The organism is Burkholderia sp. BCC1208, assembly GCF_902833095.1.
Taxonomy (GTDB): Bacteria; Pseudomonadota; Gammaproteobacteria; order Burkholderiales; family Burkholderiaceae; genus Burkholderia.
Window position 1 is genome coordinate 57,394 of record NZ_CADFDY010000008.1, and the last position, 56,089, is coordinate 113,482.

56 protein-coding genes (2 of these 56 running past the window's edge) are annotated in these 56,089 nt (G+C 67.8%); 43 read left to right on the forward strand and 13 right to left on the reverse strand.

The features are described 5' to 3' along the window. On the reverse strand, positions 1-653 hold the 5' portion of the coding sequence (locus tag HWX09_RS19630) for a transcriptional regulator GcvA (RefSeq protein WP_027785545.1). It extends 337 nt beyond the left edge of the window; only the first 653 of its 990 coding nucleotides appear in the window; it begins with the start codon at positions 651-653; the stop codon falls past the left edge of the window. A 102-nt stretch (positions 654-755) separates the two neighbouring features. On the opposite strand from HWX09_RS19630, the gene HWX09_RS19635 reads away from it, so the two are divergent. The 7 genes from HWX09_RS19635 (at position 756) to HWX09_RS19665 (ending at position 7,685) form a co-directional block, all read left to right on the forward strand. Further along, the gene (locus HWX09_RS19635) at positions 756-1,082 is read left to right on the forward strand and encodes a DUF2917 domain-containing protein (protein ID WP_027785544.1); all 327 of its coding nucleotides are present in this window, start codon (positions 756-758) and stop codon (positions 1,080-1,082) included. Between the two features lie 83 nt (positions 1,083-1,165). After that, positions 1,166-1,912 (forward strand): lipoyl(octanoyl) transferase LipB, encoded by a 747-nt coding sequence (gene lipB, locus HWX09_RS19640; protein ID WP_027785543.1) that lies wholly within the window; start codon positions 1,166-1,168, stop codon positions 1,910-1,912. After that, positions 1,905-2,897: a lipoyl synthase gene (gene lipA, locus HWX09_RS19645; RefSeq protein ID WP_006477693.1), complete on the forward strand. Its 993-nt coding sequence runs from the start codon at positions 1,905-1,907 to the stop codon at positions 2,895-2,897. Before lipB ends, lipA begins: the two co-directional genes overlap by 8 nt. Positions 2,898-3,152: 255 nt before the next feature. Beyond that, entirely contained in the window at positions 3,153-4,169 is a 1,017-nt protein-coding gene (gene tauA, locus HWX09_RS19650; protein WP_027785542.1) for a taurine ABC transporter substrate-binding protein, read from the forward strand. Between the two features lie 40 nt (positions 4,170-4,209). Further along, positions 4,210-5,007: an ABC transporter ATP-binding protein gene (locus HWX09_RS19655; RefSeq protein WP_027785541.1), complete on the forward strand. Its 798-nt coding sequence runs from the start codon at positions 4,210-4,212 to the stop codon at positions 5,005-5,007. Next, positions 5,007-5,981, forward strand: coding sequence for an ABC transporter permease subunit (locus HWX09_RS19660; RefSeq protein ID WP_027785540.1), 975 nt, complete (start codon positions 5,007-5,009; stop codon positions 5,979-5,981). Before HWX09_RS19655 ends, HWX09_RS19660 begins: the two co-directional genes overlap by 1 nt. Before the next feature lie 288 nt (positions 5,982-6,269). Next, positions 6,270-7,685: an amidase family protein gene (locus HWX09_RS19665; protein WP_027785539.1), complete on the forward strand. Its 1,416-nt coding sequence runs from the start codon at positions 6,270-6,272 to the stop codon at positions 7,683-7,685. A 234-nt stretch (positions 7,686-7,919) separates the two neighbouring features. Here HWX09_RS19665 and ggt read toward each other — a convergent pair whose 3' ends face one another. Together ggt and HWX09_RS19675 are read right to left on the reverse strand one after the other, a co-directional pair. Then, entirely contained in the window at positions 7,920-9,794 is a 1,875-nt protein-coding gene (gene ggt / locus HWX09_RS19670; RefSeq protein WP_027785538.1) for a gamma-glutamyltransferase, read from the reverse strand. A gap of 77 nt (positions 9,795-9,871) precedes the next feature. Next, the gene (locus HWX09_RS19675; protein ID WP_027785537.1) at positions 9,872-10,834 is read right to left on the reverse strand and encodes a LysR family transcriptional regulator; all 963 of its coding nucleotides are present in this window, start codon (positions 10,832-10,834) and stop codon (positions 9,872-9,874) included. Between the two features lie 159 nt (positions 10,835-10,993). Here HWX09_RS19675 and HWX09_RS19680 point away from each other — a divergent pair, with 159 nt between their 5' ends. From HWX09_RS19680 to HWX09_RS19720, 9 genes are all read left to right on the forward strand, one after another. Then, positions 10,994-13,120 carry a 3-hydroxyacyl-CoA dehydrogenase NAD-binding domain-containing protein gene (locus HWX09_RS19680; RefSeq protein WP_027785536.1) on the forward strand — a complete coding sequence of 709 codons (2,127 nt, stop codon included), beginning with the start codon at positions 10,994-10,996 and terminating at the stop codon, positions 13,118-13,120. A gap of 29 nt (positions 13,121-13,149) precedes the next feature. Then, complete coding sequence (locus HWX09_RS19685) at positions 13,150-14,346, forward strand: acyl-CoA dehydrogenase family protein (RefSeq protein WP_027785535.1); 1,197 nt, start codon at positions 13,150-13,152, stop codon at positions 14,344-14,346. A 14-nt stretch (positions 14,347-14,360) separates the two neighbouring features. Then, a complete protein-coding gene (locus tag HWX09_RS19690; RefSeq protein WP_027785534.1) occupies positions 14,361-15,497 on the forward strand; it encodes an acyl-CoA dehydrogenase family protein in 1,137 nt (378 codons plus the stop codon). Positions 15,498-15,526: 29 nt separating this feature from the next. Then, a complete protein-coding gene (locus HWX09_RS19695; RefSeq protein WP_027785533.1) occupies positions 15,527-16,732 on the forward strand; it encodes a CaiB/BaiF CoA-transferase family protein in 1,206 nt (401 codons plus the stop codon). 103 nt (positions 16,733-16,835) lie between these two features. Further along, positions 16,836-17,141, forward strand: a complete 306-nt coding sequence (locus tag HWX09_RS19700) for a DUF485 domain-containing protein (RefSeq protein WP_027785532.1) — start codon at positions 16,836-16,838, stop codon at positions 17,139-17,141. A gap of 11 nt (positions 17,142-17,152) precedes the next feature. Continuing rightward, positions 17,153-18,838 carry a cation acetate symporter gene (locus tag HWX09_RS19705; protein WP_027785531.1) on the forward strand — a complete coding sequence of 562 codons (1,686 nt, stop codon included), beginning with the start codon at positions 17,153-17,155 and terminating at the stop codon, positions 18,836-18,838. Positions 18,839-19,206: 368 nt separating this feature from the next. Next, positions 19,207-20,496 (forward strand): dicarboxylate/amino acid:cation symporter, encoded by a 1,290-nt coding sequence (locus HWX09_RS19710; RefSeq protein WP_027785530.1) that lies wholly within the window; start codon positions 19,207-19,209, stop codon positions 20,494-20,496. A gap of 4 nt (positions 20,497-20,500) precedes the next feature. Next, the gene (locus HWX09_RS19715; RefSeq protein WP_027785529.1) at positions 20,501-22,510 is read left to right on the forward strand and encodes an ATP-binding protein; all 2,010 of its coding nucleotides are present in this window, start codon (positions 20,501-20,503) and stop codon (positions 22,508-22,510) included. Positions 22,511-22,592: 82 nt separating this feature from the next. After that, a complete protein-coding gene (locus tag HWX09_RS19720; protein WP_027785528.1) occupies positions 22,593-23,945 on the forward strand; it encodes a sigma-54 dependent transcriptional regulator in 1,353 nt (450 codons plus the stop codon). 98 nt (positions 23,946-24,043) lie between these two features. On the opposite strand, the gene HWX09_RS19725 is transcribed toward HWX09_RS19720, so the two are convergent. Continuing rightward, on the reverse strand, positions 24,044-24,580 hold the full coding sequence (locus tag HWX09_RS19725; protein ID WP_027785527.1) for a TlpA disulfide reductase family protein: 537 nt from the start codon (positions 24,578-24,580) through the stop codon (positions 24,044-24,046). A gap of 157 nt (positions 24,581-24,737) precedes the next feature. Here HWX09_RS19725 and HWX09_RS19730 point away from each other — a divergent pair, with 157 nt between their 5' ends. Next, positions 24,738-25,310 (forward strand): hypothetical protein, encoded by a 573-nt coding sequence (locus HWX09_RS19730; protein ID WP_027785526.1) that lies wholly within the window; start codon positions 24,738-24,740, stop codon positions 25,308-25,310. Between the two features lie 333 nt (positions 25,311-25,643). On the opposite strand, the gene HWX09_RS19735 is transcribed toward HWX09_RS19730, so the two are convergent. Both HWX09_RS19735 and HWX09_RS19740 read right to left on the reverse strand, forming a co-directional pair. Continuing rightward, positions 25,644-27,254, reverse strand: a complete 1,611-nt coding sequence (locus HWX09_RS19735) for a YifB family Mg chelatase-like AAA ATPase (protein WP_027785525.1) — start codon at positions 27,252-27,254, stop codon at positions 25,644-25,646. A gap of 271 nt (positions 27,255-27,525) precedes the next feature. Next, entirely contained in the window at positions 27,526-27,777 is a 252-nt protein-coding gene (locus HWX09_RS19740; RefSeq protein WP_006489451.1) for an accessory factor UbiK family protein, read from the reverse strand. Between the two features lie 355 nt (positions 27,778-28,132). Here HWX09_RS19740 and HWX09_RS19745 point away from each other — a divergent pair, with 355 nt between their 5' ends. The 7 genes from HWX09_RS19745 (at position 28,133) to ptsP (ending at position 35,568) form a co-directional block, all read left to right on the forward strand. Beyond that, positions 28,133-28,471 carry a P-II family nitrogen regulator gene (locus tag HWX09_RS19745; protein WP_006398175.1) on the forward strand — a complete coding sequence of 113 codons (339 nt, stop codon included), beginning with the start codon at positions 28,133-28,135 and terminating at the stop codon, positions 28,469-28,471. A 37-nt stretch (positions 28,472-28,508) separates the two neighbouring features. Beyond that, the gene (locus HWX09_RS19750) at positions 28,509-30,032 is read left to right on the forward strand and encodes an ammonium transporter (RefSeq protein ID WP_027785524.1); all 1,524 of its coding nucleotides are present in this window, start codon (positions 28,509-28,511) and stop codon (positions 30,030-30,032) included. Between the two features lie 243 nt (positions 30,033-30,275). Then, positions 30,276-31,565 carry a glutamate--cysteine ligase gene (gene gshA / locus HWX09_RS19755; RefSeq protein ID WP_027785523.1) on the forward strand — a complete coding sequence of 430 codons (1,290 nt, stop codon included), beginning with the start codon at positions 30,276-30,278 and terminating at the stop codon, positions 31,563-31,565. A 27-nt stretch (positions 31,566-31,592) separates the two neighbouring features. Then, positions 31,593-32,549: a glutathione synthase gene (gene gshB / locus HWX09_RS19760; protein WP_027785522.1), complete on the forward strand. Its 957-nt coding sequence runs from the start codon at positions 31,593-31,595 to the stop codon at positions 32,547-32,549. 231 nt (positions 32,550-32,780) lie between these two features. After that, a complete protein-coding gene (locus HWX09_RS19765) occupies positions 32,781-33,251 on the forward strand; it encodes a PTS fructose transporter subunit IIA (protein ID WP_027785521.1) in 471 nt (156 codons plus the stop codon). A 73-nt stretch (positions 33,252-33,324) separates the two neighbouring features. Then, on the forward strand, positions 33,325-33,594 hold the full coding sequence (locus HWX09_RS19770) for an HPr family phosphocarrier protein (protein ID WP_006477716.1): 270 nt from the start codon (positions 33,325-33,327) through the stop codon (positions 33,592-33,594). 201 nt (positions 33,595-33,795) lie between these two features. Continuing rightward, positions 33,796-35,568: a phosphoenolpyruvate--protein phosphotransferase gene (gene ptsP / locus HWX09_RS19775; protein ID WP_027785520.1), complete on the forward strand. Its 1,773-nt coding sequence runs from the start codon at positions 33,796-33,798 to the stop codon at positions 35,566-35,568. Between the two features lie 68 nt (positions 35,569-35,636). Here ptsP and moeB read toward each other — a convergent pair whose 3' ends face one another. The 3 genes from moeB to gpmA all read right to left on the reverse strand — a co-directional run bounded on the left by moeB (position 35,637) and on the right by gpmA (position 39,064). Beyond that, a complete protein-coding gene (gene moeB / locus HWX09_RS19780) occupies positions 35,637-36,389 on the reverse strand; it encodes a molybdopterin-synthase adenylyltransferase MoeB (protein WP_027785519.1) in 753 nt (250 codons plus the stop codon). A gap of 100 nt (positions 36,390-36,489) precedes the next feature. Further along, positions 36,490-38,043, reverse strand: coding sequence for a S41 family peptidase (locus tag HWX09_RS19785; protein WP_027785518.1), 1,554 nt, complete (start codon positions 38,041-38,043; stop codon positions 36,490-36,492). A gap of 274 nt (positions 38,044-38,317) precedes the next feature. Then, entirely contained in the window at positions 38,318-39,064 is a 747-nt protein-coding gene (gene gpmA / locus HWX09_RS19790) for a 2,3-diphosphoglycerate-dependent phosphoglycerate mutase (RefSeq protein WP_027785517.1), read from the reverse strand. Between the two features lie 135 nt (positions 39,065-39,199). Between gpmA and HWX09_RS19795 the strand changes: the two genes are divergently transcribed. From HWX09_RS19795 to HWX09_RS19815, 5 genes are all read left to right on the forward strand, one after another. Continuing rightward, a complete protein-coding gene (locus HWX09_RS19795) occupies positions 39,200-39,622 on the forward strand; it encodes a rhodanese-like domain-containing protein (RefSeq protein WP_027785516.1) in 423 nt (140 codons plus the stop codon). Beyond that, a complete protein-coding gene (grxC, locus tag HWX09_RS19800; protein ID WP_006477722.1) occupies positions 39,619-39,879 on the forward strand; it encodes a glutaredoxin 3 in 261 nt (86 codons plus the stop codon). The genes HWX09_RS19795 and grxC overlap by 4 nt, the downstream gene beginning before the upstream one ends. A gap of 107 nt (positions 39,880-39,986) precedes the next feature. Beyond that, positions 39,987-40,478, forward strand: a complete 492-nt coding sequence (secB, locus tag HWX09_RS19805) for a protein-export chaperone SecB (RefSeq protein ID WP_027785515.1) — start codon at positions 39,987-39,989, stop codon at positions 40,476-40,478. 25 nt (positions 40,479-40,503) lie between these two features. Beyond that, on the forward strand, positions 40,504-41,502 hold the full coding sequence (locus tag HWX09_RS19810) for an NAD(P)H-dependent glycerol-3-phosphate dehydrogenase (protein ID WP_027785514.1): 999 nt from the start codon (positions 40,504-40,506) through the stop codon (positions 41,500-41,502). Between the two features lie 92 nt (positions 41,503-41,594). After that, positions 41,595-42,119 (forward strand): O-acetyl-ADP-ribose deacetylase, encoded by a 525-nt coding sequence (locus tag HWX09_RS19815; protein WP_027785513.1) that lies wholly within the window; start codon positions 41,595-41,597, stop codon positions 42,117-42,119. Between the two features lie 36 nt (positions 42,120-42,155). On the opposite strand, the gene trmL is transcribed toward HWX09_RS19815, so the two are convergent. Both trmL and HWX09_RS19825 read right to left on the reverse strand, forming a co-directional pair. After that, positions 42,156-42,626, reverse strand: a complete 471-nt coding sequence (gene trmL, locus HWX09_RS19820) for a tRNA (uridine(34)/cytosine(34)/5-carboxymethylaminomethyluridine(34)-2'-O)-methyltransferase TrmL (protein ID WP_027785512.1) — start codon at positions 42,624-42,626, stop codon at positions 42,156-42,158. Positions 42,627-42,728: 102 nt separating this feature from the next. Continuing rightward, positions 42,729-43,526 carry a phosphoribosyltransferase family protein gene (locus HWX09_RS19825; RefSeq protein WP_027785511.1) on the reverse strand — a complete coding sequence of 266 codons (798 nt, stop codon included), beginning with the start codon at positions 43,524-43,526 and terminating at the stop codon, positions 42,729-42,731. Between the two features lie 81 nt (positions 43,527-43,607). Between HWX09_RS19825 and HWX09_RS19830 the strand changes: the two genes are divergently transcribed. The 8 genes from HWX09_RS19830 (at position 43,608) to HWX09_RS19865 (ending at position 50,714) form a co-directional block, all read left to right on the forward strand. After that, a complete protein-coding gene (locus tag HWX09_RS19830; RefSeq protein WP_027785510.1) occupies positions 43,608-44,573 on the forward strand; it encodes a methyltransferase domain-containing protein in 966 nt (321 codons plus the stop codon). Positions 44,574-44,768: 195 nt separating this feature from the next. Beyond that, complete coding sequence (locus HWX09_RS19835) at positions 44,769-45,293, forward strand: DUF2244 domain-containing protein (protein WP_051421408.1); 525 nt, start codon at positions 44,769-44,771, stop codon at positions 45,291-45,293. Between the two features lie 56 nt (positions 45,294-45,349). Beyond that, a complete protein-coding gene (gene coxB, locus HWX09_RS19840) occupies positions 45,350-46,957 on the forward strand; it encodes a cytochrome c oxidase subunit II (RefSeq protein WP_027785508.1) in 1,608 nt (535 codons plus the stop codon). Positions 46,958-47,000: 43 nt separating this feature from the next. Further along, positions 47,001-48,608: a cytochrome c oxidase subunit I gene (gene ctaD, locus HWX09_RS19845; RefSeq protein WP_027785507.1), complete on the forward strand. Its 1,608-nt coding sequence runs from the start codon at positions 47,001-47,003 to the stop codon at positions 48,606-48,608. 91 nt (positions 48,609-48,699) lie between these two features. Next, positions 48,700-48,840 carry a cytochrome oxidase small assembly protein gene (locus tag HWX09_RS19850; RefSeq protein WP_006486385.1) on the forward strand — a complete coding sequence of 47 codons (141 nt, stop codon included), beginning with the start codon at positions 48,700-48,702 and terminating at the stop codon, positions 48,838-48,840. Positions 48,841-48,875: 35 nt separating this feature from the next. Then, the gene (locus HWX09_RS19855; RefSeq protein ID WP_027785506.1) at positions 48,876-49,487 is read left to right on the forward strand and encodes a cytochrome c oxidase assembly protein; all 612 of its coding nucleotides are present in this window, start codon (positions 48,876-48,878) and stop codon (positions 49,485-49,487) included. 16 nt (positions 49,488-49,503) lie between these two features. Then, positions 49,504-49,704, forward strand: coding sequence for a DUF2970 domain-containing protein (locus HWX09_RS19860; protein ID WP_027785505.1), 201 nt, complete (start codon positions 49,504-49,506; stop codon positions 49,702-49,704). Positions 49,705-49,856: 152 nt separating this feature from the next. Next, positions 49,857-50,714, forward strand: a complete 858-nt coding sequence (locus tag HWX09_RS19865) for a cytochrome c oxidase subunit 3 (protein WP_027785504.1) — start codon at positions 49,857-49,859, stop codon at positions 50,712-50,714. Positions 50,715-50,896: 182 nt separating this feature from the next. Here the strand turns inward: HWX09_RS19865 and HWX09_RS19870 are convergent, their stop codons facing one another. Beyond that, entirely contained in the window at positions 50,897-51,106 is a 210-nt protein-coding gene (locus HWX09_RS19870; protein ID WP_006752055.1) for a twin transmembrane helix small protein, read from the reverse strand. 84 nt (positions 51,107-51,190) lie between these two features. On the opposite strand from HWX09_RS19870, the gene HWX09_RS19875 reads away from it, so the two are divergent. The 5 genes from HWX09_RS19875 to HWX09_RS19895 are packed head-to-tail and all read left to right on the forward strand — an operon-like array spanning position 51,191 to position 55,273. Further along, positions 51,191-51,901 carry an SURF1 family protein gene (locus HWX09_RS19875; RefSeq protein WP_034185444.1) on the forward strand — a complete coding sequence of 237 codons (711 nt, stop codon included), beginning with the start codon at positions 51,191-51,193 and terminating at the stop codon, positions 51,899-51,901. Positions 51,902-51,961: 60 nt separating this feature from the next. Then, positions 51,962-52,588, forward strand: a complete 627-nt coding sequence (locus tag HWX09_RS19880) for a cytochrome c oxidase subunit I (protein ID WP_027785502.1) — start codon at positions 51,962-51,964, stop codon at positions 52,586-52,588. 25 nt (positions 52,589-52,613) lie between these two features. Continuing rightward, the gene (locus tag HWX09_RS19885) at positions 52,614-53,726 is read left to right on the forward strand and encodes a COX15/CtaA family protein (RefSeq protein ID WP_027785501.1); all 1,113 of its coding nucleotides are present in this window, start codon (positions 52,614-52,616) and stop codon (positions 53,724-53,726) included. An 8-nt stretch (positions 53,727-53,734) separates the two neighbouring features. Further along, a complete protein-coding gene (gene cyoE / locus HWX09_RS19890) occupies positions 53,735-54,637 on the forward strand; it encodes a heme o synthase (protein ID WP_027785500.1) in 903 nt (300 codons plus the stop codon). A gap of 18 nt (positions 54,638-54,655) precedes the next feature. Further along, a complete protein-coding gene (locus tag HWX09_RS19895) occupies positions 54,656-55,273 on the forward strand; it encodes an SCO family protein (protein ID WP_027785499.1) in 618 nt (205 codons plus the stop codon). 139 nt (positions 55,274-55,412) lie between these two features. Here the strand turns inward: HWX09_RS19895 and HWX09_RS19900 are convergent, their stop codons facing one another. Beyond that, on the reverse strand, positions 55,413-55,703 hold the full coding sequence (locus tag HWX09_RS19900) for a YciI family protein (RefSeq protein ID WP_027785498.1): 291 nt from the start codon (positions 55,701-55,703) through the stop codon (positions 55,413-55,415). A 240-nt stretch (positions 55,704-55,943) separates the two neighbouring features. Between HWX09_RS19900 and HWX09_RS19905 the strand changes: the two genes are divergently transcribed. After that, positions 55,944-56,089, forward strand: the start of a protein-coding gene (locus HWX09_RS19905) for a methyl-accepting chemotaxis protein (RefSeq protein ID WP_027785497.1). 1,492 nt of this gene lie beyond the right edge of the window; 146 of the gene's 1,638 nt are visible here — the first part of the coding sequence; it begins with the start codon at positions 55,944-55,946; the stop codon falls past the right edge of the window.

Here is a 56,089-nt window from a genome sequence, read left to right on the forward strand (position 1 = left end):
ATCCCCCGTTTCGGCTCGGTCAGCGTATCGAGCCCGGCCGCGTCGAACCATGGCCGCCACAGCTCGTCGTCCGAGCGCAGCAGCGGGTAGTGCGCGAGATCGGCGGGCGTCTGCGGCAGCTTGCCGCCGTTCAGTGTCGGCGCGCAGGCGGGAAAGAACACCTCCTCGAACAGCGGCTCGACGTGAAGCCCCGGATAGCTGCCGAAGCCGAAGCGGATCGCGAGATCGACGTCGTCGCGCGCGAAATCGGTGAGCGAGTTGGTCGACTGCAGCTCGACGTCGATTTCCGGATGCCGCTCGATGAACGTGCCGATGCGCGGCGTGATGAAGCGCGCGGCGAACGACGACAGCATCGACACCACCAGCCGCCGGCTGCGGTCGCTCGCGCGCACGTCGCGCGTCGCGTCGGCGATCACCATCAGCGCGGTGCGGATCTGCTGCGCGTAGCGCATGCCGGCGTCGGTCAGGCACAGCCGCTTGCCGTTGCGCGTGAACAGCTGCACGCCGAGCTCTTCCTCGAGCGCGCGCACCTGATGGCTGACCGCGCCGTGCGTGACGAACAGCTCGTCGGCGGCGCGCGAGAAGTTCTCGTGACGGGCGGCGGCTTCGAACGCGCGAATCGCGTTCAGCGCCGGGAGCTGGCGGAGGTCCATTTGCTAATTTTCCTCACATCGACGTGAAAATTGGTCGTTTGGTCGGGCGCCTTTGAGTGACTACGATTGTAGCCATCGGAGCACTTATTGGCGGAGGCGATCATGCAAGAAATTTCTTCAAGCATCACATTCGAAATTCCCGCGGGCGAGACCGTCCCGATGAAGGTGCAACGCAGCACGCGGCTGATCGTCCAGTGCGGGCCGGTCTGGGCGACGCGCAGCAACGACGTCGACGACTATTTCCTGGTCGACGGCGAGACGCTCAAGCTGCGCCGCGGCGAGCGGCTGTGGCTCAGCGCGGAAGGCCGGGAGGGCGCATGCGTCGCGTTCTCGGTGTCGCGGCCGCCGCGGGAAGTCGCGCTCGGCGGGCTGAGCCGGCTGCGCGAACGCGTCGCCGCGCTGGTCCACGACGGATGGCGCACGGTTTGACCGCCATTTCCTCAGACGGATACTGACCATCCGTCCCTTTCCCCGGCCGGCGAGACCCATGGGTTTTCGGTAAACTACCGCCCATGTCCGTTTCGCCGGTTTCCATCGTGTCCACGCCTGTCGCCGTCTCCCCATCGCCTGCCGGATCGCCGGTTCAGCCGGTCACCGTGCGCTGGCGGGGCAGCGAGGCCTACGAGGCGAGCTTCGACGCGATGCGCGCGTTCACCGACACGCGCACGGCCGACACCGGCGACGAGATCTGGGTGGTCGAGCACCCGCCCGTCTACACGCTCGGCCAGGCCGGCGACCCGGCGCACCTGCTGGTGGCCGACAGCGGCGTGCCGCTCGTGAAGGTCGACCGCGGCGGGCAAATCACTTATCACGGCCCCGGCCAGATCGTCGTCTACCTGCTGCTGGACCTGCGCCGGCGCAAGCTGATGGTGCGTACGCTCGTGACGAAGATCGAGGAGGCCGTGATCGAAACCCTCGCGGCGTATAATCTCGCTTCGGTCCGCAAGGCGGGCGCGCCGGGAATCTACGTGGCATCCGGCGTGCACGAGGGCGCGAAAATCGCGGCCCTTGGCCTGAAGATCCGTAACGGCTGCAGCTATCACGGGCTGAGCCTGAACGTGAAGATGGATCTGCGCCCGTTTCTTGCGATCAACCCGTGCGGCTATGCCGGACTGGAAACCGTCGACATGGCGAGCCTCGAGGTTGCCGCCGACTGGAACGACGTCGCCCACACGCTGGTGGGCCGTCTGATCGCCAACCTCGACGGCGCATCCGCGGCCGCCGACAAGCCGCAGGCACTGGAACAATCGAATGACTGACGTTACCGCTTCTCCCGCACCGGCCGATACGGCCGCGACCCCGGCCTACGATCCGACCGCCAAGCAGAAGGCGCAGGCGAAGACGGCGCGCATCCCGATCAAGGTCATTCCGATCGAAAAGCTGAAGAAGCCCGAGTGGATCCGCGTGAAGGCGGCCACCGGCAGCTCGCGTTTCAACGAGATCAAGACGATCCTGCGCGAGCACAACCTGCACACCGTGTGCGAGGAAGCGAGCTGCCCGAACATCGGCGAATGCTTCGGCAAGGGCACCGCGACGTTCATGATCATGGGCGACAAGTGCACGCGCCGCTGCCCGTTCTGCGACGTCGGCCACGGCCGTCCCGATCCGCTCGACGCGGATGAACCGAAGAACCTCGCACGCACGATCGCCGCGCTGAAGCTCAAGTACGTGGTGATCACGAGCGTCGACCGCGACGACCTGCGCGACGGTGGCGCCGCCCACTTCGTCGAGTGCATCCGCGAAACGCGCGCGCAGTCGCCGGACACGCGCATCGAGATCCTGACGCCGGACTTCCGCGGCCGTCTCGACCGCGCGATCTCGATCCTGAACGCGGCGCCGCCCGACGTGATGAACCACAACCTCGAAACGGTGCCGCGCCTGTACAAGGAAGCGCGCCCGGGTTCGGACTACGCGCACTCGCTGAAGCTTTTGAAGGACTTCAAGGCGCTGCATCCGGACGTCGCGACGAAGTCGGGCCTGATGGTCGGCCTCGGCGAGACGGAAGAGGAAATCCTGCAGGTGATGCGCGACCTGCGCGCGCACGACGTCGACATGCTGACGATCGGCCAGTATCTGCAGCCGTCCGAGCACCATCTACCGGTGCGTGCGTACGTGCATCCGGATACGTTCAAGATGTACGAGGAAGAGGCGTACAAGATGGGCTTCACGCACGCGGCCGTCGGCGCGATGGTGCGGTCGAGCTATCACGCCGATTTGCAGGCGCATGGGGCAGGGGTGGTCTAAACGCCGCGTTTGCCCCCATCCGCAAGACCAGCAGTCCCGAAAGCCCGCAGCGATGCGGGCTTTTTCGTTGGCGCGGCGGTTATCGGCGCATGCGCACGGCAATCGTCACCCGACCGGACGCGCAAGCCGGTCGAGCATGAAAAGCAAAGCTGAAACGGCATCGATAGCTTCGCAGGATAAGTTCGCTTCCGCCGCGCGCAAAGCTCCTATAGTCGGCTCTCCCGCAGCAATGCCCGCATTCCGAAGGAGAGCCGCATGTCCCGTTTCAGCTTCATCCGCCGCGCCGTCGTCGCGCTGACCGCCTTTGCCGCGCTCGGCGCCGCACACGCCGAATCGCGCGAAGTCGTGATCGCGTACCAGGACATGGTCGTGCCGTGGCGCTACGCGCAGGCGAGCGGTGAAGTCGAAAAGGCAACCGGCTACAAGGTCACGTTCCGCAAGCTCGACAGCGGCGCCGACGTGATCCGCGCGCTCGCATCGGGATCCGTGCAGCTCGGCGAAGCCGGTTCGAGCCCGATCGCGGCCGGCCTGTCGCAGGGGCTCGACATCTCGCTGTTCTGGGTGCTCGACAACATCAACGACGCCGAGGCGCTCGTCGCGCGCAATGGCTCGGGCGTGACCAGCGTCGCCGCGCTCAAGGGCAAGAAGATCGGCGTGCCGTTCGTGTCGACGTCGCACTTCCATACGCTCGTTGCGCTGCAGGCCGCGGGCGTGAATCCGAACGACGTGAAGATCGTCAACCTGCGTCCGCCCGAAGTCGCGGCCGCGTGGGCGCGCGGCGACATCGACGCGACTTATATCTGGGATCCGGTGCTCGCGAAGGTCAAGCAGTCGGGCACCGTGCTGACGACGTCGGGCCGGGTTGCGAAAGAAAGCGGCAAGTCGACTTTCGACGGCTTCGTCGTGAGCCGCAAGTTCGCACGCGAGAACCCCGAGTTCGTCACGCGCTTCGTGAAGGTGCTCGCGGCCGCCGATGCCGACTACCGGGCGCATGCCGCGGCATGGAAGGTCGGCTCGCCGCAGGTCGCGGCGGTGGCGAAGGTGTCGGGCGCGAACGCGCAGGACGTGCCGGCCAGTCTCGCGCTCTACGCATTCCCGACGGCGGCCGAGCAGGCTTCGCCGGCGTGGCTCGGCGGCGGCGCGCAATCGGGCGCCGCGAAGTCGCTCGCGGCCACGGCCGCGTTCCTCAAATCGCAAGGCACGATCCAGACGGTGCTCGCCGACTATTCGGCCGGCGTCGATCCGCAGTTCGTGCAGAAGGCCACGCGCTGAGCGCGGCCATTCAGCCCATTCATCGCGGAGCCCTTCGATCATGAGCACGCTGGAAGTCCGCCAGGTATCGGTTGCCTATCCGGGCGAGCGCGGCAGGCCGACGACGCACGCGCTCGCGCGCGTCGACCTGCGCATCGACGCCGGTGAATTCGTCGTCGCGCTCGGTGCGTCCGGATGCGGCAAGACGACGCTGCTGAACTGCATGGCCGGCTTCGTCGCGCCGACGACCGGCGACGTGCGCGTCGACGGCGTGCCGGTCACGGGCCCCGGCGCCGATCGCGGCGTCGTGTTCCAGAAATACGCGCTGCTGCCGTGGCTCGACGTGCTCGACAACGTCGCGCTCGGGCTGCGCTTCGCGCACGTGTCGAAGGCCGAGCGCGAAGCGCGGGCGCGGGAGATGCTCGCGCTGGTCGGGCTCGACGGCCATGCCCATGCGCGCGTGTACGAGCTGTCGGGCGGGATGCAGCAGCGGGTCGGCATCGCGCGTGCGCTCGCGAGCGACCCGCGCGTGCTGCTGATGGACGAGCCGATGGGCGCGCTCGACGCGATGACACGCGGCACGATGCAGGCGCTCGTGCTCGACGTGTGGGCGCGCACCGGCAAGACGGTGTTCTTCATCACGCACGACGTCGAGGAGGCGCTCTTTCTTGCGACGCGTCTCGTCGTGATGACGCCGGGCCCCGGGCGCATCGCCGAAACCTTCGAGCTGCCGTTCGCGCGCCGCTACGTCGAAACGCGCGATGCGCGTGCGGTGAAGTCGTCGCCGGATTTCATCGCATGGCGCGAGCGGCTGATCGCGTATCTGCATCGCGAGGAAGCGGCCGGAGAGGTCGCGTGATGCGCGAATGGGCGCGGCAGGGCGTGGCCGTCGGGCGCGGCCGGAACAGCACTTTGAACAGGCAGGACAGCATGAGCACGCAGGATTCGTGGGCGGCCGATCGCACAGATGTGAGTTTCGAGCAGGACGATCGCACGACGCGGCGTCAGGCGGCGGCGCGCGCCGCGCGCCCATCTCGCCCATCGCACCGTTACCGGTTGCCGGGGCAGGGGAAGACGGTCGGGCTGAGCGCGGCGACGGTCGCGGCGCTGGCCGCGCTGTGGTGGGTCGCGACGCATCGTCAGTGGCTGCCGCCGCTCTTCCTGCCCGCGCCGGAAGCGGTATGGGCGGCGTTCGTCGATGCGTGGCACGGCCGCATCCAGGGCGGCCTGCCGTTGTCCGAGCATTTGCTGTGGAGCGCCGCGCGCGTGTTCGGCGCGTTCCTGTTCGCGACCGCGATCGGCGTGCCGGCCGGCATCCTGATGGGCGTGAGCCGCGTCGCGCGCGGCGTGCTCGATCCGCTGCTGGAGTTCTACCGGCCGCTGCCGCCGCTCGCGTACCTGCCGCTGGTCGTGATCTGGTTCGGCATCGACGAAACGGCGAAGCTCGTCGTGATCTTCCTCGCGTGCTTCGCGCCGATCGCGATGGCCGCGCGCGCCGGCGTGCGCGCAGCGACGATCGAGCAGATCAACGCCGCGTATTCGCTCGGCGGCAGCTTCGCGCAGATCGTGCGCCACGTCGTGCTGCCGGCCGCGCTGCCGGAGATCCTCACGGGGCTGCGGATCGCGATCGGCTTCGGCTGGACGACGCTCGTCGCGGCCGAGATGGTCGCCGCGACGGCCGGACTCGGCCAGATGGTGCTCAACGCATCGAGCTTCCTGCGCACCGACATCGTCGTGATGGGCATCCTGATCATCGGCACGATCGCGTGGCTGTTCGATCTCGCGATGCGGTGGATCGAGCGGCGGATGGTGCCGTGGAAGGGGCGAGGCTGAGCGGGCGTCGAGATCGTCCTCGCGTTCGTCGATCGGATCGCGTTGCCGACGGCAGCATGGCTCGGCGCGGGCTGCGCGTGGCGGCCCGGATGCCGCCCGCCCGACCAGCTGCAGCCGTGCCTTCGGTGGCTGATCCGCCATTCCTCCATATAAAACCCACTCGCGGGCGGCAACTGCTGACTGCCACACCCACAAACAAATTGTCTGTCGGTGCGCGCCAATTCTTCATAAGATAGTTTTATCTCAAACAAAGAAGGCGCGGTGCAGCGCATCGAGGAGACCATACGGATGGACAGGGAACTGTGGCGCCTGAGCGCAACGGAGGTCGTGGCAAACCTGACGCAACGAGAATGCTCGGCCCAGGAGGTCGTCGCGAGCTGTCTTGCGCGGCTCGATGCCGTCAATCCGCAGACCAACGCGGTCGTCGACGTGCTTGCCGACGATGCGATGCAGGCCGCCGCCGACGCGGACGCGCGGATCGCTCGAGGGGCGCGAGTCGGCCCGCTGCACGGGGTGCCCGTGACGGTGAAGGTCAATGTCGACATGGCCGGCCGTGCGACGAGCAATGGCGTCGCCGCCTATCGCGACGTCGTGGCGGTCGCCGACAGCCCGGTCGTCGCGAATCTGCGCAAGGCAGGCGCGATCATCATCGGCCGTACCAATACGCCCGCGTTTTCGCTGCGCTGGTTTACCGACAACGAGCTGTACGGCCGGACGCTGAATCCGTGGGTGCCCGGCGTGACATCCGGCGGATCCAGCGGCGGCGCGGCTGTCGCGGTGGCGACCGGCGTGGGCGCGATCGCGCACGGCAACGATCTGGGCGGCTCGATTCGATATCCGGCGTATGCGTGCGGCGTGGCGGGATTGCGCCCGAGCCAGGGGCGTGTGCCCGCGTTCAATCCGAGTCAGGCGCACGAGCGGACGCCGGCCGTTCAGCTTGCGTCGGTACAGGGGCCGCTTGCACGCACGGTGGCCGATCTGCGCCTCGCGCTGCGGGCGCTCGCCGCGCCGGATCTCAACGATCCCTGGTGGGTGCCGGCGCCGTTGAGTGCCGATGCGGGGCCGACGCGCGTCGCGTTGTGCCGGCAGATGGACGGCATCGAGGCCGATCCGGCGGTGCTCGATGCGCTCGATTTCGCCGCCGGCTGCCTCGATGCGGCCGGCTATTCCGTCGTGCACGCGACGCCGCCGGCGCTGCGGGAAGCGGCCGATCTGTGGCTCGCGTTGACGACGGCGGAAATGGAGGCCGGCATGGGCGGTGCGATCGACGCCTACGGCGACGACGCGGTCCGCGTCGCTTGCGCGAGCATGAGGCATCTCGCGAAGCCGCTCGACATGGTCGGCTACATGAACGCGCTGTCGCGGCGATCGTCGGTGCTGCGCCATTGGCAGATTTTTTTCGCCCGTCACCCGTTGCTGCTGATGCCGGTGTCCTGGCAGCGCCCGTTCCCGATCGATGCGGATCGCTGCGGAGACGACGCGATGCGGGGCATTCTGGATGCGCAAGGCCCGATGCTCGCCACCGCGATTCTCGGCCTACCGGGCCTGTCCGTGCCGGTCGGCGCGGTGGATGGGCTGCCGGTCGGCGTGCAGCTGGTGGCCGGGCGCTTTCAGGAAAGCCGTTGCCTTGCGGCGGGCGAGGTGATCGAGGCGCGTTGCGGCGTGACGACGCCGATCGATCCGCGACGCGGTCCGTTGCACTGAACGGCGCGCAGCGCGGGCGCACGCTGCCGATCGGCATGCGACATCGGCGAGTGCGGTCGTTGCGCCGAGCTGCCCGAGTAGGCGCACACGCTGTCGGAGCGCATGGCGGAGGATGCGTGTCGATCGCGATGTCGCGGTTGGACGGGGAGGCGAAGCGGAAGCGGGCGACGCGCGTAGGACAAGTCAAAGCGCTGCCGCGAAGTGGGCGAACGGTATCGCGCCGCGCCGCGGCGCTCAATCCCCCATCGCGACCCCTTCACGCCGCGGGTCCGCGCCGCCGAACCACACCGTCTGCCCCTGCACGTTCAGCCGCTGGATCCCCTGCAGCCCCGAGTTCATCTCGACGACCCGCACGTCGTGCCCACGGCCCTTCAGCCCGTCGGCCAGCGCGTCCGACACGCGGCCGCGCTCGAGCTGCGTCGGCCCGTTCATCGACCCGAAGTTCGGCAGCGCGATCGCCTGCTGCATCGTCATGCCCCAGTCGAGCACGCCGACCAGCGTCTTCGCGACGTGATTGATGATCGCGGGGCCGCCGGCCGAGCCGACGATCATCGTTACCTGCTGCGTCTTCTTGTCGAATACGAGCTCCGGCGACATCGCGGAGCGCGGCCGCTTGCCGGGCTGCACGCGGTTCGCGACCGGCCGGCCGTTGTCGTTCGACACGAATGAGAAATCGGTGAGCTGATTGTTCAGCATGAAGCCGCGCACCATCAGCCGCGAGCCGAACGCATCCTCGATGCTGGTCGTCATCGACAGCGCCTGCCCGTAGCGGTCGACGATCGCGATATCGGACGTCGACGGCAATTCGGGGCTGCGGTCGTCGGCCGTCGCGAGCGTCGCGCCCTGCGGCGTGCCGGCCTGCGCGACGCCCATGCTCTGGTCGCCGATCAGCCGCGCGCGCTGCGCGAGATAGGTCTTGTCGGTGAGGTTCGCCCAGCTACCGCCCGGCAGCGGCACGAAATCGGGATCGGCCACGTAGCGCGCGCGGTCCGCATACGCGAGGCGCCCGGCTTCGCTGAACAGGTGCGCGGCGAACGGCGTCGGCTCGTAGCCGGTCTCGTTGCGCACCGGCTTCTGCGCGCCGATTTGCTGCCAGTCGGGCATCGCCTCGAGGATGCCGAGCATCTGCGCGATCGCGAGGCCGCCCGACGACGGCGGCGGCATCCCGCATACCACCGAGCGCCGGTAGTCGGCGCACAGCGGCGCGCGCACCTTCGCCTTGTAGCGCGCGAGATCCTGCAGCGATAGCAGGCCCGGGTTGGTCGGGTGCTTGCGCACCTTCGCGACGATGTCGCGCGCGATCGCGCCGGTGTAGAACGCGTTCGCGCCGCGGTCGGCGACCTGGCGCAGCACGGTCGCGAGCGCGGGATTCTTCAGCACCGTGCCGGCGGCCTTCGGCGTGCCGTCCGCATTGTAGAAGTACGCGCGGGCGGCCGGGTCGTTGCTCAGGTACTTGTCGTTCGCGATCAGCATCGCGAGCCGCGGGCTGATCGTGAAGCCGCGCTCGGCCAGCCGAATGGCCGGCTGGAACAGCCGGCGCCACGGCAGCTTGCCGTGCGCGCGGTGCGCGGCGTCGAGCATGCGCAGCACGCCCGGCGTGCCGACCGAGCGCCCGCCGACGACGCCTTCGTAGAAGCCCATCGGCTGGCCGGTCGGCCCGTAGAACAGGCGGTCGGTCGCGGCGGCCGGCGCGGTTTCGCGGCCGTCGTACGCCTGCGTCGTCTTGCCGTCGAAGTACAGCATGAACGCGCCGCCGCCGATGCCCGACGATTGCGGCTCGACCAGCGCGAGCACCATCTGCGTCGCGATGGCCGCGTCGATCGCGGTGCCGCCGGCTTTCAGCATGTCGTAGCCGGCCTGCGTGGCGAGCGGGTTCGCGGCCGCGATCATGAAGTGCTGCGAGGTCCAGCCCGGCTTGTCCGTCCAGCCGGACGACAGTTCGGGCGCGTGAACGCCGGGCAGCGGGACGGCCGCGCCCGAGGCGGCGGCGACCGGGACGACGGCGCCCGACGGCGCGGACGGGGACGTGCAGCCGGCGTTGAACGCGACGAGCGCGACGGCGGCGAGCAGCGTCCAGGGACGCGAATGCGGACGAATCCGGTCGAACATTGAACCCTCGGCAGCAGTGAATTCGAAGGAGACGGCGGCGTCGACGTTGGCGCAACGGCGCTGCCCGCCCCGGCGCGCTATTGTCGCCGCGTGCCCGGCGGATTGTCACCCGACAGGAAACCCTGACGCATCGCGCCGGGCCCGCCCCGGCCGGTCTTTCCGGCCTGTTCGAGGATGAACTCTATGAACGTCGACGTCGCGCGCGTGTGGTGCCGGTTCGGCATGTAGAGCATATACATGTGCGTGCCGAAGATGCTGAGCCGGTACGCGTCGAGCGACGTGACGACCGCGCCGCCCCGGATATCGTCCTGCATCACGTAGTCGGGCACGATGCCGACGCCGATTCCCGCGAGGATCGCCTGCCGCAGGAACAGGAAGTTCTCCGAAATCAGCGTGGGCTCGAGCAGCACCTCGTGGCGCTCGTCGCCGAGATACGCGGCGATCCGGAGTTGCCGGCCCATCACCGTCGCGGTGACGACCGGCGCGGCTGCAAGCGCGCCGAGGCTCGACGGCATCCCGTGCGCAGCCGCGAACGCGGGCGACGCGCACGCGATGTAGCGCACCGCGCCCATGTCGCGTGCGACGAGATTCTGCGGCGGCTCCGACATCACGCGGATCGCGATGTCGACTTCGTCGCGCATCAGATCTTCCACCCGATTCTCGAACACGACGTCGAGCACGATGCCCGGATGCCGCCGCTTGAACGCGAGCAGCCATTCGGACATCACCATCTGCCCGTAGCCGCTCGGCACGGACAACCGCACGCGGCCCTGCAGGTCCTGCCCGAGCGTGGTCACCGATTCCTGCGCGGCGAGCAGTTCGTTGCGGATGCGCCGGCCGTGCTCGTACAGCTTCAGTCCGATCTCGGTCGGCTCCATGCGTCGCGTCGTGCGCCGCACGAGCTGCTGGCCGATCGAGCGCTCGAGCTGGTTCAGCCGGTAGCTGACGTTCGCCCGGCTCATCTTGAGCCGCTGCGCGGCCTTGCTGAGATTGCCGGCGTCGAGGATCTCGACGAGCAGCGTCAGCGCGTTCAGGTCCATGTCTGTCGTCTCATGATCTGCCCCGCTTAACGTTCGGAAAACATTCAGTGTCAAGTCAGACTTGACAGCTTGTAAAGGCCTGCGGGAATTGTCAATGAATCTCGATCAATCGAGAATCGGGTCATGCCTGCTGCATCGACAGCTTCGACAGGAGACGCCATGAATTCCCCCGCTACCCCTCCCACCGGCACGGTCACGCGCGAGCGGCGCGACAAGGTGCTCGTCGTCACGATCGACCATCCGCCCGTCAACGCGCTGTCCGCCGACGTACGGCGCGGCCTCGCCGACGCGATCGACGCCGCGCAGGCCGACGACGCGATCCGCGCGGTGCTGATCGTCGGCGCCGGCCGCAACTTCATCGCGGGCGCCGACATCCGCGAATTCGGCAAGCCGCCCGTGCCGCCGTCGCTGCCCGACGTGTGCGAACGGATCGAATCGGGCGCCAAGCCGGTCGTGGTCGCGCTGCACGGCGCGACGCTCGGCGGCGGGCTCGAGGTCGCGCTGGCCGCGCATTACCGGCTCGCGGTGCCCGGCGCGAAGCTCGGGCTGCCCGAAGTGACGCTCGGCCTGCTGCCCGGCGCGGGCGGCACGCAGCGCGCACCGCGCCTGATCGGCGCGAAGGCCGCGCTCGACCTGATGCTGACGGGCCGCCACGCGAGCGCCGAGGAAGCGCTCGCGCTCGGCCTCGTCGACCGCATCGCGCACAGCGACGACACGCTGGCCGAAGGGCTCGCCTACGCGCAGGAACTCGTGTCGCTCGGCGCCCCCGTGCGCCGCACGCGCGACGCGCAGGGCCTGGCCGACCGCGCGGCCGCGCAGGTCGCGATCGACACGGCGCGCGCGGAACTGCCGAAGAAGTCGCGCGGCCTCTTCTCGCCGGCGAAGATCGTCGACGCGGTCGAGGCCGCGCTCACGCAGTCGTTCGACGCGGGGATGAAGTTCGAACGCAGCCTGTTCCTGCAGTGCATCGACAGCCCGCAGCGCGCGGGCCTCGTGCATGCGTTCTTCGCGGAGCGCGAAGCGGCGAAGGCGCCCGAGGCGCGGCGCGGGAGCGCACGGCCGGTCGAGCGGATCGGCGTGGTCGGCGGCGGCACGATGGGCGCGGGCATCGCGGTCGCGGCGCTCGACGCCGGGCTGCCGGTGACGATGATCGAGCGCGACGAAGCATCGCTCGCGCGCGGCCGGGCGCACGTCGAGAAGGTGTACGACGGCCTCGTCGCGAAAGGGCGGATGACGCCGGCCGCGCATGCGGCGCGGCTCGCGCGCTTCAAGGGCAGCACGTCGTACGACGCGCTCGCGCAGGCCGACGTCGTGATCGAAGCCGTATTCGAGGACATGGCCGTGAAGCAGGCCGTGTTCGCCGAGCTGGCCCGCGTGTGCAAGCCGGGCGCGGTGCTCGCGACCAACACGTCGTATCTCGACATCGACGCGCTCGCCGCGAGCATCGAGCGGCCGGCCGACGTGATCGGCCTGCATTTCTTCTCGCCGGCCAACGTGATGAAGCTGCTCGAGATCGTCGTGCCGGCGCGCGTGAGCGCGGACGTCGTCGCGACCGCGTTCGCGCTTGCGAAGCAGTTGAAGAAGACGCCGGTGCGCGCGGGCGTATGCGACGGCTTCATCGGCAACCGGATCCTCGCCGTCTACCGGACGGCCGCCGACTACCTGATGGAAGACGGCGCGTCGCCGTACCAGATCGATCGCGCGGTGCGCGAGTTCGGCTTCCCGATGGGCCCGTTCCAGGTGGTCGATCTCGCGGGCGGCGACATCGGCTGGGCGACCCGCAAGCGCCGCGCGGCGACGCGCGATCCGAACGCGCGCTACGTGGAGATTTCCGACCGGCTGTGCGAGCGCGGCTGGTTCGGGCAGAAGACCGGCCGCGGCTACTACCTGTATCCGGACGGCGCGCGCGTCGGCACGCCCGATCCGGAAGTCGACGCGATCGTCGCGCAGGAACGCGCGAAGAAGGGCGTCACGCCGCGCATGTTCACCGACGACGAGATCCTGCGCCGCTATCTCGCCGCGATGATCAACGAAGGCGCGAACGTCGTGCACGAGAAGATCGCGCTGCGCCCGCTCGACGTCGACGCGGTGTTCCTGTACGGCTACGGCTTCCCGCGCTATCGCGGCGGCCCGATGCACTACGCGGACACGGTCGGCCTCGCGAACGTGCTCGCCGATATCCGCGCGTTCGCGAAGGAAGATCCGCTGTTCTGGAAGCCGTCGCCGCTGCTCGTCGATCTCGTCGCGCGCGGCGCGGATTTCGCGAGCCTGAACCGCCTCGACTGAACGCCAACCGCATTTGCAACGGACCGAAGATGGACCTCGATTTCACGCCCGAAGAAGAAGCCTTCCGCTCGGAAGTGCAGCGCTTCCTGCAAGCCGAACTGCCCGAGCGCATCGCGCGCAAGGTGAAGGGCGGCCTGCACCTCACGCGCGACGACATGCGCGAATGGCACGCGATCCTGAATGCCCGCGGCTGGCTCGCGAGCCACTGGCCGCGTGAATACGGCGGCCCCGGCTGGAGCGTCGCGCAGAAGTTCCTGTTCGACAACGAATGTGCGCTCGCCGGCGCGCCGCGCATCGTGCCGTTCGGCGTGAACATGCTCGGCCCCGTGCTGATCAAGTACGGCAGCGACGCGCAGAAGCGCCACTGGCTGCCGCGCATTCTCGACGGCACCGACTGGTGGTGCCAGGGCTATTCGGAACCGGGCGCGGGCTCCGATCTCGCGGCGGTGAAGACGAGCGCGGTGCGCGACGGCGATCACTACGTCGTGAACGGCCAGAAGACGTGGACCACGCTCGGCCACTACGCGAACATGATCTTCTGCCTCGTGCGCACCGCGACCGACGTGCGCAAGCAGGAAGGCATCAGCTTCCTGCTGATCGACATGAATACGCCGGGCGTCGACGTGCGCCCGATCATCACGCTCGACGGCGAGCACGAGGTGAACGAGGTGTTCTTCACCGACGTGCGCGTGCCGGCGGAAAACCTCGTCGGCGAAGAGAACCGCGGCTGGACCTACGCGAAATACCTGCTCACGTACGAGCGCACCAACATCGCCGGAATCGGCTTCTCGACCGCCGCCCTCGACCGGCTGCGCGCGGTGGCCGCGAAGGTCACGAAGAACGGCCGGCCTCTCGCGGACGATCCGTTCTTCGCGGCACGCGTCGCGCGCGTCGAGATCGAGCTCGAGAACATGCGCACGACCAGCCTGCGCGTGCTGGCCTCGGTCGCGGGCGGCGGCGTGCCGGGCGCGGAAAGCTCGATGCTGAAAATCCGCGGCACGCAGATTCGCCAGGAGATCACCGCGCTGATGCGGCGCGCGATGGGGCCGTATGCGCAGCCGTTCATCGAAGAGGCGCTCGACGCCGACCACGCCGGCGAACCGGTCGGCCCCGACGAAGCCGCCAGCGCCGCGCAGCAGTATTTCAACAACCGGAAGCTGTCGATCTTCGGCGGCTCGAACGAGATCCAGAAGAACATCATCGCGAAGATGATGCTCGGGCTGTAACGAGGGACGCGACGATGGATTTCCAGCACACAGAAGACCGCCGGATGCTGGCGGACACGTTGAACCGCTTCATCGCCGACCAGTACGCGTTCCCGGTGCGCGACCGCATCGCGCAGTCGGCCGAAGGCTTCGACCGCGCGATGTGGCAGCGCTTCGCCGAACTCGGCACGGTCGGCGCGCTGTTCAGCGAAGCCGACGGCGGCTTCGGCGGCGCGGGCTTCGACATCGCCGTGGTGTTCGAATGCCTCGGGCGCGGGCTCGTCGTCGAGCCGTTCCTCGGCGCGCTGCTGGCCGGCCGCGCGCTGTCGCTCGCGGGCGGCGATGCGCATCGCGACAGGCTCGCCGCGCTGATCGACGGCCGCGCGAGCGCCGCGTTCGCGCACGACGAGCCGGGCTCGCACTACGAACTGACGACCGTGCGCACGCGCGCCGAACGCTCGGGCGACGGCTGGGTGCTGACGGGCGCGAAGGGCGTCGTCGACCAGGCCGCGCAGGCGGCGTTCTTCGTCGTCAGCGCGCGCGTGTCGGGCCGCGACGACGACGCGGCCGGCATCGGCCTGTTCGTCGTGCCGGCCGATGCGCCGGGCGTGTCGCTGCGCGACTACCGGAAGATCGACGGCGGCCGCGCGGCCGAAGTGCGCTTCGAACGCGTCGCGCTGCCGGCCGATGCGGCGCTCGGCACGCACGACGGCGAAGCGGGCGCCGAGCTGCTCGAGCGTGTGCTCGGCTACGGGCTGCTCGCGCTGTCGGCGGAAGCGCTCGGCGCGATGGACGTCGCGAAGGAAGCGACGCTCGAGTATCTGCGCACGCGCAGGCAGTTCGGGTTGCCGATCGGCAGCTTCCAGGCGCTGCAGCACCGCATGGCCGACCTGCTGCTCGAAGTCGAGCAGGCGCGCTCGGCCGTGATCAACGCGGCCGCGCAGCTCGATGCGCCGCGCGCGGTGCGCGAGCGCGCGCTCGCGGCGGCGAAATACAGCATCGGCCGGATCGGCACGCTCGTCGCCGAGGAAAGCATCCAGCTGCACGGCGGAATCGGGATGACGTGGGAATTGCCGCTGTCGCACTACGCGAAGCGGCTCGTGATGATCGATCACCAGCTCGGCGACGAGGATCACCATCTCGCGCGCTACATCGCGCTGTCGAAACGGTAACGGTGCAAACGCGAATGGAGGAGACAAGGATGACGAACGAAGCGCGCGCGTTGCCGCTGGCCGGCGTGAAGGTGCTCGATTTCTCGCGCGTGCTCGCGGGCCCGTGGTGCGCGATGGTGCTCGCCGATTTCGGCGCGGAAGTGATCAAGGTCGAGCATCCGGCGCGCGGCGACGATACGCGCGACTGGGGGCTGCGGATCGGCGACACCGAAACCACCTATTTCAACAGCGTGAACCGCAGCAAGCGGTCGATCTGCGTCGACCTGCAGACGGAAGCCGGCCAGCGCATCGCACGCGAACTGGCCGCCCAGGCCGACGTGGTGCTCCACAACTTCAAGTTCGGCGGCGCGGAGAAGCTCGGGCTCGGCTACGAAGCGCTGGCCGAGCTGAATCCGCGCCTCGTGCACTGCGCGATCTCGGGCTACGACCGATCGGGCGCCGAGGCCGCGCGGCCGGGCTACGACCTCGTCGTACAGGGCGAGGCCGGGCTGATGGCGCTGAACGGCGAGGCCGGCCAGCCGCCGCTGAAGTTCGGCGTCGCGGCGGTCGACCTGTTCACCGGCATGTATTCGGCGCAGGCGATCCTCGCCGCGCTGTACGAACGCCATGCGACGGGGCGCGGTCGCCGCATCGAGATGGCGCTGTTCGACTGCGGGCTGATGATCACCGCGTACTACGGGCTCGACGCGCTGCTGATGGGCGAGGACCCGCCGCGCTACGGCAACGCGCATCCGTCGATCGTGCCGTACGGCGTGTTCGATGCGGCCGACGGCCCGCTCGTGATCACGGTCGGCAACAACACGCAGTTCGCGCGCTTTTGCGACGCGATCGAGCGGCCCGATCTCGCGGCCGACGAACGCTACAAGACCAACCTCGGCCGCTCGGAGAATCGTGCCGACCTGCTGCCCGAGATTCGCCGCGAACTGGCGCGCCGCTCGCGTGCGGCGCTGCTGGCGGCGCTCGCCGATGCGGGCATTCCGTGCGGCGAAGTGCTCGGGCTGCACGAAGCGCTGACGTCCGAACGCGCGACCCGCGCCGGGCTCGTCACGCGGCAGCCGCATCCGGTCGCGGGCGGGGTCGACGTGCTCGCGCCGCCGTACCGCTTCGATGGCGCGCGGCTGCCGGTGCGCGGTGCGCCGCCGGTGCTCGGCGCGGATACGGAGGCGGTGCTCGGCGGCTGGCTCGGGATGTCGGCCGACGAGGTCGCGCGGCTGCGTGCGGATCGCGTCGTGTAACGCATTTCATGGGTTGCCGCCGCGGCGCGGGCGGAGCAGTCGATACGCGCCGACCATCCACAAGACAGCGCTCGCGATACGACGAGACGATATTGGAGACAACATGGAGCTTTCCGTCATCGAAACGGTCACGGCGCGCCGCGACTACCAGCAGCTCGTGCGGGCACGGCGCCGCTTCAGCTTCACGCTGACGGCGCTGATGATCGCCACGTACTACGGCTTCATCCTGCTCGTCGCGCTCGCGCCGCACGTGCTCGCCGCGCCGCTGTACCGCGGCGCGACGACGACGGTCGGGATCGCCGCGGGCGTCGCGATCATCCTCGTCGCGATCGGCCTGACCGCGTGCTACGTGCTGCGCGCGAACCATGCGTTCGACCGCCGCGTCGACGCGATCCTGCAGCGCTCGTAACGGAGGCCGACATGCGATGCATTTCGAGCGCGCTCGTCGCGCTGGCCGTTCTCGTTTCCTCCGCCGCCCATGCGACCGGCGTCGCCGGCCCGATGCCCGACAAGGTCGAGCTGAACCCGGTCGCGATCGGGATGTTCTTCGCGTTCGTGTTCGCGACGCTCGCGCTCACGCGCTGGGCCGCGCGCCGCACGCGCTCGACACGCGACTTCTACACGGCCGGCGGCGGCATCACCGGGCTGCAGAACGGGCTCGCGATCGCGGGCGACTACATGTCGGCCGCGTCGTTCCTCGGGCTGTCCGGCATGGTGTTCATGTTCGGCTTCGACGGGCTGATCTATTCGATCGGTTTCCTGGTGGGCTGGCCGTTCGTGATGTTCCTGATCGCCGAACCGTTGCGCAACCTCGGCAAGTTCACGTTCGTCGACGTCGTCGCGTACCGCTTCGCGCAGCGGCCGATCCGGCTGCTGACGTCCGCGAATTCGCTGACGATCGTGGTGCTGTACCTCGTCGTGCAGATGGTCGGTGCGGGCAAGCTGATCCAGCTTTTGTTCGGGCTGTCATATGGCACGGCCGAACTGATCGTCGGCGTGCTGATGGTCGTCTACGTGTTCTTCGGCGGGATGACCGCAACGACCTGGGTGCAGATGATCAAGGCCGTGCTGCTGTTGTGCGGCGCAACGCTGCTCGTGCTGCTCGCGCTCGGCGAATTCGGCTTCAGCATCGACGAGATGTTCCGCCGCGCGGTGGCCGTGCATCCGGGCGCGCTGTCGATCATGGGGCCCGGCAAGCTGATCCGCGATCCGGCCAATGCGCTGTCGCTCGGCATCGCGCTGATGTTCGGCACGGCCGGCTTCCCGCACATCCTGATGCGCTTCTTCACGGTGCCGAACGCGAAGGAGGCGCGCAAGTCGGTGCTCTACGCGACGGGCTTCATCGGCTATTTCTACCTGCTGACCTTCGTGATCGGCTTCTCGGCGATCGTGCTGCTCGCGCAGCATCCGGAATTCTTCCGGCTCGGCGCGAACGGCACGTTCAACCTGACGCACGACCTGCTCGGCGGCTCGAACATGGTCGCGGTGAAGCTCGCGCAGGCGGTCGGCGGCAACTGGTTCTACGGGTTCATCGCGGCCGTCACGTTCGCGACGATCCTCGCGGTGGTCGCGGGCCTGACGCTCGCCGGCGCGACGACGATCTCGCACGACCTGTATGCGCAGATGTGGGCGCGCGGCAAGCCCGACGAGCGGCTGGAAATGCGCATCTCGCGCGCGGCGACGATCGTGCTGTCGGCCGTCGCGATCGCGCTGTCGATCCTGTTCGAGCACGTGAACGTCGCGTTCATGGTCGGGCTCGTCGCGGCGGTGGCCGCGAGCGCGAATTTCCCGGTGCTCGCGATGTCGATCTTCTGGCGCGGGATGACGACGCGCGGCGCGGTGCTCGGCGGCGGCCTCGGCCTCGTGTCGGCGGTCGCGCTCACGGTGCTGTCGAAGTCGGTGTGGGTCGACGTGCTGCATCACGCCCACGCGCCGGTGTTCCTCGACAACCCGGCGCTCGTGTCGGTGCCGCTCGCGTTCGTCGGGATCGTCGTCGGCTCGCTTGCGGATCGCGGCGAGCGCGCGCGCCGCGAGCGCGACGCGTTCGCGCGGCAGGAGTTCTACGCGCAGACGGGCGTGCTCGCGAGCCGGGCCGTGCAGCACTGATTCGTCGGATCAATGTGCCGATCCGTCCGGATCGCCGGACGGATATTTTCCGGAAATCCGGAATCCCGGATTTCCTTGCCTGCCGCATTATGGGAAATACAATGAAAACAACGGCTTGAGGGGTTCCGGAAACCTGGCATCGACCTTGCAATGTAAAGCGCATGGCCGCCCTCGGCCTGACTATTAAATCAAGGAGACAATCGATGACCAGCGCCTTCCTCCCCTTCCGGATGTTCTGAGGCATCGCTTGTTGCGGCACGGCAGCCGCGCGGGCGATTGGCTCCGGGGGGATTGCCCCCGTTCTCATTCATCCCTGCGCGCGTGACGCCGTTTCCACCGGCTCATCATCTACTTCAGCAGGAATCATCGTGAAGAAGAAACCCTTCTACAAAGTGCTCTATGTGCAGGTGATCTTCGCCATCATCGTCGGCGTGATCCTCGGCCACTACTACCCGGCGCTCGCCACCGACATGAAGCCGCTCGGCGACGGGTTCATCAAGCTGATCAAGATGGTGATCGGCCCGATCATCTTCTGTACGGTCGTCACCGGCATCGCCGGCATGGAGGACATGAAGAAGGTCGGCCGCGTCGGCGGCAAGGCGCTGCTGTACTTCGAGATCGTGTCGACCTTCGCGTTGCTGCTCGGCCTCGCGGCCACGCACCTGCTGCGTCCGGGCGTCGGCTTCAACATCGATCCGGCGACGCTCGACGGCAAGGCCGTCGCGTCGTACGCGGCGAAGGCGCACGGGCAGTCGACGGTCGACTTCCTGATGCACATCATCCCGAACACGATGGTCGACGCGTTCGCCCAGGGTGAAATCCTGCAGATCCTGCTGATCGCGCTGCTGTTCGGCAGCGTGCTCGCGCACCTCGGCGAGCGCGGTCGCGTGGTCACCGATTTCATCGACGGCCTGACGCGCGTGCTGTTCGGCATCGTGCACATCGTCACGAAGCTGGCCCCGATCGGCGCGTTCGGCGCGATGGCGTTCACGATCGGCAAGTACGGCGTCGGCTCGCTGGTGCCGCTGCTCAAGCTGATCGGCACGTTCTATCTGACGTCGGTCGTGTTCGTGCTCGTCGTGCTCGGTACGATCGCGCGCTTCACGGGCTTCTCGATCATCCGCTTCGTGTCGTACATCAAGGAAGAACTGCTGATCGTGCTCGGCACGAGCTCGTCGGAAGCCGCGCTGCCGCAGCTGATGGAGAAGCTCGAGAAAGCCGGCTGCTCGCGTTCGGTCGTCGGCCTCGTCGTGCCGACCGGCTATTCGTTCAACCTCGACGGCACCAACATCTACATGACGATGGCCGTGCTGTTCATCGCGCAGGCGACCAACATCGAGCTGACGTGGATGCAGCAGCTCACGCTGCTGGCCGTCGCGATGCTGACGTCGAAGGGCGCGAGCGGCGTGACCGGTGCGGGCTTCATCACGCTCGCCGCGACGCTGGCCGTCGTGCCGACGATCCCGCTGTCGGGCATGGTGCTGATCCTCGGCATCGACCGCTTCATGAGCGAATGCCGGGCGCTGACCAACATCGTCGGCAACGGCGTGGCAACCGTCGTCGTGTCGGCGTGGGAGAAGGAGCTCGACCGCAACAAGCTGCGCCAGGCGCTGAAGGGCGGCGCCGAAGTCGCGCCGACCGAGACGGCCGGCGTCTGACGCGATGAGCGAGCAGGCGGCGGCGCCGTCCGCCGGCCATGCGGCCCGCGGCGGCCGGGGCATCGATGCGCAGGCCTATGACACAATAGGCGATCCGCATCGCCAGGAAGCCTCGACCGTGACGCGCCGCCTGCTCATCCTCGTCGTGCTTGCCGCCGCGCTCGCCGCGGCGTGCGCGCTCACGTGGACGATCACCTGGCAGCGCGGCGTCGCCGAGCTGCAGCGCAATGCCGCGGTGCGCGTCGATCGCACCACCAACGCGCTCAAGAGCACGCTCGACCGCTACGAGTCGTTGCCTTATCTGCTCGGCAGCCATCCGTACGTGCAGGACCTCCTCGCCGAGCCGAAGCGCGGCGATTACACCGCCCGCGTCAACCGTTATCTCGAAGACCTCAACGAGCACGCGCACGCGACCGTCACCTACGTGATCGGCGCGGACGGCCTGTGCGTCGCCGCCAGCAACTGGCGCGCGCCCGACAGCTTCGTCGGGATCGAATACCGGTTCCGCCCGTATTTCCTCGATGCGATGAACGGCCAGGTCGGCCGCTTCTTCGGGATCGGCACGATCTCGCGCGACCCCGGCTACTACATCTCGCAGCCCGTGTGGCGCGACGGCCGGATCGCGGGCGTCGTCGTCGTGAAGCTCAACCTCGAATGGTTCCAGGGCGCCGACGCGTCCGAGCCGCTCGTCGTCGCGGACGATCACGGCGTCGTATTCCTGTCGTCCGTGCCCGCATGGAAGTACCACACGCTGCGCCCGCTCACGGGGCCCGTCGCCGCGTCGATCTACGAAACGCGCCAGTACGCGCAGCAACCGGTCACGCCGCTGCCGCTGCGCGTCGAGCAGACGCTCGGCGCCGATGCGGAAATCGTGCGCCTCGGCGCCGGCCGGCGCGCGCCGCGCTTCCTCGCCAGCAAGCGCCGGATCGGCGAGCCCGACTGGCTGCTCGTCACGCTCGCGCCGATCGCGCCGATCGATGCCGATGCGCGCAACGCCACGATCGTCACCGGTTTCGGCTTCGTGTCGGTCGCGCTGCTCGCGTTCTACTGGCGGATGCGCCGCGCCCGCGTGCGCGAGATGATCCGCGGCCGCGCGCTGCTGCAACAGGCATACGCGGAGCTGAACCGGCGCGTCGAGGAGCGCACGGCCGACCTGTCGGAGGCGAACGAGCAATTGCAGAAGGAGGTCGGCGACCGGATCCGCGCGGAGCAGGAACTGCGCGCCGCGCACGACGAACTGATCCAGGCGAGCAAGCTCGCGGCGCTCGGCCAGATGGCGGCCGGCATCACGCATGAACTGAACCAGCCGCTCGCGGCGCTGCGCAGCTTCTCGGACAACACGCGCGTGCTGCTCGATCGCGGCGAGCAGGCCGCCGCGCGCGAGAATCTCGAGGCGATCGCCGCGCTCACCGAGCGCATGGGCAAGATCACCAACCAGCTGAAGCTGTTCGTCGGCCGCGCGAAGCCGCGCAACGAGCAGGCACTCGTCGTGCGCGCGCTGCGCAGCGTGCTATCGCTGCTCGACGAGCGCCTGCGCGGCGTCGCGCTCACGCTGACGCTGCAGGACGCGACCGTCTCGCCCGCGCGCGACGTGCCGCTCGATCTGGCGCACGACTATCCCGAACTCGTCGCGCGCTGCGAGGATCTGCGCCTCGAACAGGTGCTGATCAACCTGCTCGGCAACGCGCTCGACGCGGTGGCCGGCGTCGCGGCGCCGGCCATCGAGGTGACGATCGCGGTGTCGGCCGCGACGCTCGCGGTCGAGGTGCGCGACAACGGCTCCGGCATTGCGCCCGATTTGCTGCCGCGCCTGTTCGAGCCGTTCTTCACGACCAAGGAAATGGGGCGCGGGCTCGGGCTCGGCCTCGCGATCTCGTCGTCGATCGCGAGCGACGCGGGCGGCGCGCTGACCGCACGCAACGCACCGTCGGGCGGCGCGCTGTTCGTCTTGACGCTGCGGCGCGCGCGCACGCATCATCCGGACTCCGTGTCCGAGCCGGCGGGCTCGCATTAGCATGAGCAGGCCCGGTCGGCGAACGACCGGCATCAACGAGAGCCGCGCGTGCCGCGCGGCTCGTCAGGAGCAAGTGAGTACGATGGCCAACCGGCTGCAAGTGATCTATATCGAAGACGATGCGCTCGTGCGCCGGGCGAGCGTGCAGAGCCTTCAACTGGCGGGCTTCGACGTCGTCGGCTTCGAGTCGGCCGAAGCGGCCGAGAAGGCGATCGTCGCGGATACCGCCGGCGCGATCGTCAGCGACATCCGGCTGCCCGGCGCGAGCGGGCTCGACGTGCTCGCGCAGTGCCGCGAGCGCGTGCCCGACGTGCCGGTGATTCTCGTCACCGGGCACGGCGACATCTCGATGGCCGTGCAGGCGATGCGCGACGGCGCGTACGACTTCATCGAAAAGCCGTTCGCGGCGGAGCGCCTGATCGAGACGGTGCGCCGCGCGCTCGAGCGCCGCGAGCTCGTGCTCGAGAACCATGCGCTGCGGCGCGAACTGGCCGGACAGAACGTCGTCGCGCCGCGCATCATCGGCCGCAGCCCCGCGATCGAGCAGGTGCGCAAGCTGATCGCGAACATCGCGCCGACCGACGCGTCGGTACTGATCAACGGCGACACGGGCGCCGGCAAGGAGCTGATCGCACGCAGCCTGCACGAGCTGTCGCCGCGCCGCGACAAGCCGTTCATCGCCGTGAACTGCGGCGCGCTGCCCGAGCCGATGTTCGAGTCCGAGATGTTCGGCTACGAGCCCGGCGCGTTCACCGGCGCCGCGAAACGGCGCGTCGGCAAGCTCGAATATGCGTCCGGCGGCACGCTGTTCCTCGACGAAATCGAAAGCATGCCGCTCGCGTTGCAGGTGAAGCTGCTGCGCGTGCTGCAGGACGGCGTGCTGGAGCGGCTCGGCTCGAACCAGCCGATCCGCGTGAACTGCCGCGTGGTCGCGGCCGCGAAGGGCGACATGAGCGAGCTCGTCGCGGCAGGCACGTTCCGGCGCGACCTGCTGTACCGGCTCAACGTCGTGACGATCGCGCTGCCGCCGCTCGCCGAGCGCCGCGAGGACATCGTGCCCCTGTTCGAGCACTTCATGCTCGATGCGGCCGTGCGCTACGGGCGGCCCGCGCCGGTGCTGACCGACCGACAGCGCGCGAGCCTGATGCAGCGCGACTGGCCGGGCAACGTGCGCGAGCTGCGCAACGCGGCCGACCGCTTCGTGCTCGGCGTGGCCGACATGCCGCCGGAAACGGGTGCGGGCGACGGCGCCGACAACGACCAGACGCTGAAGGAGCGCATCGAGCAATTCGAGCGCGCGGTGATCGCCGAGGCGCTGAACCAGACGGGCGGCGCGGTCGCGGCAACGGCCGACCGGCTGCATGTCGGCAAGGCGACGCTGTACGAGAAGATGAAGCGCTACGGGTTGTCGGCGAAAGGCGAAACCGAGCGCTGAAAAGCAAACGGACCGCGGAACCGGGTTGCCCGGTCATGCGGTCCGTTTCTTGTTGGAAGGGCGCGGTGCGCGTGCCTTCCAGCCGGATCCGGCGGCGCTCAGGCCGCGTTGCCGTCGAGCGCCTTCTTGAGCAGCGCGTCGAGTTCCGCGAATTGCGGTGCGCCGACGTAGCGCTTCAGGATCTTGCCGTCCTTGTCGACGACGAAGGTCGTCGGCGTGAGTTGCACGTTGCCGAACTGTTTCGCGACGCTGCCATCGTCGAGCGCGACCTTGAACGGCAACTGGCGCGTCTGCGCGTAGTTCGCGACGTACATCGGCGGATCGTAGTTCATCGCGACCGCGACGAATTCCAGCCCCTGGCCCTTGAAGCGATTGTAGGTGTCGACCATCTGCGGCATTTCCTGCATGCAGGTCGCGCAGCTCGTCGCCCAGAAGTTCACGAGATAGACCTTGCCCTTCAGGTCGCCGGCGGTCGAGACCTTCTGGCCCGACAGCAGCGTGAACGTCGCGTCCGGCACGCTGGACTTGCCGTTGAATGCGAAGAAGCCGGCGACGGCGATCGCCGCGACGACGGCGGCCGCGACGAGGTAGCGCACGGGGCCGGTACTGCGGCGGGCGGAAGGCGTGGTGTTCATCTGGTGCTCTCGGAGTCGATGACGCTGATCGATGCAAAGGACGTCGAAATTCGGCGCCCATTTTAGCGCGAATGCGGCGCGCGCACCGGCGGCCGCCGCGTATGCCGGTTTTCCGGTTCGACGGATAATGATCGTTTTGCCTGCCCCAATTCACGCCATGCCGAAGGAAGTCACCGATTCGTTGCGCCCCCTTTTTCGCCCGCTGCGACACTTCGCCGCGCTGGCCTGCCTGAGCGCCGCGCTGGCCGCGTGCTCGCCGTCGTACGACTGGCGCACGCTGCACAACGACGCCGGCTACACGATCGACCTGCCGGCGAAGCCGACCGTCGAGGAGCAGCCGGTGGCGCTCGGCGGTACGTCGATGCCGATGCGAATGCAGGCCGCGCACGTCGACGGTGCAGTGTTTGCGGTCGGCACGCTGACGTTGCCCGACGATCGCGACGACACGCGCCGCGCGGCGCTCGACTTCCTGCGGACGGGGCTGTCGCGCAACCTCGAAGGTGCGCCGCAGACGGCGGCGGTGCCCGTGCCGCTCGCGGCCGGCGGCGCGGTGAACGGGCTCGAGTTGCGCATCGCGGGTGCCGCGGCCGGCGGCGATCGCGCGCGCAAGACGATCGTCGCGCGGCTCGTGGCACGCGGCCGGCACGCTTACCAGGCAGTCGTGATCGCCGACGGGCCGCTCGCGCAGGAGCAGCTCGACCAGTTTTTCGGCTCCTTCAAACTCGATTGACGACGGCCGGCGAGGGCGCTCAGACACCCCGTGACAACTGAAAGTTCATTCGCAGCTTTCGACGCTAATCGCCGGATTTTGCGAGGGTTTTTCGGCTATCCACAGCGCATGTGGATAACTTTGTTGAAAAGTTGCCGATATTTCCCGCAGAGCCACGCGGGACGGCCTTCCGGCCCGTTTGGTCGTCCGTTCGCATTCTGATAAAAATCAATAAAAACAACGGGATACGAATTCTGCCCGGCAAAGGCCGCGACGAGCCGTGATCCGGGGCCGGATTCGCGAAATTGTGTATAAGTCAAGTCTTGACAGCCTGATTTTGTCCTCCAACGCCGCTCACAGCGTCGTCAGCGCGCGCCGGTAGCGGATCGCCTCGGCGATCTGCGCGGCCGTCGGCAGCGGGTCGCCGGCCAGGTCGGCGATCGTCCGCGCGACTTTCAGCACGCGGAAATACGCACGCGCCGACCAGCCGAAGCGCTCGCCGGCTTCGCGCAGCAGCCGCTCGCCTTCGTCGGTCGGCCGGCACAGCTCGTCGGTTTCGCGGCCGCTCAGCATGTGATTCGTCTTGCCCTGCCGATCGAGCTGCAGTGCACGCGCCCGCGCGACCCGGGCGGCCACCGCGGCGCTCGGCTCGCCGGGCGCCGTCGCGCGGGTTGCGAGTTCGGCCGGCGACAGCGCGGGCAGGTCGATCTGGATGTCGATGCGGTCGAGCAGCGGCCCCGACAGCTTGCGCAGATAGCGGGCGGCCACGTCCGGCGAGCAGCGGCAGCGCCCGGACGGATCGCCGTGCCAGCCGCACGGGCACGGGTTCATCGCGGCGATCAACTGACACGCGGCGGGGAAGTCGGCCTGCTGGGCCGCGCGCGAGATCGTGATGCGGCCGGCTTCGAGCGGCTCGCGTAGCATTTCCAGCGCGTGCCGGTCGAATTCCGGCAGTTCGTCGAGAAACAGCACGCCGAGGTGCGCGAGCGTGATTTCGCCCGGCTGCGGCGGGTTGCGGCCGCCGACCAGCGCGGCGGCGCTCGACGAGTGATGCGGTGCGCGGAACGGCCGGCGGCGCCATTGCGCGGGCGAGAAGCCGAGCCGGCTCGCGGAAAGGAGCGCGGCCGAGGTCAGCGCCTCGTCGTCGGTCAGCGGCGGCAGCAGGCCGGCCAGCCGTGCCGCCAGCATCGACTTGCCGGCCCCGGGCGGCCCGACCATCAGCATGTGATGGCCGCCCGCGGCGGCGACTTCCAGTGCGCGACGCGCGCCGCGCTGGCCTATGACGTCCGCGAGATCGGGCCCGGCGGGTGCCGGCAGGCCGTCGAGACAGGGCGCCGCGACCGGCGCGAGCCGCCCGTCCGGTGCATCGGCGAGATGCGCGCACAGCGCCGGTAGATCGCGCGCACCGAATACGGTCACGCCCGGCACGAGCGCGGCCTCGGCGGCGCTGTCGAGCGGCAGGTACAACTCGGGCGGACGCGCTGTCGCGGTCGAATCGCGCGGGACGCCGGAATCCGGGCCCAGGCCGGGGCCGCCGGCGAGCCCCGCGCCGGAATCCTCCGCCCGCCTGTCCCGCGCGGCGCCGCACGCCATCGCGAACGCGCCGCGCATCGGCCGCAGCGCGCCCGTCAGCGACAGCTCGCCCGCGAATTCGCGGCCGGCCAGCGCGTCGGCCGGGATCTGGCCGTTCGCGGCGAGGATGCCGAGCGCGATCGGCAGATCGAAGCGGCCCGATTCCTTCGGCAGGTCGGCCGGCGCGAGATTGACGGTGATGCGGCGCACCGGGAATTCGAATCCGCAGTTCTGCAGCGCGGCGCGTACGCGCTCGCGGCTTTCGCGGACTTCGAGATCGGGCAGCCCGACGATCGAGAACGACGGCAACCCGTTGGCGAGATGGACTTCGACGGTGACGTCCGGCGCGCGGCCGGAGGCGGGCGCGCGACTGCGCACCACGGCGAGCGACATGGCGAGGCTCCTGTAAACAGGCGGACGACGGCCGTTCGGGGCCGCATGCCGCGGGAATCGGAGGAATCGGATGCGCGCTTGCCGGCGTGGCGCGGGAAAAGAACGGGGTGTTGCGAACGACGAACTGCGAAGAGCGACGAACTGCGAAGAGCGGAGGGTGCTGCGAGGAACGACGGACGACGAAGCGTGGCGAAAGGCGAAACGGCTTCGGGGTGGCGGGCGCGGGCCGCACGAGGCGGCCCGCGCCCGGACCTTGCGGCCGGGTGGGGCGTCAGGCCTGCGGGGCGGCGAGCTTCTGCTCGAGTTCCGCGACGCGCTTTTCGAGTTCCTCGAGGCGCACGCGGGTGCGGGCGAGCACCTGTGCCTGGGTATCGAATTCCTCGCGCGTGACGAGATCGAGCTTCGAGAAGCCTTGCGACAGCATGGCCTTCACGTTGCGCTCGACGTCCTTGGCCGGCGAGTTTTTCAGCAAATCGCTGACACGCGACTGCAGATCGTTGAAAACGTCGCTGGGTTGCTTCATGTAATTCCCCTTCCTTGCACAAAAAATGTGCATCTTCAGTTGCGTACGTGCCCATGATGCACGCATGACCGGAAATGGTGCGCCGGAGGCGCGAATTCCGGGCATGGCGCCCGCATGGGTGAATGCCCCGGCGATTCGGGACGTGCGTGCACTCTAGCAACGATCCTTTCGCCGCGCCAGCAAACCGGGCCATGTTGGCCATTCGGCCGGGCTTCCGCGCCTTACATCACGGGATGCGACCCCGCCATGAAGCCCTTCGAGACGGTGCTCGGATCAACATGGCATGCGAGTTGCTGAGAAGAGTCCGTTACAACATTCCAACCAATTCGACGGGACAACCCAGCGAGAGGACTTCATGAAACTCATTACCGCAATCATCAAGCCGTTCAAGCTCGATGAGACGCGCGAGGCGCTGTCGGCGCTCGGCGTCTCGGGCATCACGGTGACGGAGGTGAAAGGGTTCGGGCGCCAGAAAGGGCATACCGAGCTGTACCGCGGCGCCGAATACGTGGTCGATTTCCTGCCGAAGATGAAGATCGAGGCGGCCGTCTCCGACGATCTCGTCGACCAGGCGGTGGAGGCGATCGAGCGGGCCGCGCGCACGGGCAAGATCGGCGACGGCAAGATCTTCGTCACGCCGATCGAACAAGTGATCCGGATTCGCACCGGGGAGACAGGCGCGGACGCGCTCTAACAGAACAGACAAGACAAGCGACAAGAGGAAACCCAAGATGCGCAAACTTTTGATGTCCCTGCTGATGACCGGCTCGCTGATCGCGACCGGCGTCGGCTCCGCGCTCGCCGACGACGCGGCGTCCGCCGCGGCTGCTTCCGCGCCCGCCGCCACTGCTTCCGACGCATCGGCCGCTGCCGCACCGGCCGCTTCGGCGCCGGCCGCCGACGCATCCGCCGCTGCCGCCGCCGCTCCGGCTTCGGGCACGACCGACGCATCGGCCGCCGCAGCGGCATCGGCCGCCGCCGCTTCCGCACCGGCCGCGCCGGCCGCACCCACCGCGCCGTTCTCGGTCGATTCGTCGAAGATCAGCGCGGGCGACACCGCATGGATGCTGACGTCCACCGCGCTCGTGCTGTTCATGACGGTCCCCGGCCTCGCGCTGTTCTACGCGGGCATGGTCCGCAAGAAGAACGTGCTCGCGACCGTGATGCAAAGCTTCGCGATCACCGCGCTGATCACGGTGCTCTGGACGGTGGTCGGCTACAGCCTCGCGTTCACGCCGGGCAACGGCTTCATCGGCGGCCTGTCGCGCGTGTTCCTGCACGGTATGTCCTACGTGAAGGGCGACAAGGCGACGACGCTGACGGTCAGCCATCTCGCGACGACCATTCCCGAGTCGGTCTACTTCGTCTACCAGATGACGTTCGCGATCATCACGCCGGCCCTGATCTGCGGCGCGTTCGCCGATCGCATGAAGTTCTCGGCGATGCTCGTGTTCATGGCGCTCTGGTCGCTGATCGTCTATGTGCCGATCGCGCACATGGTGTGGGAGCCGAGCGGCTGGCTGTCGGCGGACGGCGTGCTCGACTTCGCGGGCGGCACCGTCGTGCACATCAACGCCGGTATCGCGGGCCTCGTGTCGTGCCTGGTGCTCGGCAAGCGCGTCGGCTACGGGCGCGAATCGATGGCGCCGCACAACCTCGTGCTGACGATGATCGGCGCCTCGATGCTGTGGGTCGGCTGGTTCGGCTTCAACGCGGGTTCCGCGGTCGCCGCCGACGGCCGTGCCGGCTTCGCGATGCTGACGACGCAGGTCGCGACGGCCTGCGCGGCGCTCGGCTGGATGTTTGCCGAATGGATCGCGAAGGGCAAGCCGTCGGTGCTCGGCATCGTGTCGGGCGCGGTCGCGGGTCTGGTGGCGATCACGCCGGCGGCCGGCTTCGTCGGCGTGGCGGGCGCGCTCGTGATTGGTATCGCGGCGGGCGTCGTGTGCTTCTGGTCGGCGACGTGGCTCAAGTCGAAGCTCGGCTACGACGATTCGCTCGACGCGTTCGGCGTGCACGGCGTGGGCGGGATTCTCGGCGCACTGCTGACCGGCGTATTCGCGGTCAAGGACATCGGCGGCATGGACGGCAGCCTGCTGCTGCAGGCCAAGGGCGTGCTGATCACGCTCGTGTACAGCGGCGTGCTGAGCTTCGTGCTGCTGAAGCTGATCGATCTGACGATCGGCCTGCGCGTGTCCGAAGAGGAAGAGCGCGAAGGCCTCGACGTGGTGCTGCACGGCGAGCACGTGGAATAAGTCACACGAATCGACGGCGCGCCGCCGCGACGGCGGCGCCCGCTCCGAATGAGCGCAGCGACTTCGGCCCGCCTACCCGGCGGGCTTTTTTTCTCCCGTCACCCGCTGCCGTAGCGGATAACCCTGCGCGCTATCGGGTCAATAGCCGAAAACTTCCTCCAAACCCTTGCGAAGCCGGGAACAATCCCCAAATGGGCAGGGCAATTGCTCTACAATCTTCATTCTCCCGCTCGCGAGTGATTCATGGTTCCCCACCTCGTTACCGCGTTGAACGGTCCGCTGCTCGAGCTCGAGCAGAAGATCCTCGACGCGACGCCTGCGATCGAACGCTGGTTCAGGCTCGAATGGCAGGAACACACCCCGCCGTTCTATTGTTCGGTGGACCTGCGCAATGCCGGCTTCAAGCTGGCGCCCGTCGACGCGAACCTGTTTCCCGGCGCGTTCAACAATCTGCCGTCCGAAGTGCTGCCGCTCGCCGTGCAGGCCGCGATGGCCGCGATCGAGAAGATCTGCCCGGACGCGAAGAATCTGCTCGTGATTCCCGAGCTGCCGACCCGCAACGCGTTCTACCTGGAAAACGTCGCGCGCCTCGCGACGATCATGCGTCAGGCCGGCCTGAACGTGCGTTTCGGCTCGCTCGACCCGAGCATCACCGACATGACGCCGATCACGCTGGCCGACGGCCAGAAGATCGTGCTCGAACCGCTCGAGCGTTCGCAGCGCCGCCTCGGCCTGAAGAATTTCGATCCGTGCTCGATCCTGCTGAACAACGACCTGTCGGCCGGCATCCCGGCCGTGCTGGAAAACCTGCACGAGCAGTATCTGCTGCCGCCGCTGCACGCGGGCTGGGCCGTGCGCCGCAAGTCGACGCACTTCGCGTGCTACGACGACGTCGCGAAGAAGTTCGCGAAGATGGTCGGCGTCGATCCGTGGATGGTGAATCCGTATTTCGCGCATGTGGAAGGCGTCGACTGGCAGGCGCATGAAGGCGAGCAGGCGCTCGCCGACGCGATCGACGGCGTGCTGAAGAAGATCGCGCGCAAGTATCGCGAATACGGGATCAGCGAGAAACCGTACGTCGTCGTGAAGGCCGACGCGGGCACCGCGGGCCGCGGCGTGATGACCGTGCACGACGCGGCCGAGATCGGCCGCATGACGAAGGCCGAGCGCGCACAGATGGCCGAATCGAAAGCCGGCCTCGCGGTGCACGACGTGATCGTGCAGGAAGGCGTCTACACGTTCGAGCGCGTCGGAGACGAAGTGGCCGAGCCGGTCGTGTACATGATCGACCGCTACGTGGTCGGCGGCTTCTACCGCACGCACGGCGGCCGCGAGCGCGACCAGAACCTGAACGCGCCCGGCATGCACTACGTGCCGCTCGGCTTCGAGCACACCGCGCTGCCGGATGCCGGCGCGAAGCCGGGGGCCGCGCCGCCGAACCGTTTCTACATGTACGGCGTCGTCGCGCGGTTGTCGCTGATCGCGTCGTCGATCGAACTGGAAAAGACCGACCCCGAAGCCATCCAGGTGTAACGGACCTTCGCTACGTACAGGACCCGCATGGACATTCTTTTTATCGCCGACCCGCTCGAGCATTTCAAGATCTACAAGGATTCGACCTACGCGATGATGGCGGAGGCCGCTCGGCGCGGGCATGCGGTGTACGCGTGCGAACCGCGCCACCTCGCGTGGACGGGCTCGGCCGTCGAGGCCGACGTGCGGCGCATCACGTTCGTCGGCGAACTGGACGATCTGCATCGCGACACCTGGTTCGACGCGGGCGCGGTTGATGCGCGCCGTCTCGAATCGTTCGGCGCGGTGCTGATGCGCAAGGATCCGCCGTTCGACATGGAGTACGTGACGTCGACGTGGCTGCTCGAGCTGGCCGAGCGCGCGGGCGCCCGCGTGTTCAACCGGGCGCAGTCGATCCGCGATCATTCGGAGAAGCTCGCGATCGGCGAGTTTCCGCAGTTCGTCGCACCGACGCTCGTCACGCGCGACGCGAAGCGGCTGCGCGCGTTCCACGCCGAGCATGGCGACGTGATCCTGAAACCGCTCGACGGAATGGGCGGCATGGGCGTGTTCCGCGTGAAGCCGGACGGCATGAACCTCGGTTCGATCGTCGAGATGCTGAGCCACGACGGCACGCGCTCGGTGATGGCGCAGAAGTTCATCCCCGAGATCAAGGCCGGCGACAAGCGCATCCTGCTGATCGGCGGCGAGCCGGTGCCGTATTCGCTCGCGCGGATTCCGCAGGGCAGCGAGGTGCGCGGCAATCTCGCCGCGGGCGGGCTCGGCGTCGCGCAGCCGTTGACGGCCCACGATCGCGAGATCGCCGCGACGCTCGGGCCCGTGCTTGCGTCGCGCGGGCTGCTGCTGGTCGGCCTCGACGCGATCGGCGACTGGCTGACCGAGGTGAACGTCACGAGCCCGACGTGCTTTCGCGAGATCATGGAGCAGACGGGCTTCGACGTCGCCGCGATGTTCATTGACGCGCTGGAGCGCGCGGCCGCGTAGGCCGCCTCCCGCGCAACCCCGGCGGCGGCCGCGCAGGTCCCCCGTCGCCGGAGCAGCTTGACCGGCCTGCTACAATGCCCGCTTGCCCGGTGCCGTGATCGGCGCACCGAAGGCCCGGCGGTCGGGCCGACACTGTTGCAAGGCTGAACATGAAACGTTCCCCATACTCGCTACGCTCATTGCCCCGCCGCGGGGTATCGGCCCGCCACGGGCGGCCGGGAGCGATCTGACATGGCCGGGATTCTGATCATCGCGCACGCTCCGCTCGCCACCGCGCTGCGGGACTGCATCGCGCACATCTACGGCGGCGTGCCCGCCCGCATCGGCTGCATCGACGTGACCGCGGACAGCGATCCGACCCAGGTGATGGCGTTTGCGCACGCGGAACTCGCACGGCTGCGGGAAGACAACGGCGTGGTCGTGCTGACCGACATGTACGGCGCGACGCCCGCGAACATCGCGGGCCAGCTCGCGAAGCTCGACAACGTGCGCGTGCTGGCGGGCGTGAACCTGCCGATGCTCGTGCGGGCCGTCTGCTACCGCACCGTGCCGCTCGACAAGCTGGTCGACAAGGCGCTGTCCGGCGGCGCGAAGGGCGTCCACGAGGTGTCGTCCGGCACGCCGCCGCCGCCGACGGAAACCGGCTGCGGCCAGTGCGCGCCGATTCCGCCCGAACCGCAGCCGCGCACCGAATCGCACTGAGCGTCCGTTTTCCGTTTTAGACCGACCCGCCGGCGCGCGCCGCCGGTGGTCCCGACCGACCCGACCGAGAATCATGCTTCAACAAGAAACCACCATCGTCAATAAATTGGGGCTCCATGCGCGCGCATCGGCCAAGCTTACGCAACTGGCCGGCAACTTCCAGTCGGAAGTCTGGATGACACGCAACGGGCGCAAGATCAATGCGAAGAGCATCATGGGCGTGATGATGCTGGCGGCCGGCATCGGCAGCACCGTGACGATCGAGACCGAAGGGCCCGACGAGCGGGAAGCGATGGACGCACTGCTGAAGCTGATCGCCGACAAGTTCGGCGAAGGCCAGTGAGCGCTGCGCGGAATCATTGCCGTTTCCAGTCAGAATGCCGCGGATGTCGCGGCATTTTTTTCGTCGGAAGCATTGATGCGGAAAGCGCAATGCTGCGCTGCATGCAGTCAGTAGGGAGTCGCGGAATTTATAATCGCTAACCGGGGTCATAAGCGCATCGCAGCAGTGTGCCGCGGCTTTACTTGTCCAGAGGAGGTGCGCGTGTCCTTCACGCTGCAAGGCATTCCCGTCTCACGAGGTATCGCGATCGGGCGAGCGTATCTGATCGCGCCGGCGGCGCTCGACGTCGCCCATTACCTGATCGAGACCAACCAGACCGACGCCGAGGTCGAGCGATTCCGCACGGCGCTCGACGTCGTGCGTCGCGAGCTCGAAGCGCTGCGCGCCGACCTGAGCGTCGACACGCCGAGCGAAGTCGGCGCATTCATCGACGTCCACACGATGATCCTGAGCGACGAGATGCTCGTGCAGGAAACCATCGACCTGATCCGCACGCGCCGCTACAACGTCGAATGGGCGCTGACCGAGCAGCTCGAACTGCTCACGCGCCATTTCGACGACATCGAGGACGAATACCTGCGCGAGCGCAAGGCCGACATCGAGCAGGTGGTCGAGCGCGTGCTGAAGGCGCTCGCCGGTGCGCCGTCCGCGTCGCAAGCGCTCGGCCGCGCGGCCAGGAACGGCACGAGCGAGATGATCGTCGTCGCGCACGACATCGCGCCGGCCGACATGATGCAGTTCAAGACGCAGTCGTTCCAGGCGTTCGTCACCGATCTCGGCGGGCGCACGTCGCACACGGCGATCGTCGCGCGCAGCCTCGGCATTCCGGCCGCGGTCGGCGTGCAGCATGCGAGCGCGCTGATTCGCCAGGACGACCTGATCATCGTCGACGGCGACCAGGGCATCGTGATCGTCGATCCGGCGCCGATCGTCCTCGAGGAGTATTCGTACCGCCAGTCCGAGAAGCTGCTGGAGCAACGCAAGCTGCAGCGCCTGAAGTTCTCGCCGACGCAAACGCTGTGCGGCACGAAGATCGACCTGTACGCGAACATCGAGCTGCCCGACGACGCGAAGGCGGCCGTCGAGGCCGGCGCGGTCGGCGTCGGCCTGTTCCGCTCCGAGTTCCTGTTCATGCATCAGAAGGAGATGCCCGAAGAGGAGGAGCAGTTCGCCGCGTACAAGCGCGCCGTCGAGTGGATGAAGGGCATGCCGGTGACGATCCGCACGATCGACGTCGGCGCGGACAAGCCGCTCGAGGCGCTCGACGAAGGCTACGAAACGGCGCCGAACCCGGCGCTCGGCCTGCGCGCGATCCGCTGGAGCCTGTCCGAGCCGCAGATGTTCCTCACGCAGTTGCGCGCGATCCTGCGCGCGTCCGCGTTCGGCCAGGTGAAGATCCTGATCCCGATGCTCGCGCACGCGCAGGAGATCGACCAGACGCTCGACCTGATCCGCGAGGCGAAGCGCCAGCTCGACGACGCGGGGCTCGCATACGATCCGAACGTGCGCCTCGGCGCGATGATCGAGATTCCGGCCGCGGCGATCGCGCTGCCGCTGTTCCTGAAGCGCTTCGATTTCTTGTCGATCGGCACGAACGACCTGATCCAGTACACGCTCGCGATCGATCGCGCCGACAACGCGGTCGCGCACCTGTACGACCCGCTGCATCCGGCCGTGCTGCATCTGATCGCGTACACGCTGCGCGAAGCGAAGCGCGCGGGCGTGTCGGTGTCGGTGTGCGGGGAGATGGCGGGCGACCCGGCGCTCACGCGCCTGTTGCTCGGAATGGGGCTCACCGAGTTCTCGATGCACCCGAGCCAGTTGCTCGTCGTCAAGCAGGAAATCCTGCGCGCGCATTTGAAGGCGCTCGAAAAGCCGACGGCCGACGTGCTGGCCGCGTTCGAGCCGGAAGAGGTGCAGGCGGCGCTGCAGCGGCTGTCGGTCGCCGAGCCGCGGGCGGATGCGGCCGCTTAGGCGGTTTCGGCGCCGCTAATTATAGCGAAGCGTCACGCATGCGCGGCCCCGCGCATGCCCGTCGCGCGTCAGTGCCGGCCCCCGCACACGGGGCAGTCGGCCTGGCGCGCGATTTTCATCGTCGTCCATTCCATCCGCAGCGAATCGAGCATCATCAGCCGCCCGTTCAGCGTCTTGCCGATGCCGCCGATCACGCGCAGCGCCTCGGCCGCCTGCATCGCGCCGATGATCCCGACGGTCGGCGCGAACACGCCCATCGTCGCGCACGCGACTTCCTCGAACGGCTGGTCTTCCGGAAACACGCACGCATAGCAGGGCGCGGCCGCGTCGCGGAAGTCGAACGTGCTGATCTGGCCATCGAAGCGCAGCGCGGCGCCCGACACGAGCGGCACGCCGTGCGCGACGCACGCGCGGTTGATCGCGTGCCGCGTCGCGAAGTTGTCGGTGCAGTCGAGCACGACGCTTGCGTGCGGCACGTGCGTGTCGAGCCACGCATCGTCGACGCGCGCCGCGACCGCGTTCACCGTCACCTCGGGGTTCAGTTGCGCGAGCGCGTCGCGCCCCGATTCGACCTTGCTGCGGCCGACCGATGCCGTCACATGCAGGATCTGCCGCTGCAGGTTCGTGAGGTCGACCGTATCGGCGTCGACGAGCGTGAGCGTGCCGACCCCCGATGCCGCGAGATACATCGCGGCCGGCGAGCCGAGGCCGCCCGCGCCGACGACGATCGCATGCGCGTCGAGAAAGCGCTGCTGCGCCTCGATGCCGATCTCGTCGACGAGGATGTGGCGGGAGTAGCGAAGGAGTTGATCGTCGTTCATGGGCAATCGTGAGCGAGGCGGACGTTCGTTATTTTAGGCGCGCATGAAAAACGGGCCATCGCGGTCTTCCCGCGATGGCCCGTTGGATGCCGGCCGGCGCTTACTTCGGCGCGGATGCCGGCTTCGGTGCGGAAGCCGGCTTCGCGGCGCTTGCGCCCGATGCCTTCGCAGCCGCGGCGGCCTTGCCGGCCGGGCTCTTCGTCACGCTCTCGGCGATCAGCGACTTCGATTCCTGGACCGGCTTGCCTTCGAGCTTGTTGAGCGCCTGCTGCATCATGAAGTCGTCGGCGCTGCCGAACTCGATCGGCTTGCGATCGCGATCCTTCTGGCGTTGCTCCGGCGTCTTCTTGTCGTTCTGCTCTTCGAGGACGCGCAGCTGATCCATCCGGCGCTGATCGCGCTCTTCCTGTTCCTTCTTCTCGTTCGGATCCTGCGTGTTCGCGAGGTGGTTCGAATAGTCGACCTCACGCGTCACGAGCACGTCGTCGGGATCGCCGTCCGCGTACTGATCGACCGGGATGTCGGGCGTGATGCCCTTGTTCTGGATCGAACGGCCGCTCGGCGTGTAGTAGTACGCGGTGGTCAGGCGCAGCGCGGTGTCGGCCGTCATCGGGCGGACCGTCTGCACCGAACCCTTGCCGAACGTCGTCTTGCCCATGATCTGCGCGCGCTTCGAATCCTGCAGCGCACCGGCGACGATTTCCGACGCGGACGCCGAATACGCGTTCGTCAGCACGATCATCGGCACGGTCTTGAAGATCGGCGGCAGATTCTTCAGCGGATCGCCGTCGAAGGACGGCAGGCGATAGTTGTCGTACGTATCGCGGTAGACCTGCTTCGAATCGGGAATCTGGCCGTTGGTGGACACGACGACGGAGTCGGGCGGCAGGAACGCGCCGGCCACGCCGACCGCGCTCTGCAACAGGCCGCCGCCGTTGTTGCGCAGGTCGACGATCAGGCCCTTCAGGTTCGGCTGCTGGCGCGCGATGTCCTGCAGCTTCTGCGCGAGATCCGGCGTCGTGCGCTCCTGGAAGCTCGTGATGCGGATGTACGCGTAGCCCGGGTCGAGCATCTTCAGCTTCACGCTCTGGACCTTGATGATCGCGCGCGTGACCGTGACCGGGAACGTGCGGTCGTCGCTCTTGCGGAAGATCGTCAGCGTGACCTTGGTACCCGGCTCGCCGCGCATCTGCTTCACGGCCTTGTCGAGCGTCATGCCGCGCACCGGCTTGTCGTTGATGCGCGTGATCAGGTCGCCCGGACGGATGCCGGCGCGGAACGCGGGGGTGTCCTCGATCGGCGAGATCACCTTGACGAGGCCGTCTTCCTGCGAGATCTCGATGCCGAGGCCCGCGAAGCGGCCCTTCGTCTGCTCCTGCAGCTCGTCATAGTCGGTCTTGTCGAGGAACGACGAGTGCGGATCGAGGCTCGACACCATGCCCTTGATCGCGGCCGTCAGCAGCTTCTTGTCGTCGACCGGTTCAACGTACTCGCGCTTGATCTGCCCGAATACTTCCGCGAACAGGCGGAGCTGGTCGAGGGGAAGCGGCGCCGTGGCGGTCTGCTCGGCCGATGCGGAAACCTGCAGCGTGGCGAACACGCCCGTGGCGAGGCCCGCGGCAATCAGGCCGATGTTCTTCAAATTCATTCGCATAGAGAGTCTGGTGCGGTCGGGAAGCGCGTGGCGGTAGCGGGGATGTAGCGGACAAGTATAACTGTTCGTCCGATAACTCAGTGGAACGGCGCGAAAAGCGTCGAAAAGGCCGCAAAGGGCCCGGCGGGCCGCCGCCGGGCGCGCTGCGGGGTTCGAAAGCGCATTCGACCGCGGCAGGGCCGCGAAGGTTCGCGCGGCGTGCGGACCGGCGTCGACGGCGAGGCCGGGGCCCTGCACGCCGCGCCGGAACGCGGCCTGCCCGCCGCGCCGGGCGTCAGCCCGCCTTGCCCTGCTTCGCGACGGCGGCCTGCGCCTGCGCGATCGCTTCCTGGTCGCCGAGGTAATAGTGCTTGATCGGCTTCAGGTTCTCGTCGAGTTCGTAGACAAGCGGCACGCCGTTCGGGATGTTCAGGCCGACGATGTCGCTGTCCGAGATGCCGTCGAGGTACTTGATCAGCGCGCGCAGCGAGTTGCCGTGCGCGGCGATCAGCACCTGCTTGCCGGCGCGCACCGCCGGCGCGATCGACTCGTTCCACAACGGCAGCACGCGCGCGACCGTGTCCTTCAGGCACTCGGTGAGCGGCAGCTGCTCGCGCGGCACCTTCGCATAGCGCGGGTCGTTGAATGGCGCGCGCTCGTCGGTCGGCTCGAGCGCGGGCGGCGGCGTGTCGTAGCTGCGGCGCCACACGAGCACCTGCTCGTCGCCGAACTTCGCGGCCGTTTCCGCCTTGTTCAGGCCCGACAGCGCGCCGTAGTGGCGCTCGTTCAGGCGCCACGAGTGGACGACCGGCAGGTACATCAGGTCCATCTTGTCCTGCACGTGCCACAGCGTGCGGATCGCACGCTTGAGCACCGACGTGTACGCGATGTCGAACGTGTAGCCGGCCTCCCTGAGCAATTCGCCGGCCTGGTAGGCCTCGTTGCGACCCTGTTCGGTCAGGTCGACGTCGACCCAGCCGGTGAAGCGGTTTTCCTTGTTCCACGTCGATTCGCCGTGGCGGATGAGAACGAGTTTGTACATGGATCTTGCGGTCGGTAGTGAAGGGAAGCGGGGCGCGTCGCGCGGCACCCTGACCGGGCCCGCCATCGCGCAAGGCGGTTATTTTATAATGGCAGGATTGTCCTCATCCGATTTCTCTTCTTCCGGCGGAATTCCGTGACGTTCTTTACCAATTACACCAACCTGGCCCTTATCGCGATCCTGGTGGTTTCCGGCGGCCTGCTCGCATGGCCCGCACTCCGCCGCGGCCGCGGCGGCCTGTCTGCCGCGGAGGCCACGCAACTCATCAACCGTCGCAACGCGGTCGTGATCGACGTGCGCGCCGCCTCCGATTTCGCCGCCGGCCACCTGCCGTCGGCGCGTCAGGTCGCGGCGGGCGAGATCGGCGCGAAAATTGCGCAGGTCGCGAAGAACAAGAGCACCCCGGTGCTGCTCGTCTGCCAGAACGGCCAGCAGTCGCAGAAGGCGGCGCGCGAGGTCGAGGCGGCGGGTTACGCCGAGGTGCACGTGCTCGAAGGCGGCGTGGCCGCCTGGCAGCAGGCCGGGATGCCGGTCGTCAAACAAGGAGTGGCGAAGTGAACAAGGTTTTGATGTACAGCACACAGGTGTGTCCGTATTGCATGCAGGCCGAGCGCCTGCTGAAGCTGCGCGGTGTCGAGCAGATCGAGAAGGTGCTGATCGACCGCGATCCGGCCCGCCGCGAGGAAATGATGACGCGCACGGGGCGCCGCACGGTGCCGCAGATCTATATCGGCGACACGCACGTGGGCGGCTACGACGATCTGTCGAAGCTCGACCGCGAAGGCGGCCTCGTGCCGCTTCTGCAAGCGGCCTGATTAGGGCAGAATGGCCGCCGGCCGCGCCGCGGCTTGGGCGCGCAGGATTCATCCGTGGCGGCCGGCGAACAGCCGGGCCGCCCCGTCACCACTTTTAGGGAAACACCATGTCCGACGTCGAAAACCAACCGTTCTTCAACATCCAGCGCGTCTACCTGAAGGATATGTCGCTCGAGCAGCCGAATTCGCCGGCGATCTTCCTCGAGCAGGACATGCCGTCGGTTGAAGTCGAAGTCGACGTCAAGGCTGACCGCCTCGCGGAAAGCGTGTTCGAAGTCGTCGTGTCGGGTACCGTCACCGCGAAGGTGAAGGACAAGGTCGCGTTCCTGATCGAAGCGAAGCAGGCCGGCATTTTCGACATTCGCAACATTCCGGACGAACAACTCGACCCGCTCGTCGGCATCGCATGCCCGACGATCCTGTTCCCGTACCTGCGCTCGAACATCGCCGACGCGATCACGCGCGCCGGCTTCCCGCCGATCCACCTGGCGGAAATCAACTTCCAGGCGCTGTACGAGCAGCGTCTCGCGCAGCTTCAGCAGCAGGCCGGCGGCGCAGCAGCGCCGAACGGCGCGCCGAATGGCACGACGCTGAACTGACGCTTCGCTCGGACCGGTGCTGGGTATGAAAGTAGCCGTTCTCGGCGCCGGTGCCTGGGGCACCGCGCTCGCGGGCCATCTGGCCGCGCGGCACGATACGCTTCTGTGGGCGCGCGATGCCGCGCTCATCGCCGGGCTGCAGGCCCGGCACGAAAATTCCCGCTATCTGGACGGCATCGCGCTGCCTGACGCGCTGCGCTACGACGCCGATCTCGGCGCCGCGCTCGCGCATGGCGCCGCGGACGACGCGCTGTGCGTGATCGCCGCGCCGGTGGCCGGGCTGCGCACGCTGTGTCGCGCGATGCGCGACGCAGGCTGCGTGCCGGCGCACATCGTCTGGGTCTGCAAGGGCTTCGACGCCGACACGCATCTGCTGCCGCATCAGGTGATCGCGGCCGAGCTGCCCGAACAACGGAGCAACGGCGTGCTGTCGGGCCCGAGTTTCGCGCGCGAGGTCGGGCAGTCGCTGCCCGTCGCGTTGACGGTGGCGAGCACGTCGGCCGAATGCCGCGAGCGCACGCTCGCCGCGTTCCATCACGGCGCGATGCGGATCTATACGGGCGACGACGTGGTCGGCGTCGAGGTCGGCGGCGCGGTGAAGAACGTGCTGGCGATCGCGACCGGCATTTCCGACGGTCTCGGCCTCGGGCTGAACGCGCGCGCCGCGCTGATCACGCGCGGCCTCGCCGAAATGTCGCGGCTCGGCGTGGCGCTCGGCGGCCGCGCGGAAACCTTCACGGGCCTCACGGGCCTCGGCGACCTGATCCTCACCGCGACGGGCGACCTGTCGCGCAACCGCACGGTCGGCCTGCAACTGGCGGCCGGCTGCACGCTGAACGACATCCTCGGCGCGCTCGGCCACGTGGCCGAAGGCGTGCGCTGCGCGCAGGCCGTGCTGGCGCTCGCACGCGCGCAGTCGATCGAAATGCCGATCACGGAAGCCGTGTGCGGCGTGCTGTTCGACGGCATCGCGCCGCGCGACGCGGTCAGCGGCCTGCTGCGCCGCGACGCGCGCGCGGAGTAGCACGGGCGGGCATCGCCCGGCACGGTCGCGCCGGGCGCGCGGCGCCAAAGCGAGCTACGCTTGAAGCGTCTCCGGCGTTCCGCGAGGTCGTCATGCTGCAGATCCATTCCACCACGCTCGATGCGCAGGTCGTCGACATCACGACGCTCGACGTCGATGCGATCGTCAACGCCGCGAACGGCTCGCTGCTCGGCGGGGGCGGCGTCGACGGCGCGATTCATCGCGCGGCCGGCCCCGGGCTGCTCGCCGAGTGCCGCACGCTCGGCGGCTGCGACACCGGCGACGCGAAGCTCACGCGCGGCCACCGGTTGCCGGCGCGCTACGTGATTCATGCGGTCGGCCCCGTGTGGTACGGCGGCGCGCGCGGCGAGGCCGAGCTGCTTGCGTCGTGCTACCGGCGCGCGATCGAGCTGGCCGAAGAAGTCGCCGCGACGTCGATCGCGTTTCCGGCGATCAGTTGCGGGATCTACCGTTATCCGGCTGAAGCCGCCGTCGACATCGCGGTCGGTACCGTCGCCGAGATGCTCGCGCAGGCGCCGAACCTTGCCCGCGTCGTGTTCGCTTGCTTTTCCCCCGACATCTACGACCTGTACCGCGCGCGGCTCGCGCGAACCTGACGCGTTCGGCGCCGCGGGTCGTATCCGGCGAGCGCGTCAGGCGCCACCTTCGAAGCCGGCCTGACGCCACGCCTCGAACACCACCACCGCGACCGTGTTCGACAGGTTCAGGCTGCGGTTGTCCGGCCGCATCGGCAGGCGCACGCGCTGTTCGTTCGGAAAACGTTCGAGCAGCTCGGCGGGCAGGCCGCGCGTTTCGGAGCCGAACACGAACCAGTCGCCGGGCAGGAACGCACGATCGTGGAAGCGGCCCGAGCCGCGCGTCGTGAACGCGAACATCCGCGCGGGGTCGGGCGCTTCGGCGGCGACGAACGCGTCCCAGTCGCGGTGCACGCGCATCTGCGCATACTCGTGATAGTCGAGGCCGGCGCGGCGCATCCGCGCGTCGTCGAGCGGGAAGCCGAGCGGCTCGATCAGGTGCAGGCGCGCACCGGTGTTCGCGCACAGACGGATCACGTTGCCGGTGTTCGGCGGAATTTCGGGGGCGACGAGAACGACGTTGAACATGTTTCGGTTTGGCTGGGGCGGCCGGAGCGGCGCAAAGGCGCGCGTGCATCCGGCCGGCCGGTTCGTGACGGCCGCACGCCGGCGGCCGGCCTCTCTATCTAATTAATCCCTGGCGGTGCGCAGCGCAACCAGATTCGTCACGCGCGCGGCGCCCGCCGCCTTCAGCGCCTGCGCGGCCGCCGCGAGCGTCGCGCCGGACGTCATCACGTCGTCGACGAGCGCGACGTGGCGCCCGGCGACGCCGCCTGCCACCGCGAAAGCCGCCATCACGTTGTCGCGTCGTGCGTGCCGGTCGAGCCGCGACTGCGGCGCGGTATCGGCGACGCGCGCGAGCAACGCTGCCTCCGCTTGCACGCCGAGCCGGCGCGCGAGCGGACGCGCGATCGCCCACGCCTGGTTGTAGCCGCGAGCGACGAGCCGCCGGTGCGACAGCGGCACCGGCGCGACGAGGTCGAAGTCGCGCGCGCCACGCGTATCGTCGACTAGCCGTGCGAGCCGGGCCGCGAATTCGCCGCCGAGCGCGAGCCGTGCATGAAACTTCAGGCCGCGCGCGAGCCCGTCGAGCGGCGCGCGGTAATCGGCGAGCGCGAGCGTCGCATCGAATGGCGGCGGCGCGGTGCGGCACGCGTCGCACCGGTACGCGGCCGCGCGGCCGGCGCCGATGCGACCGCCGCCGGGCGATCGCGCCTGCCCGACGCCGAGCGGCAACGCGCAGACGTCGCAGCGCAGCCGCGCTTCATTCCAGTACGCGGCATCGCAGGCGCCGCAAATCACGACATGTGACAAATTGCCGCATAGCGCGCACCGATTCGGCAACGCGATCGCGGCAACGCGCGCGACCCGTATTCTGACCTGCGACAAAACGACGCGCATCGTGCGCTCGGCGGAACCACGGACCATCGCAACACTCCTGGCACGCCGCCTCGATGAAGCTTGCGAGGCGAGCGAGTATACTTCGGGCTCTTCGCCAGTGTGCCCGACATGTCCCCAGCTTCGACTTCAACCGGCCGTCCGGCCAATGACACCCGGCGCCTGCGGCGGATCTTCGACCGCCGTGCCGCCACGTTCGACGCGGTTGCGTTCCTGCCGCGCGAGATCGCGCAGCGGATGAACGAGCGTCTCGAATACATCAAGGTGAGCCCCGCGGCCGTGCTGGATGCGGGCTGCGGCCCGGGCGACGATCTCCCGGCGCTGCGCGCGCGCTTTCCGGAAGCGCCGGTGTTCGGCGTGGACCTGTCCGGCGCGATGCTCGCGCGGGCCGGTCAGCGCGAAGTCGAGCAGACCACCTGGCGCCGCTGGCTGCCGGCATCGCTCGGCCGGGCGCTGGGCCAGCGCGGCCCGCGCGTCGCGCAGGCCGACTTCGCCGCGCTGCCGTTTCCCGGCGGCGCGTTCGACCTGATCTGGTCGAATCTCGCACTCCACTGGCATTCGCGTCCCGACGCCGTGCTGCCCGAATGGCAGCGCGTGCTGCGCGTGAACGGGCTGCTGATGTTCAGCACGCTCGGCCCCGACACGCTGCGCGAGCTGCGCGCGGCCTGCGCGGATGCCGAAGCGGCGCTCGGCATTGCGCCGCCCACCGCGCGCGTGATCGATTTCGTCGATATGCACGACCTCGGCGACATGCTCGTCGAGAGCGGCTTCGAGATTCCCGTGATGGACCAGGAAGTGCTGACCGTCACCTACAAATCCGCTGATTCCCTGCTGGCCGACGTGCGCCGCTGGGGCGCCTACCCGTTCGAGCGCATGGCGCCCCAGCACGCGACGCGGCGCTTTCGCGCGGCGCTCGGCGACGCGCTGGACGCGCGCCGGCGCGAGGACGGCACGATCCCGCTGACCTTCGAGGTGATCTACGGCCACGCGTGGAAGGCCGTGCCGCGCACGACCGCGGAAGGGCACGGGATCGTGCGCATCGAGGATATCGGCAAGGGGCGTCCGAAGAATCGGTAAAGCGGTAAAGAGGGGTTTTGTTATGTCCGAAATTAGCGGCGCAAAGCGGGGTCGAATTAGCGCCCAAAACGGCCGGAAAGCTTGTCGCGCTTGGCTTGGCGGGCGATAGGCGCTTGCTTGTGGATGCCATTGAACCCGCCTATAATGCGTCAGCTTGTCGTCCCGGGGTCCCCGCAATACGGGGCGACGAGTCCGATGCAGGCATGCATCGCATGCCATTCGCGTGAGGCGGCGATGGGAGCAGCGAGGGTTTTGGCGGAGACGGCGGACAGCGAACCGGTCCTCGAAGACTGGCTCATGAAACGCAACTGTTCGGTGTCGCCACGCCAGTTCGTGCTGTTTTACGCGTCGCTCGCGGGCTTCTCGCTGGCGATCGCGGCGTTGCTGATGTGGAGAGGGGTCTGGCTCGTCATGCCCTTCACCGGCATCGAGTTGCTGGCGGTGGGTGTCGCATTTGCGATCTATGCTCGCCATGCGGTCGATTACGAGCGCATCAGGCTGTTTCCGCACCGGCTCGTGATCGAGCGGATGGATGCGGAGCGGCTCACGCAGATCGAATTCAACCCGCGCTGGGTGCGGGTCGAGCCGGGTGCGACGCCACGCGATCCGATTCGGCTGGTATCGCGCGGGCAGACCGTCGTAATCGGGCAGCATCTCGCGCAGTACAAGCGTGCGCAGTTCGCCGACGAACTGCGCGTGTCGCTCAGGCGCTGCGGCTGACGAGGCGCAGTCATCGGCCGGAACAGGCCGGCGGCTTGCGACGGGGGAGGGTTTGAATGGAAATTTTGGGTAAGGATGCTATGAAAACAATCAAGCGAGCCCTCGCGGGCGTGCTGGCATGCAGCGGATTGCTCTTTGCCGGTGCGGCCCTGGCGGTCGGTGATAGCCCGGGCGGCCCCCGTGTCAACGAGATCAACTTTCAGCCGCCGGTCACGAAAATCGCCGAGGAGCTCTACGATCTCCACACGATGATGCTGATCCTGTGTACGGTGATCTTCGTCGGCGTGTTCGGCGTGATGTTCTATTCGATCTTCGCGCACCGCAAATCCAAGGGCCACAAGGCCGCCAATTTCCATGAAAGCACGACCGTCGAGATCATCTGGACGATCGTGCCGTTCGTCATCGTCGTGCTGATGGCGCTGCCGGCGACGAAGGCCGTCGTCGCGATGAAGGACACGACGAACGCCGATCTCACGATCAAGGTCACCGGCTACCAGTGGAAGTGGGGCTACGACTACGTGAAGGGCCCGGGCGAGGGCATCGGTTTCCTGTCGACGCTGACCACCCCGCGCGACGAAGTGATGGGCAAGAAGCCGATCACCGACACCTATCTGCAGGAAGTCGACAATCCGCTCGTCGTGCCGGTCAACAAGAAGATCCGCATCATCACGACCGCGAACGACGTCGTCCACTCGTGGTACGTGCCCGCGTTCGGCGTGAAGCAGGATGCGATCCCCGGCTTCGTGCGCGACACGTGGTTCAAGGCCGACAAGGTCGGAACGTTCCGCGGGTTCTGTACCGAGCTGTGCGGCAAGGAACACGCGTACATGCCGGTCGTCGTCGAAGTCCTGTCGGACGACGACTACGCGAAGTGGGTCACGGCGCAGAAGGCGAAGCTCGCCAGCGCAGCGGTCGATCCGAACAAGGTCTACACGATGGCCGAACTCGTCGCGCACGGCGAGGAAGTCTACAAGGCGAATTGCGCGGCCTGCCACCAGGTGAACGGCAAGGGCCTCGGCGCGTTCCCGGCGATGGACGGCAGCCCGATCGCGAACGGCCCGATCGCGGCTCACGTCGAGCGCGTGCTGCACGGCAAGGGCGCGATGCCGTCGTGGGCGTCGCTGTCGGACCTCGACATCGCCTCGGTCGTCACGTACGAACGCAACTCGTGGGGCAACCACAAGAACGACCTGCTGCAGCCGAAGCAAGTGGCTGACGCGCGCAACGGCAAGATGCCGGAAGACGCGGCGGGCGCGGCAACGGCCGCGGCGCCGGCGGAAGCGGCTTCGGCACCGGCGCAAGCCGCGTCGGGTGCCGAGCAGTCGGCGGCGGCATCGGCGGCGGCATCGGCCGCGCTGTCGACGATCTACTTCGAGACGGGCAAGAGCGTGCTGCCGGCCGACGCGAAGGCGGCGATCGCCGCCGCGGCCGACTATGCGAAGGCGCATCCGGACGCGAAGCTCGCGCTGTCGGGTTTCACCGACAAGTCGGGCTCGGCCGACGCGAACGCCGAACTGGCGAAGCATCGGGCTCAGGCCGTGCGCGATGCGCTGAAGACAGCAGGCGTGGCGGAAGACCACATTATTCTCAAAAAGCCGGAAACGATCACGGGCGGGGCTGACGCGAAGGAAGCCCGGCGTGTCGAGATCGGCCCGGCGGCTTGACGTGTCGCTGAGTTAGTCGACGTATTCGCATTAGGAGATTCTCATGTCTAGCATCGGGCACGACGTAGCCGCGGACCACGCGCACGACGACCACGCGCACGGAGCCCCGCACGGCTGGCGTCGCTGGCTGTTCGCCACCAACCACAAGGACATCGGTACGCTGTACCTGCTGTTCTCGTTCATCATGTTCCTGTCGGGCGGCGTGATGGCGCTCGGCATCCGTGCCGAGCTGTTCGAGCCGGGCCTGCAGATCATGCGTCCGGAGTTCTTCAACGAACTCACGACGATGCATGGCCTGATCATGGTGTTCGGCGCGATCATGCCGGCCTTCGTCGGCTTCGCGAACTGGATGATTCCGCTGCAGATCGGCGCATCCGACATGGCGTTCGCGCGGATGAACAACTTCAGCTTCTGGCTGCTGCCGGTCGCGGCCGTGCTGCTGGTCGGTTCGTTCTTCGCGCCGGGCGGCGCGACGGCGGCCGGCTGGACGCTGTACGCACCGCTGTCGACGCAGATGGGCCCGGGCATGGACTTCGCGATCTTCGCGGTCCACATCATGGGCGCGTCGTCGATCATGGGCGGGATCAACATCGTCGTGACGATCCTGAACATGCGCGCGCCGGGCATGACGCTGATGAAGATGCCGATGTTCGCGTGGACGTGGCTGATCACCGCCTACCTGCTGATCGCCGTGATGCCGGTCCTGGCAGGCGCGATCACGATGGTGCTGTTCGACCGCCACTTCGGCACGTCGTTCTTCAACGCGGCAGGCGGCGGCGACCCGGTGATGTACCAGCACATCTTCTGGTTCTTCGGCCACCCCGAGGTGTACATCATGATTCTGCCGGCGTTCGGGATCGTGTCGCAGGTGATCCCGGCGTTCGCGCGCAAGACGCTGTTCGGTTATAGCTCGATGGTGTACGCGACGGCATCGATCGCGATCCTGTCGTTCATGGTCTGGGCGCACCACATGTTCGCCACGGGCATGCCGGTCACCGGCCAGCTGTTCTTCATGTACGCGACGATGCTGATCGCGGTGCCGACGGGCGTGAAGGTGTTCAACTGGCTCGCGACGATGTGGCGCGGCTCGATGACGTTCGAAACGCCGATGCTGTTCGCGATCGGCTTCTTGTTCGTGTTCACGTTCGGCGGCCTGACGGGCCTGATGCTCGCGATGGCGCCGCTCGACATCCAGTATCACGGCACCTACTTCGTGGTCGCGCACTTCCACTACGTGCTGGTGGCCGGCTCGTTGTTCGCGCTGTTCTCGGGCTGGTACTACTGGGCGCCGAAGTGGACGGGCTGGATGTACAACGAGACGCGCGGCAAGATCCACTTCTGGGCGTCGATGATCTTCTTCAACCTGACGTTCTTCCCGATGCACTTCGTCGGTCTCGCGGGCATGCCGCGCCGCTATGCGGACTACCCGGCGCAGTTCACGGACTTCAACCAGGTGGCGACGATCGGCGCATTCGGCTTCGGCCTCGCGCAGGTGTACTTCCTGTTCGCGGTCGCGCTGCCGGCCTACCGCGGCGGCGGCGAGCTGGAAAAGGCGTCGGACAAGCCGTGGGATGGCGCGACGGGCCTCGAGTGGACGGTGCCGAGCCCGGCTCCCTTCCACACGTTCGAGCAACCGCCGCACGTCGAGTAAGTTTCACCCGGCGTTCCGCCGCTGCCTGCCCCGCAGGCAGGCGCGGCGGGCGCCGAATCGATGGATCAGCGAAGTTTCAGCGAAGTTGCAGATGACCCGGAATCCACAAGAAAGACGAACGCCCGAGCAGATCCGCGCGGGCAACAAGCGGCTCGGCCTCACCCTGCTCGTCATCGCCGCCGTTTTTTTTGTGGGTGTCGTGATCAAGCAGTGGTGGCTGTCCACCCACTGATGCAGTAATTGACGCAGTAGCGAGGAAGTCGTCGTATGTCGAAGCCGGAAGAGGGCGCCGTGGATCGTGCGTTCAATCGTTCGATGCTGGTGAAGCTCTTCGTCGTGGCCGGGCTGATGTTCGGTTTCGGCTTCGCGCTGATCCCGATGTATCGGGCGATCTGCCAGATCACCGGCATCAACAACCTGGTGCAGCGCGATGTCAGCGAGCGCGAGGTGAAGAATTCGCAGGTCGACTATGGCCGCACGGTGTCGGTCGAGTTCGATGCGAATGCACGCGGGCCGCTCGGGTTCAGGCCGGAGCACAACAGTCTCGACGTGCATCCGGGCGAACTGACGACGATCGTGTACGACGTGACGAACGGGCAGGGCCGGCCGGTCGTGGCGCAGGCGATTCCGAGCTATGCGCCGAAGCAGGCGACGGAGTTCTTCAAGAAGATCGAGTGCTTTTGCTTCACGCAGCAGACGCTGACCGCGAACGAATCGCGCAAGATGCCGGTGGTGTTCGTGATCGACCCGAAATTGCCGAAGGACGTGAAGACGATCACGCTGTCGTACACGTTCTTCGAACTGAATACGCCGGCCACGCCGGCACCGGCGCAGCGCAGTACGGCGGCGGCGCAGGGTGCGGCAAAGCCGGACGCATGACGATGGAGGCGGGGCGATGACGGAGGTCAAGCGGAGTGGAACGTTCGGTCAGGCACTGAGAGCGGTGCTGTGGTCGTTCTTCGGAGTGCGCAAGCGGCGCGACCTGGAGGCCGACGCGACGCAGCTCAATCCGTTGCACGTGCTGATCGTCGCGTTGATCGCGGCCGGCGTGTTCATCGGTGTGCTGATCCTGATCGTGCGTGCCGTCGTGGGCTGAGGCGCGCGGCTAGCGGCCCGCGGCCACGAAAGAATGCAGTGCGCGGCGCCACGGCGCGGCGTGCGGGAAAGCGCGGCGGCGGTCTCGCCGCGCAAGAAATAAAGCCGGAGCGGTTTCCGGTACACAAATTGGACTGAAGTGGAGAATCAAGCATGAGCGGTCAAAACCAGACCCCGTACTATTTCGTGCCGCATCCGTCGCAGCATCCGATCAGCGCGGCCATCGGCCTGCTGGTCATGCTCGGGTCGGTAGCGCTGTGGATCAACGGTCACGACTGGGCGCCGTTTACGGCGCTGCTCGGCCTGCTGTGGTTGCTCTTCACGCTGTATCACTGGTTCGGCGACGCAATCGCCGAATCGGAGGGCGGTCATTACGGCAAGAACGTCGACAAGTCGTACCGCTGGAGCATGAGCTGGTTCATCTTCTCGGAAGTCATGTTCTTCGGCGCGTTCTTCGGCGCGCTGTTCTATGCGCGCGAAATCGCGCTGCACCAGCTCGGCAGCCTCGACTACAAGCTGATCTGGCCGGACTTCTCCGCCGTGTGGCCGAACGAAGGCCCCGCCGCGCTCGCCGGTCACTTCAAGACGATGGGCCCGTGGCCGATCCCGACGCTGAACACCGCGTTCCTGCTGTCGTCGGGCGTGACGCTGACGATCTCGCACCACGCGCTGCGCGACGATCATCGCAAGAAGGCGATTGCCTGGCTGGCCGCGACGCTCGTGTTCGGGATCTGCTTCCTGTTCCTGCAGGGCTTCGAGTACTACCACGCGTACAACGAACTGAACCTGACGCTGAACTCGGGCGTGTACGGTTCGACGTTCTTCCTGCTGACCGGCTTCCACGGCTTCCACGTGTTCCTCGGCGGCACGATGCTCGCGGTGGTGCTGGTGCGGATGATTCGTGGTCACTTCAAGCCCGATCATCACTTCGCCTTCGAAGGCGCCGCGTGGTACTGGCACTTCGTCGACGTCGTCTGGCTCGGCCTGTACGTCGTCGTCTACTGGCTGTAAATGGAAAAACGGCCCGCGCAGCGATGCGCGGGTCGTTTTCATTGGTGGGTGGGCGCGGCGGCGAAGCCGCGGGCGCCACCACCCCGGCGCCGCCGCGACTCAGTCAGGCGGCGCTTTTGCTTGGTGGCGCGGCCGTGCGGCGAAATGTCACAGCGGTGACAGCCGCCGGCACGGCAACGCCATCAACGTCCGATCGGCAGGCCGGTCGAATGGATCCAGCCCATCCAGTTCGCGAACAGGATGAACAGGAACAGCGACACCGACAGCCCGACGCGGGTGGCGAGCGACCAGACCATGCGCTTCGTATGGCCGCGGTCGTGCATCATGAAGTAGAGCGCCGAGCCCATGCTGGCGATGATGAGGACGAAGGCGATGGGAACGAGTATGTGCATGACACCAACCGGACGACGGCAATTCGAAAGGGAGAGGATAATTATCGCACTTCGCTTTCGCGCATGTGCCGGGCGGGGCGCACGATGAAGATTCGCTGGCTGCCCGCGCTGCTGATTCTCGTCGTCGTCGCCGTCACGATCCGTCTCGGTTTCTGGCAACGCGACCGCGCGCACCAGAAGGAAGCGCTGCAGGCGAGCATCGCGCGCTACGAGCAGGCGGCGCCGATCGATATCGGCGCGCAGCCGGTTCCGCTCGCGTCGATCGAGTTTCATCGCGTGCGGGCAAAAGGCCGTTTCATGCCCGAGCAAGCGGTGTTCCTCGACAATCGGCCGTATAACGACCAGCCGGGTTTTTACGTCGTGATGCCGTTTAAACTCACGGGCGGCGGCGTCGTGCTCGTGAACCGCGGCTGGCTGCCGCGCAACGTCGCCGATCGCACAGCGATCGAGCCGTTCGCGACGCCGGCGGGCGACGTCGAGATCGTCGGCATCGCGCGCGCCGATGCGTCGCGCGCGTTCGAGCTCGGCGAAGGCGGGTCGGCCGCGCACCAGAAGATCCGGCAGAACCTCGACGTCGCCGCGTATGCGAAGGAAACCGGGCTGCCGTTGCAGCCGTTCGTGATCCAGCAGACGAGCGACGACGGCGACAAGCTCGTGCGCGACTGGCCGGCGGCGACGACCGGCGTCGAGCGCAATTACGGTTATATGTTTCAGTGGTGGGCGATGGCGGCGGCCGCGCTCGGCTTCGGCCTGTACGCCGCGCGGCGTGCGGCGAAGAAGTCGGCCGGCGCGTGAGCGTCATGCCAGGACGCGGCGCCGGCGCCGCGGGTTCGTTTCGAGAGGTCTGATTTGTCCATGCAATCTTCCCGTCAAGGTCCGGCCGCTGCGCCGGTGTCGCCCGCGGCCCGCAAGCGCGGCCGCTGGATGCTCGTGCTGCTGGGTCTCGTGTGCGCCGCACCGATGATCGCGTCGTACTTCACCTATTACGTGATCAAGCCGAAGGGCGGATCGACGAACTACGGCACGCTGATCGAGCCGCAGCGCCCGATCCCGGCGGATCTGCAGGTCACCGACGAAACCGGCAAGACGGTGCCGCTGTCGTCGCTGCGCGGTGTCTGGCTGTTCGTGATGACCGACCGCAGCGCGTGCGACGACGCCTGCGCGCAGAAGCTCTATTTCATGCGCCAGATCCGCGTCACGCAGGCGGGCGAGCGGCACCGGATCACGATGGTGTGGCTGCGCAGCGATGCGGGCGCGACGCCGCAAAAGGTGCTGGACGCGTATCCGGACACGCGCCGGCTCGTCGCCGATCCGGCCGCGGTGGCCGCGTGGCTGCCGGCCGATGCCGGCACGAAGGACAGCGACCACATCTACATGGTCGATCCGAACGGCAACCTGATGATGCGTTTCCCGAAAGACCCGAATCCCAGCAAGATCAAGTCGGACGTGACGAAGCTGCTGAAGTGGTCGAGCATCGGTTAAGGCGAGAGAACGAGGCACCATTCCGATGTCGTATCTACTGCAACTCGGCCTGATCGGCTTGTGCATCGCGCTGCTGCCGCTGTCGTACGTGTGGGTGAAGGCCGACGACGACAAGTTCCGCAAGCTCGTGTGGATCACCACGTTCCTGACCCTCGACCTCGTGATGTTCGGCGGGTTCACGCGGCTGACCGATTCCGGGCTCGGCTGCCCCGACTGGCCCGGCTGCTACGGCACGTCGTCGCCGTTCATCGCGCACGCGGCGATCACGGCCGCGCACCAGGCGATGCCGACCGGGCCGGTCAGCATGACGAAGGCGTGGATCGAGATGATCCACCGCTATTTCGCGATGGCGATCGGCGTGCTGATCATCGCGCAGGTGGTGATCGCGTGGGCCGCGCGGCTGCGCCGCCGCCCGCTGCACGTGTCGCCGTGGTGGCCGACGAGCCTGCTGCTGCTGATTCTCGTGCAGGGCGCGTTCGGCGCATGGACGGTCACGATGAAGCTGCAGCCGGTGATCGTCACGATCCACCTGCTGCTCGGCCTCACGCTGCTCGGCACGCTGGGCTGGCTCGCGGCGCGGCAGACCCCGCTGCCGTCGCATGACCCGGAGGCCGGGCGTTACCGTGCGGCCGCGCTCGCGGCGCTCGTGCTGCTGGTCGTGCAGATCGCGCTCGGCGGCTGGGTGAGCACCAACTACGCGGTGCTCGCGTGCACCGACTTCCCGACCTGCAACGGCCAGTGGATTCCGCCGATGGATTTCCAGCACGGCTTCCACCTGTGGCGCGCGCTCGGGATGACGAAGGACGGCGACGCGATCACGCAGGACGCGCTGGTCGCGATCCACTGGACGCACCGCACGTTCGCGTTCGTCGTGGTCGCGTATCTGGTCGCGTTCGCGCTGAAGATGCGCCGCTTCGAATCGCTGCGGCGGCCCGCGAACGGCGTGCTGCTGGTCGTCCTGCTGCAGTTCGTGACGGGCCTGACCAACATCGTGCTGCAGTGGCCGCTGCCGGTGGCGGTCGCGCACAACGGCGGGGCCGCGATCCTGCTGCTGCTCGTCGTCATGTTAAACTTTCGCATCCTTTCAAGTCGCCCCGGCCGTGTCGCGCTGCCTGCGCGCGACGCCGCCCCGGCGTGACCGCCCCCATGCAAAGCACCCTCTCCCAATCGTCCGGTAACCGCTTTTCCCAGTACATGGCGCTGACGAAGCCGCGTGTCACGCAGCTCGCGGTGTTCTGCGCGGTGATCGGCATGTTCCTCGCGACGCCGGGCATGGTGCCGTGGCATGTGCTGATCGGCGGCACCGTCGGCATCTGGCTGCTGGCCGGCGCCGCGTTCGCGATCAACTGCCTCGTCGAGCAGAAGATCGACGCGATGATGCGTCGCACCGCGTGGCGCCCGTCCGCGCGCGGCGAGATCACGACGCCGCAGATCCTGCTGTTCTCGGCCGTGCTCGGCAGCGTCGGCGCATGGACGCTCTATACGTTCACGAACCCGCTGACGATGTGGCTGACGATCGCGACGTTCGTCGGCTACGCGGTGATCTACACGCTGCTGCTCAAGCCGATGACGCCGCAGAACATCGTGATCGGCGGCGCGTCGGGCGCGATGCCGCCGGCGCTCGGCTGGGCCGCGGTCACCGGCGCGGTGCCGGGCGACGCGTGGATCCTCGTGCTGATCATCTTCGTATGGACGCCGCCGCATTTCTGGGTGCTCGCGCTCTATCGCCGCAAGGATTACGAGAACGCCGGACTGCCGATGCTGCCCGTCACGCACGGCGAGAAGTTCACGCGGCTGCACATCCTGCTGTACACGGTGATCCTGTTCGCGGTCACGCTGATGCCGTTCATCTCCGGGATGAGCGGGGTCGTCTACCTGACGAGCGCGGTGCTGCTCGGCGCGGTGTTCCTCGCGTATGCGTGGAAGATCCATCGCGACTATTCGGACGCACTCGCCCGCAAGGCCTTCCGCTACTCGATCGTCTATCTGTCGCTGCTGTTCGCCGCGCTGCTCGTCGATCACTATGCACGCCCGCTGCTCGGCGTGTAACCGCACGGTTTGAACGCAATGCTCCAATCACGGTTTGGGCGCCGCGCGCGCCAGGGCTGGATGCTCGCGTGCGCATTCACGGTAGCGCTGCTGCTCGCCGGATGCGACAACGCGCCGAAATTCCAGAATCTCGACATCACCGGCAACACGCAGTTCGGCAGCGACTTCTCGCTGCCCGATACGACCGGCAAGGTCCGCACCCTCGCCGACTTCAAGGGCCGTGCCGTCGTGATGTTCTTCGGCTATACGCATTGCCCGGACGTGTGCCCGACCACGATGGCCGAATTGTCCGAGGCGCTGAAGCAGCTCGGGCCGGATGCCGCGAAGCGCGTGCAGGTGCTGTTCGTCACCGTCGATCCGGAGCGCGACACGCCGGCGCTGCTCGGCCAGTACGTGCCCGCGTTCGATCCGTCGTTCATTGGCCTGCGGCCGGCCGACGAAGCGCAACTCAAGAAAGTCACGAAGGATTTCCGCGTGTACTACGCGAAGGTGCCCGGCAAGACGCCCGGCAACTACACGATGGATCACACGGCCGCGAGCTACGTGTTCGACCGCGACGGCAAGCTGCGCCTGTTCGTGCGCGACGGCCAGGGCCCGGCCCCGTGGGTCCACGACCTGAAGCTGCTGGTCGACTGACCGGCAGCCGCCGGGCGCCGGCCCGGCGATCGCGTGACGGCCGTTCCGCGTCGTCACGTTTTCTTTCCCTCATCGTTGTGTGCATGCGCTGCCCGTCGGGCGGCGCGTCGGCATGCTCGCGCGTTGCGCCGAAGCCGCGTTACGGCAGCGCCGGCACGTTGAAGCCGGAGGCGGCGCGCGTGATCCGGAATTCCGCCACGCGATACGTGGCGAGCCCCTCGGTGATGAACGGGTCGGTCTCGAGGATCGCGTCGAGCGCGTCGCGATCGATGCGGGCCGCGAGGATCACGCCGCCTTCGCGCGGCACCTTCGGCCCCGCCGCGATGAAGATGCCCTTGTCGAACTGCGGCTGCAGGTACGCGCGGTGGCGTTCGAGCGCGTCGTCGATGCGCTCGAGCGACGCGGTGTAGTGGATGTCGATGACGTACATGGATGGCCCTGGAATGATGCCGGCGCTTCGCGCACCGGCCAGCCGGTCTTTTTAGCACAGCGGACGCGGGCTGTCGCGCGGGCGCGGCCTCGCGACGGGCGGCGTGCCCGTCGCTCGCCGGTTCGCCGCGGCGACGTGTATTCAAGATGTAAGCCTCGCTGCCGTAAATAAAGGAGCAACCGTTTGCGCGCGACAGGCCGTTCGCGCGTCGGATGCATCGACATCGACAGAGGCACGCAGATGAGCAGAATGAGTTTGAACCGCAAGCTGTGGCTCGCGCTTGCGCTGGTATGGATCGGTCTTTTGGGTGTCGGCGCATGGAGCGCCTACGAGACGCGCGCGACGATGCTCGCCGAACGCAAGGCCGGCATCGCGAATCTTGTCGA

Coding starts and splice junctions, on each gene's coding strand:
- trmL (WP_027785512.1), bottom strand. CDS start 42,626: ATGTTCAACGTCGTTCTCGTCGCCCCCGAAATTCCGCCGAACACCGGC.
- HWX09_RS19700 (WP_027785532.1), top strand. CDS start 16,836: ATGGAGCTTTCCGTCATCGAAACGGTCACGGCGCGCCGCGACTACCAG.
- HWX09_RS19720 (WP_027785528.1), top strand. CDS start 22,593: ATGGCCAACCGGCTGCAAGTGATCTATATCGAAGACGATGCGCTCGTG.
- HWX09_RS19895 (WP_027785499.1), top strand. CDS start 54,656: ATGCTCCAATCACGGTTTGGGCGCCGCGCGCGCCAGGGCTGGATGCTC.
- HWX09_RS19735 (WP_027785525.1), bottom strand. CDS start 27,254: ATGTCGCTCGCCGTGGTGCGCAGTCGCGCGCCCGCCTCCGGCCGCGCG.
- cyoE (WP_027785500.1), top strand. CDS start 53,735: ATGCAAAGCACCCTCTCCCAATCGTCCGGTAACCGCTTTTCCCAGTAC.
- HWX09_RS19730 (WP_027785526.1), top strand. CDS start 24,738: ATGCCGAAGGAAGTCACCGATTCGTTGCGCCCCCTTTTTCGCCCGCTG.
- lipB (WP_027785543.1), top strand. CDS start 1,166: ATGTCCGTTTCGCCGGTTTCCATCGTGTCCACGCCTGTCGCCGTCTCC.
- HWX09_RS19850 (WP_006486385.1), top strand. CDS start 48,700: ATGACCCGGAATCCACAAGAAAGACGAACGCCCGAGCAGATCCGCGCG.
- HWX09_RS19770 (WP_006477716.1), top strand. CDS start 33,325: ATGCTTCAACAAGAAACCACCATCGTCAATAAATTGGGGCTCCATGCG.
- HWX09_RS19875 (WP_034185444.1), top strand. CDS start 51,191: ATGAAGATTCGCTGGCTGCCCGCGCTGCTGATTCTCGTCGTCGTCGCC.
- ctaD (WP_027785507.1), top strand. CDS start 47,001: ATGTCTAGCATCGGGCACGACGTAGCCGCGGACCACGCGCACGACGAC.
- HWX09_RS19695 (WP_027785533.1), top strand. CDS start 15,527: ATGACGAACGAAGCGCGCGCGTTGCCGCTGGCCGGCGTGAAGGTGCTC.
- HWX09_RS19750 (WP_027785524.1), top strand. CDS start 28,509: ATGCGCAAACTTTTGATGTCCCTGCTGATGACCGGCTCGCTGATCGCG.
- HWX09_RS19715 (WP_027785529.1), top strand. CDS start 20,501: ATGAGCGAGCAGGCGGCGGCGCCGTCCGCCGGCCATGCGGCCCGCGGC.
- HWX09_RS19810 (WP_027785514.1), top strand. CDS start 40,504: ATGAAAGTAGCCGTTCTCGGCGCCGGTGCCTGGGGCACCGCGCTCGCG.
- HWX09_RS19830 (WP_027785510.1), top strand. CDS start 43,608: ATGTCCCCAGCTTCGACTTCAACCGGCCGTCCGGCCAATGACACCCGG.
- HWX09_RS19815 (WP_027785513.1), top strand. CDS start 41,595: ATGCTGCAGATCCATTCCACCACGCTCGATGCGCAGGTCGTCGACATC.
- tauA (WP_027785542.1), top strand. CDS start 3,153: ATGTCCCGTTTCAGCTTCATCCGCCGCGCCGTCGTCGCGCTGACCGCC.
- HWX09_RS19870 (WP_006752055.1), bottom strand. CDS start 51,106: ATGCACATACTCGTTCCCATCGCCTTCGTCCTCATCATCGCCAGCATG.
- HWX09_RS19880 (WP_027785502.1), top strand. CDS start 51,962: ATGCAATCTTCCCGTCAAGGTCCGGCCGCTGCGCCGGTGTCGCCCGCG.
- gshB (WP_027785522.1), top strand. CDS start 31,593: ATGGACATTCTTTTTATCGCCGACCCGCTCGAGCATTTCAAGATCTAC.
- HWX09_RS19835 (WP_051421408.1), top strand. CDS start 44,769: ATGCAGGCATGCATCGCATGCCATTCGCGTGAGGCGGCGATGGGAGCA.
- HWX09_RS19855 (WP_027785506.1), top strand. CDS start 48,876: ATGTCGAAGCCGGAAGAGGGCGCCGTGGATCGTGCGTTCAATCGTTCG.
- ggt (WP_027785538.1), bottom strand. CDS start 9,794: ATGTTCGACCGGATTCGTCCGCATTCGCGTCCCTGGACGCTGCTCGCC.
- HWX09_RS19785 (WP_027785518.1), bottom strand. CDS start 38,043: ATGCGAATGAATTTGAAGAACATCGGCCTGATTGCCGCGGGCCTCGCC.
- lipA (WP_006477693.1), top strand. CDS start 1,905: ATGACTGACGTTACCGCTTCTCCCGCACCGGCCGATACGGCCGCGACC.
- HWX09_RS19690 (WP_027785534.1), top strand. CDS start 14,361: ATGGATTTCCAGCACACAGAAGACCGCCGGATGCTGGCGGACACGTTG.
- HWX09_RS19745 (WP_006398175.1), top strand. CDS start 28,133: ATGAAACTCATTACCGCAATCATCAAGCCGTTCAAGCTCGATGAGACG.
- HWX09_RS19885 (WP_027785501.1), top strand. CDS start 52,614: ATGTCGTATCTACTGCAACTCGGCCTGATCGGCTTGTGCATCGCGCTG.
- coxB (WP_027785508.1), top strand. CDS start 45,350: ATGGAAATTTTGGGTAAGGATGCTATGAAAACAATCAAGCGAGCCCTC.
- HWX09_RS19900 (WP_027785498.1), bottom strand. CDS start 55,703: ATGTACGTCATCGACATCCACTACACCGCGTCGCTCGAGCGCATCGAC.
- HWX09_RS19740 (WP_006489451.1), bottom strand. CDS start 27,777: ATGAAGCAACCCAGCGACGTTTTCAACGATCTGCAGTCGCGTGTCAGC.
- moeB (WP_027785519.1), bottom strand. CDS start 36,389: ATGAACGACGATCAACTCCTTCGCTACTCCCGCCACATCCTCGTCGAC.
- HWX09_RS19705 (WP_027785531.1), top strand. CDS start 17,153: ATGCGATGCATTTCGAGCGCGCTCGTCGCGCTGGCCGTTCTCGTTTCC.
- HWX09_RS19825 (WP_027785511.1), bottom strand. CDS start 43,526: ATGGTCCGTGGTTCCGCCGAGCGCACGATGCGCGTCGTTTTGTCGCAG.
- HWX09_RS19675 (WP_027785537.1), bottom strand. CDS start 10,834: ATGGACCTGAACGCGCTGACGCTGCTCGTCGAGATCCTCGACGCCGGC.
- HWX09_RS19635 (WP_027785544.1), top strand. CDS start 756: ATGCAAGAAATTTCTTCAAGCATCACATTCGAAATTCCCGCGGGCGAG.
- HWX09_RS19725 (WP_027785527.1), bottom strand. CDS start 24,580: ATGAACACCACGCCTTCCGCCCGCCGCAGTACCGGCCCCGTGCGCTAC.
- gpmA (WP_027785517.1), bottom strand. CDS start 39,064: ATGTACAAACTCGTTCTCATCCGCCACGGCGAATCGACGTGGAACAAG.
- HWX09_RS19685 (WP_027785535.1), top strand. CDS start 13,150: ATGGACCTCGATTTCACGCCCGAAGAAGAAGCCTTCCGCTCGGAAGTG.
- HWX09_RS19765 (WP_027785521.1), top strand. CDS start 32,781: ATGGCCGGGATTCTGATCATCGCGCACGCTCCGCTCGCCACCGCGCTG.
- HWX09_RS19665 (WP_027785539.1), top strand. CDS start 6,270: ATGGACAGGGAACTGTGGCGCCTGAGCGCAACGGAGGTCGTGGCAAAC.
- secB (WP_027785515.1), top strand. CDS start 39,987: ATGTCCGACGTCGAAAACCAACCGTTCTTCAACATCCAGCGCGTCTAC.
- HWX09_RS19655 (WP_027785541.1), top strand. CDS start 4,210: ATGAGCACGCTGGAAGTCCGCCAGGTATCGGTTGCCTATCCGGGCGAG.
- HWX09_RS19865 (WP_027785504.1), top strand. CDS start 49,857: ATGAGCGGTCAAAACCAGACCCCGTACTATTTCGTGCCGCATCCGTCG.
- HWX09_RS19860 (WP_027785505.1), top strand. CDS start 49,504: ATGACGGAGGTCAAGCGGAGTGGAACGTTCGGTCAGGCACTGAGAGCG.
- HWX09_RS19680 (WP_027785536.1), top strand. CDS start 10,994: ATGAATTCCCCCGCTACCCCTCCCACCGGCACGGTCACGCGCGAGCGG.
- gshA (WP_027785523.1), top strand. CDS start 30,276: ATGGTTCCCCACCTCGTTACCGCGTTGAACGGTCCGCTGCTCGAGCTC.
- HWX09_RS19660 (WP_027785540.1), top strand. CDS start 5,007: ATGCGCGAATGGGCGCGGCAGGGCGTGGCCGTCGGGCGCGGCCGGAAC.